This window comes from Amycolatopsis sp. NPDC114505 (genome assembly GCF_055633615.1).
This window is the reverse complement of record NZ_JBVKDV010000002.1, coordinates 1,339,715-1,397,385: the sequence shown is the minus strand read 5'-3', so window position 1 is coordinate 1,397,385 and position 57,671 is coordinate 1,339,715. Positions and strand designations below refer to the sequence as shown.

The window sequence follows — 57,671 nt, the reverse complement described above, 5'->3', positions numbered from 1 at the left end:
TCGCCGGGCGCTCCCGGCGGGGCGAGCCGCAGCTCGTCGTCGAGGACGTAGACCCGCGTGTGGTCCAGTGGCGCCCCGATCGGGACGACGTCCGGCACGGCGCCGGGCAGCGGGTGCACGGTCGCGAAGGTCGTCGTCTCGGTCGGGCCGTAGACGTCGGCGACGAGGGTGTCCGGGCAGGCGGCCTGGACGCGGCGCAGGGCGGCCGCGGGCACGGCGTCGCCGCCGGTCCACACCTCGCGCACGCCGGCGAAGACCTCGGGGGCTTCCTGCGCGACCAGCCGGAACAGGCCGGTGGTGAGGAACGCGCCGGTCACGCCGTGCGTCGTGAGCGTCCGGCCGAGGGTGTGGACGTCGAGGTCGCCGGGCGGCGCCAGGACCACGGTCCCGCCGGTGAGCAGGGGCACCCACAGCTCGTAGGTCGAGGCGTCGAACGCCTGCGGCGAGTGCAGCAGCACCCGGTCGTGCGGGGCGAACCGCCGGTCGGCGGCCAGCGCGACGACGTCGCGGTGCCGCGCGGCCACGCCCTTCGGCTTGCCCGTCGAGCCGGAGGTGTAGATGACGTAGGCGAGCTGGTCCGGCTGGGTCACCACGCCCGGCGACGTCTCGGGCGCGTCGTCCGCACCGGTGACGATGGGTCCACTGTGGACTTCGCGGGCGGTCGCCAGCCAGGCGTCGTCGGTGACCAGGACGTCCACGCCGGCCTCGGTCAGGAGCAGGCGCAGCCGGTCGGCCGGGGCACGCAGGTCGAGCGGCAGGTACGCGCCGCCGGCCTTCAGGATCGCCAGCTCGGCGGCGACGACCCCGGGCGCGCGGTCCATCAGGACGGCGACCCGGTCCTCGGGCCGGACGCCCAGGTCGAGCAAGCGGTGGGCCAGCCGGTTCGCGCGGACGTCGAGCTCGCCGTAGGTCACCGACTCGTCGTCGGTCACCAGCGCGACGGCGGCCGGGTGGTTTCGGACGCGGGCCTCGAACAGCTCGGGCACGGTTCCCGCCGGCACCGGGCCCGCGGTGTCGTTCCGCTCGGCGAGCAGGTGCCGGACTTCGGCGTCGGACAGCATCGGCACCCGGGTCACGGGCTCGTGCGGCGCGGCGGCCATGCCCCGCACCAGGGCTCCGAGGTGGGCGGCGAGCCGCACCGCGACCGCCTCGCCGAGCACCGCCGGGTCGTGGGTCAGCACCAGCGACAGCCGGCGGCCGGGGTAGGCGACCACGCCGAGCGGGTAGTTGGTGCGCTCGGCCGCGCGGACGTCCCGCAGCTCGGGGACGTCGTCGACGGGGTAGTTCTCGAAGACGACGATGCTGTCGAAGAGGCTTCCCCCGCCGCCCCAGGCCTGCAGGCGCGTCAGCCCGACGTGGCCGAACCGCCGGGATTCCGCCTGGGCGGCCTGAAGCTCCCGCAGCCAGTCGGCGACCCCGCGCTCGCGGTCGAGCCGGACCCGCACCGGCAGCGTGTTGATGAAGAGGCCGGGGATGTCGTCGGCGCCGGGCAGTTCGGCCGGGCGGCCGGACACGGTCGCGCCGAAGCACACCTCCGGCTCGCCGCTGTAGCGCGACAGCAGCGCCGCCCAGGCGCCCTGCACGACCGTGTTGACGGTCAGCCGGTTCCGCCGCGCGAAGGCGTACACCGCGGCCGATGCCTCGTCGTCCAGCTCGACCGGGATCCGGCCGGTGGAGCTGGCCGTGTGCGCGCGACCGGCGCGGTCGCCGGGCAGCGGGGTGGGGTTCACGCCGGCGAGCTCGGCGCGCCAATGCGTCTCGGCGAGGGTGTCGTCCTGGTCGGCGAGCCAGCCGGCGTAGTCGCGGAACGGGCGCTGCGGCGGCGGCTCCTCGCCGCGCAGCAGCGTGACGACGTCGTTCAGGATCCCGAAGACGCTCCAGCCGTCGAGCAGCACGTGGTGGAACGTCCAGACCACCCGCACCGCCGTCGGGGACACGCGGGCGATGGCCAGCCGGGTCAGCGGCCCCTTGGTCAGATCGAGCCCTTCGGCCAGGTCTCCGGCCAGGTATGCACTCTCGCCGTCCACAGTGGACCAGTCCAGGTAGGACACCGGCAGCTCGACGGTGCGCTGCACCACCTGCAGCGGCTCGGGCACGCCGTCCCAGACGATCCGGCTGCGGAGCACCGGGGTCCGCTCGACGATCCGCTGGAACGCCGCGCCGAGCGCGTGCGGGTCGGACACGTCGTCGAGGGTGAAGGAGACCTGCTCGAAGTAGACGCGGTCGCCGGGCTGCGCCAGCCCGTGGAAGACCATGCCCGCCTGCATCGGGGTCAGCGGGTAGATGTCCTCGATGTCCCGGCCGTCGCCGGTCAGGCTGTCCAGAGTGGACTGGTCGAGGCGGGCGAGGGGGAAGTCGGACGGCGTCCGGCCGCCCGCGTCCGGTCCGGCGCAGTGCCGGAGGATCGCGCGCAGGGCGTCCAGGTGGCCGTCGGCCAGTCTCGTGATGGTGGTTTCGTCGTGGACGCCTTCGGCGTAGTGCCAGGAGAACTCGAGCGCGTCGCCGTCGACCCGGCCGACGACTTCCAGGCAGTGCGAGCGGCGGTCGCTGGGGTCGGCGTCGAGCGACAGTTCGCGGTGCAGGCCCGCGTACAGCTCGCCCGGCAGGTCGAACTGCCCGAGGTAGTTGAAGCTGACCTGCGGGTCCACCACCGGCGCCGTGCCGGTCAGGTACCGCAGGGCGCCGTAGCCGATCCCCCGGCGCGGGATCGCCCGCAGCTGCTCCTTGACCGACTTGAGCGCGGCGCCCCAGTCGTCCGGGACGTCCAGGGCGACCGGGAACAGGCTGGTGAACCAGCCGGCCGTCCGGGACAGGTCGACGTCGTCGAACAGCTCCTCCCGGCCGTGGCCTTCGAGGTCGATGACGGGGATCCGCCCGGTCCAGTCGCGCAGGACCCGGCCGAGCGCGGTCAGCAGCACGTCGTTGACCTGCGTGCGGTAGACGTCGGGCACCTGCCGCAGCAAGGCCCGCGTCTCGCCGGGCGTGAGCCGGACGGTGACCGCGCGGGCCCGGCCGACCGTGTTCGCGCCGTGGCCGTCGACCGGGATCGGGGCCGCCTCGGGCAGTCCCCGCCAGTGCGGCAGCTCGTCGTCGAAACCGCCCGCCTCGGCGTGGGCGGCCAGCCGGGCGGCCCAGTCGCGGAAGGACGTCGTCCGCGGGCCGAGGTCGACCGCGTCACCGCGGACGGCCTGGTGGTAGGCCCGGTCGAGGTCTTCCAGCAACAGCCGCCACGACACGCCGTCGACGACCAGGTGGTGCGCCGACAGGTGCAGCACCCGCCGGCCGGGCTCGCCGGAAAGCGACCACCGCAGCAGCGAGTGCCCGTCGCCGACGGGGGCGTTGTGCTGGCGCCACCCGTCGCCGTCGGGCTCGAACCGCATCCGCAGCGCGTCGTGGTGCTCGGTCAGCGCGGCCAGCGCCGTGGCCAGCGCGATCTCGCCGACGCCGGCGGCGAGGTCGACGGCGATGGCCTGGTCGAACCGCTCCGGGACCGCGTCCGTCGCGAAGAACCAGCGCTGGATCGGGGTCAGCACGACGGCACCGGTCACCGGCCCGCGGGCCGGGCTCGCCGCGGCCTCGCCGACGACCGGGGCGAGCGCCGCGATCGTCTGGTGGCGGAACAGGTCGGCGGTGGTGACGCCGAGGCCCGCGCGCCGGGCCCGGGCGCTCACCTGGATGCTCAGGATCGAATCGCCGCCGAGTGCGAAGAAGTTGTCCTCGACGCCGACGCGGTCGACGCCGAGCACCTCGGCCCAGATCCCGGCGAGCACGGCCTCCCGCTCGGTGCGGGGCGCCCGGTCCGGAGCGGACTCGAACCGCGGTTCCGGCAGGGCGTGCCGGTCGACCTTGCCGTTGGCGTTGAGCGGCAACGCGTCCAGGACGACGATCGCGGACGGGACCAGGTAGTCGGGCAGCTTCCGGGACAACGCTTCCCGGAGCGCGAGAGTGTCCACACGGGACTCTTCGGCCGGGACGACGTAGGCGACGAGCTGCTTGCGGCCACCCGCGGTCCGGACGGCCACGACGGCCTGCCCGACCCCCGGCTCGGCGGCCAGCGCGTGCTCGGCCTCGGCCGGTTCGACCCGGAAGCCGCGGATCTTGACCTGGTCGTCGGCGCGGCCGGCGAACTCGAGGGTCCCGTCGGTGCGCCACCGGCCACGGTCGCCGGTCCGGTACATCCGCTCCCCCGGCGCGCCGAACGGGTCGGCGACGAACCGGTCGGCGGTCGCTCCGGGCCGCGCGAAGTAGCCCCGCGCGAGTCCGGCCCCGGCGATGCAGATCTCGCCGAACGCACCGCGCGGGACCAGCCGGGCGCGGTCGTCGAGGAGGTACACCCGCATGCCGGTGAGCGGGGTGCCGATCGGGATCAGGTCGGGCACCGCGCCGGCCATCGCGTGGGACGTGGCGAAGGTCGTGGTCTCGGTCGGGCCGTAGCCGTCGACGACCGTGAGCCCGGGGCAGCTGTCGAGGACCCGGCGCACGGCCGCCGGCGGGACGACGTCACCGCCGGTCCAGACCTCGCGCAGTCCGGCGAAGCACTCCGGCGTCTCCTCGGCGAAGAGCCGGAAGAGCCCCGCGGTCAGCCACAACGCGGTGACGCCGTGGTCCGCGGTGAGCCGGCGGACGACGTCGGCGTCGAGGTCGCCGGGCGGGGCGACCACCACGGTGCCGCCGGCGAGCAGCGGCACCCACAGCTCGTAGGTCGAGGCGTCGAAGGCCAGCGGCGAGTGCAGCAGCACCCGCTCGTGCGCGCCCCCGGTGAACCGCGGGTCGGCGGCGAGCGCCACGACGTCGGCGTGCCGCACGGCCACGCCCTTCGGGACGCCGGTGGACCCGGAGGTGTACTCGACGTAGGCCAGGTTTCCGGGAGCCAGTGCGACTTCCGGGGGCGACGACGGCTCGTCGACCTCCGTCACCACGACCGGCGCCGGGTGGATGTCCACCGCCGTGTCGTGCCACCGCTCGTCGGTGAGCAGCAGCGGCGTGCCGTCGAGGACCAGGCGCATCCGGTCGGCCGGGGCGCGCAGGTCGAGCGGCAGGTACGCGGCGCCGGCCTTGAGGATCGCGAGCACCGCCACGACGAGGTCGGCCGAGCGGTCCAGCAGCACGCCGACCCGGTCCTCCGGACGCACGCCGAGCTTGACCAGCCGCCGCGCTAGCCGGTCGGCCCTGGCCTTCAGGTCGCGGTAGGTCAGCCGGGTGTCGCCGCACACCACCGCCGGCGCGTCCGGATGGCGCTCGGCACGCTCGTCGAACAGGTCCGGGACCGTTCCGGCGGGTGCTTCCGCCGGTGCCGCCGGCAGCAGGAACCGGTGTTCCTCGTCCGTGAGCAGCGGGAGGTCGCCCACCGGGCGCGCGGGGTCGGCGGCGATCCCGCCGAGCAGGACCTCCAGGCTCGCCGTCAGGCGCTCGATCGTGGCCGCGTCGAACAGGGCCGTCGCGTACTCGACGGTGACGCGCAGGCCGTCCGCCCGCGGCCAGAACTCCACCACCAGGTCGAACCGGGCCGAGGGCCGCGGCAGGTCGTACTCGCTCACCCGGAGCGCGCCGGTCTCCCGGGGCCGCACCAGCGGGCTCTGCAGGACGACGACGGCCTGGACCAGCGGCGTCCGCGACGGGTCGCGGTCCGGCCGGACCTCGTCGACGACGCGGTCGAACGGGACGTCGCCGTGCGCGAACGCCGCCAGCACGGTCTCCCGGAACTCGGCGAGGAACCCGCCGAACGTCCGATCGGTGTCCACTGTGGACCGCAGGACGAGCGTGTTGACGAAGAAGCCGGTCAGCCGCTCGAGCTCGGCCCGGTCGCGGCCGGCCACCGCGGTGCCGACGGCGATGTCGCGCTGGCCGCTGTAGGCCGCGAGGAGCACCTGCACGGCCGCGGTCAGCGTCATGAACAGCGTCGCGCCGTGCGGGCGGCCGGCCTCGGTGAGCCGGCGCACCAGGCCGGCCGGCAGGTCGTGCCGGTGCACCGCGCCCGCGGTCGTGCGCCGCGGCGGACGGGGACGGTCCGTCGGCACGGCGAGCGGCTCGATCCCGGCCAGGGTCTCGCGCCAGTAGCCGAGCTGGTCGTCCGATGAGGACTCCAGGCGCCACCGCGTGTAGTCGCGGTAGCCCAGCGGCAGCGGCGACGGCGCCGCACCGCTGTAGAGGTCGAGGAGTTCGTCGGTGAGCAGGCCGATCGACCGGCCGTCGGTGACGATGTGGTGCTGGCACAGCAGGAGCAGGTGCTCGCCGGGCCCGAGCGGGAACAGCACGGCCCGGGTCAGCGGCCCCGCGCGCAGGTCGAACGGCTCGCTCAGCTCGGCCTTCAGCACGTCGTCGTCCGGCGGCTCTTCGGCGATCCGCAGCGGGATCTCCGCGGTCGGCGCGATCCGCTGCACGCCCTCGCCGGCCACGGAATCGAACGTCGTCCGCAGCGAGTCGTGCCGGGCGCACAACGACGCCAGAACCCCGCGCAGGGCGTCGACGTCGAGCGGGCCGGACAGGCGGAGCCCGACACCGGTGTTGTACTCGGCGCTGCCGCCGGTCAGTTCGTCGAGGAACCACAACCGCCGCTGGGCCGGCGAAAGCGGGAGCACGTCGCTCGGCGGGGCCACCGGGATCGCGGGCTCCGCCGCCCGGGGTGCGTCGGCGATCAGCTCCGCCAGGCCCGCCACGGTGGGCGTGTCGAACAGCGTCCGCGCCGAGAGGTCCGCGCCGAACGTCCGGCGCAGCCGCGAAAGCGCCTGCACGGCCAGGATCGAGTCGCCGCCGAGGGCGAAGAAGTCCTCGTCGGCCCCGATCCGCTCGACCCCCAGCACCTCGGCCAGGACGTCCGCCACCGCACGCTCGGTGTCCGTCCGGGGCTCGGCGCTTTCCGCCGGGTCGGCCGGCGGGGCGGGCAGGGCGCGGCGGTCGACCTTCCCGTTGCCGCTCAACGGAAGCGCGTCGAGCACGACGAACGCCGAGGGCACCAGGTAGTCCGGCAGCGCGGCGGAGACGGCCGCCGCGAGGTCGTCCGGCTCCCCCACCACGTAGGCGACGAGGCGCTTGACGCCGGGACGGTCCTCCCGCGCGACGACCACGGCCTCGGTGACGCCGGGAGCCGCGGCGAGCACGGTTTCGATCTCGCCCAGCTCGACCCGGAAGCCACGGACCTTCACCTGGTCGTCGGCACGGCCGAGGAACTCCAGCTCCCCGTTCGCGTTGTGGCGCACCAGGTCGCCGGTGCGGTACATGCGCTCGCCGGGCGCACCGAGCGGGTCGGCCACGAACTTGTCCGCCGTCGCACCCGGCCGGGCCCAGTAGCCGCGGGCCAGCCCGGCGCCGGCCAGGTGGAGCTCGCCGGGTTCGCCGGGAGCGACCGGGGCGAGGTGCGCGTCCAGGACGTACGCGCGCACGTCGTCGAGCGCGCGGCCGATCGGCACGGCCGCCGGCACCCCGTCCGCCGACGGCAGCCGGTGGGTCGTGGCGAAGGTCGTCGTCTCGGTCGGGCCGTAGCCGTCGACCACGGTCAGGCCGGGGCAGGCCCGCAGCACGCGCCGCGCGGATTCGGGCGGGACGACGTCCCCGCCGGTCCAGACCTCGCGCACGCCCCGGAAGCAGTCCGGTGCCTCCTGCGCGACCACGCGGAACAAGCCCGCTGTCAGCCAGAGCGCCGTCACGCCGTGGTCCGCGAGCACTCCGCGCAGCGTTTCGACGTCGAGGTCGCCCGGCGGCGCGACCACCACGGTGCCGCCGGTGAGCAGCGGCACCCACAGCTCGTAGGTCGACGCGTCGAACGCGACCGGGGAGTGCAGCAGCACCCGTTCGTGGGCGCCGCCGGCGAAGCGGCGGTCGGCCGCGAGCGCCGCCACGTCGCGGTGCCGGACCGCGACCCCCTTGGGCGCCCCGGTCGAGCCCGAGGTGTGCATCAGGTAGGCGAGCCGATCCGGGTCCACCCGCGCCGGCGCGAACTCCGCCTCCGGCAAGGGTTCTCCGACGTCGACAATCTGTCCACTGTGGATTGCCGCGGTCCGCGCCGGGTCGTCGGTCACCACCACGGTCACCCCCGCACCGGCGAGGAGTGCCCGCAGCCGCACGTCCGGCGCGCGCCGGTCGAGGGGCACGTACGCCCCGCCGGCCGTGACGACGGCCAGTTCCGTGACGACCAGCTCCGCCGACCGCTCCAGCAGCACGCCGACCCGGTCCTCGGGCCGCAGACCCAGCCGGAGCAGGTGCGCGGCGAGCCGGCCGGCCCCGGCCTTCAGCTCGCGGTAGGTCAGCCGGGTGCCGGCGCCGTCCACGGCGACCGCGTCCGGGGTCGAGTCCGCCGCCGCGGCGAACAGGTCCGCCAGGCCACCGGTTCTTTCGGCGGTACCGTCGGGTGCCGCCGGCGTGTCTTGCACGGTCATCGTCTTCGCTACCTTCCGGGCACAACGGGGAAACCCACCGACGCGGGCGGGCGGGGACGGGATTGCGGCTCAGCAGCGCCCGGCGAGGCGGCCGCCGATCTCGACCGCGGCCGCCGCACCGGGCTCGCCGCGGAACCGGCCGCAGGGGGTGACGCGGCCGGTCGCCGGGTCGCGGATCGTGAACGTCCGGTCGTCGTGGAGGACCAGCTCGGGGTAGACCTCGCCGTCGACCACGAGGCACGCGCCGTCGTCGCCGTGCGGCGTGATCGCGTAGTCGACGGCACCGTTGCGGTAGGTGCCGAGGTCGCCGGCCGGGACGGGGACGGGCCGTCCGCCGGTCCGGGCGCCCGGGAGCGGCAGGGGCAGGCCGCAGTCGCGGAGCTCCTCGGTCAGCTCGCGCCACAGGTCCGCGCCGCCGGACCCGTTGGCGGTCAAGGCGACCACGCACGCGCCGGCCGGGTCGATCCGCAGGTGGCAGGAGGTGCCGTCGGCCGTGCCGTCGTGGCCGAGCCAAGCGGTGTCGTCGTCGCTGGTTTCGTCGCCTTCGCGGTTTTCGCTGCCTTTGCCGGTCTCCCCGCTCTCGCCGCCTTCGTCGCCGAAGTGGGCGAGGCCGAGGGCCCAGCCGTCGGCCAGGCCGAACGGCTCGGCGGCCGGGACCCGCCGGTGCATGTCGGCCGCCGTCACGACGTCGAGCAGGTCCGGCTTGCCCAGGTGCACGCGGCTCAGCTCGACCAGGTCGCCCGCGCTCATGGCGAGCGCGCCGGCGGGCTCGAGCATCGGCGGCAGGATCTGCTCGACCGGCCGGCCCCCGGCGTGGCCGGAGACCGCATCGGGGCTGTCGACGAAGACCGGCTCGATCTTCGCGGGACGCAGGAGCATCGCCTCGACCGCTTCGCGCCAGCTCATCCCGGTCACCGCTTCGATCATCGAGCCGACCAGCGCGTAGCCGACGTTCGAGTACGAGAACGCCGCGCCGGGCGGGCAGACGAGCGTGGCGGACCGGACTTCTCTCAGCACCGAGCCGTCGACGTCGACCGGGTCGGACGGGAGGCCGCTGGTGTGGCTCAGCAAGCGACGGGTCGTGAGCCCGCTCGGGAGCCCGGCGACGCCGAGGACGTCGCCGGCCGGCTCGTCCAGCTCGAGGTCTTCGTCCGCGACGAGCATCATCGCCACGGTCGCGGTGGCGACCTTGGTGATCGAGCCCACCGGCACCGCGGACGTGGGCCGCATGGGTTCGCCCCGGTCCTGGTGCACCACACCGGTCTGGACCACCGTGGTGTCGTCGCCCTGCCGCACCGCGACCTGGGCGCCGGGCACCCGGTGCCGGCGAGCGAGGCGCGCGAGGATCGCGCTCAACCGTCCCGCCGGCACGGGCCGCCCGCCGGGAGCATCATTCTGGGACCGCATGGGCAAACCTTTCGAAAAAGTCGTGTTGCCGCACGGGGAAATGTGCCCACCCGCACCGCGCTCGTCCAAACCCGAACCGAATACCTACGCTGCCGCCCCGGCGCTGATCGTCAGTACCGCCAATAGTGGGATTCGAACGAAGCCGATTCCCGGTTCGCCGACACTCCCCGTGGCGACATTAACGACACCATTAACCACGCCGAAGTTCACACAGATTCGACAACGGCACGCCATTCGGGCAGCACAGAGCCGAGCACCCACGATGACGCGGCGACCCGCAGGTCGCCACCTCACCCGTCCTCCCTCCGCGCGCCCCGAACCTGGCCTCCGCGCCGGACTTCCGGCTCACCGTGCCGACGTCACCGATCCAGGCTGCCCACCTCCGGCACTCCTCAAACGCGGGATCGCGCGCGGAACCATCCGAACCGGAGCCGATACGGAAAACGACCATGACCACATTCGCGGCAGCGCCATGAGCAGCGAGAACGCCGAATAACCGCCGTATGCGAAGCGGATCCGCCATCCGGCCGCACGTGCGTTCAGCTGTGCACAGGATGTGGTATGGCCGAGTTCCGGATGCCGTCCCGGAATCCGGGAACGGAAACCGTCCGGACAATCACACGATTGACGTGTAACGAACTCCGGGCGGCGCTTTCCCGCGCTTTCGCCCGCGGACGAACCCGACAATCAGCGGCACTCCGCCGCCGATGCGACTCAGCTCACGATGCCCTCGAATACGACTTCGGCAGGTGTGGCCACAAAGGGACCACACCTGCCGAGACCTCGGGTAAGGCGCTCGTCCGGCGCTACAGCTCGAGGGGTGGGAAGTCCGTCACCGCTTTCGCCACGGCCTGGGCGATCCGGTCGTAGAACGAACTGTTCGGGATCCCGTTGGTCAGCAACGCGGGGCTGATGGTCCCGGCGGCCGGCGTGTCGGACACCGCGGCCGCGATGTCCAGCACGCCGTCCGCGCCCAGGTCGACGTAGCTCGTGCGGAGCAGGTCGTTGACCTGCGTCCGGATGACCTCCCGCGGATCGCTCGCGGGCAGCCCCAGCGCGGGAATCGTCGAGAGGATGACGTGCACGAGCGTGCCGTCCGAGCGCCGCTGGTTCCGGAGGCCGATCGCGCTCGCCGGGTGCGCGAGGGTCTTCAAGCCCTGCACGATCTCGGCTTTGCCCTTGCCCGCGAGAACGTCGTTCGCGCCCAGCTCCACCAGCACTGTGCGGACGTTCGGCTGGCCGAGCGTCGTGCGGTCCAGGGTCCGTGCCGCCAGCGTCGTGCCGGGCGCGCCGGTACCCGAAGGCGGTGCCGTGATGGCACCCCCGGCCGCCATCGCCGCGATGTCGTCCGCCGACGCCGCTTGGCGGAACACCCGGACGTCGGAGATCGCGCCGTTGAACTGGTTGCGGACGGCGCCGCCGGCGACCTTCACCCCGCCGACGCCGAGCGGTCCCGCGGTGTCGAAGGGTGTGGGGTTGTAGGCGGTTCCGATCAGCTTCCCGTTGACGTAGAACGACATCTGGCCCGTGGTGGCGTCGAAGCTGCCAGCGAGGTGGGTCCACGTGTTCAGCGTGGGCGCCGGGCCGATCACCTGCGCGTACGCCCCGGGGGTCGCCGTGTCCTGGGACGGGCTGACGAACGCCCACCCCGCCCCCTGCTTGTACTGCAGGAAGAACGCGCTCTGGCTGACGCCTCCCTGGCTCACGATCGTGTAGTTCCCGCCCAGCGAGGCGACCTTGGCCCATGCGGCGACCGTGTACGACCGGGACGTGGTCAGCACCGGCCCGGCGGCGGCGCCGACGGAGTCCGTGCCGTTGAACACCGCGGATCCGCCGTGCTCGCCGCTCCACGTCGTGTTCGTCAGGGTGACCGGGGCGCCGCCCGCGATCGCGTTCGCGGCGGTGGCTCCCGAACCGTCGTTCAGCTTCCACTGGCCGGCCGGCGGGGCGCCGGCCCGGCCGGCGTCGACGACGCTGCCCGGCAACGACTCGCCGAGAGCATTGAGGGCACCCGGCAGCTTGTCCACCCACGTCGCACCGTCGGCGCCGGTCCCGGTGGCGTACTGGTCCCCCAGCACGACGACAGTCCCACGGGTGGCGTCCTGAGTGGACACTTCCACCCCGGCGAGGAGGTAGGTCCCGTCGAGCGTCGTCCCGAACGGTCCACCGTCGGCGACTCCGGTCTGGTTTCCCGCCGCCAGGTACGACGACGTGGACGCGTGTGCCGCCAGCCGGTCGACAGAGCCGGTGAAGTCGAGGCTGACCAGCAGGTTGCCGCTGCCGCCCGCGGTACTCGGGAAGGCCACCGCGTCACTGGTCACCTCCCCGCCCGCCGGCACCGTCACCGAGGTGGCTCCGCCGAACTTCAGCGGGATCGGCGACCCGGTCGCCGCCGCGCCGGCACCGGCCTGGGCTCCGACGCTCGCGGCGCCGACCGTCACCGCCGTCGTTCCCTGGGGGTTCGCCAGCTTCACCCGCACGGACGCGCCCGTCACCGACGGCTTCACGACCGTCCGGACGGTCTTGTCCGTCAAGGCGACCGGCGGCGCGGCCTGGCCGTCCGCCGGTGCCGCCCACGCCCCCAGCCAGCCTGGGGCGACCGGCCGGGGCGCCATCGAGAAGACGTTCAAGGCGGCCTTCTGGCACGCGGCGGTCGCCGGGCTGCCGTAGTTGGGCAGCGTGACCGACTTGAGCGTCTTCGACGGGTCGGTCGGCAGGAACACCGCGTAGATGCGCGGCTTGGCCGTCGCGTCCACCCCGGTCGTCGCCAGGTTCCGGTACGGCAGCACGAAGGCCGCGCCGTCGGTTTCGCCGAACACCCAATCGGAGACGGCCGGCACGTAGGGGTTCTGGGTCGTCCCGTCGGCATAGGTGACCGTCGCCGACGTCGCGGGCAGGTTCCCGCACGTCGCGGTCGCGAGCAGGCCGAAGGCGGCGGCTTTGACCTGCGGGACCGGGATGGTCTGCCCGAACGCGGCGACGTTGTCCTCTCCCGTGGCCTTCGGCTGCGGCATGGTGAACGCCGCACCGTTGATCACCTTCGTCGCACCCGGGGCGAGCCCGGCCGCCGCGAGCGTCTGGGCCGACAGGCCGCCCGAGGCGAAGTCCAAGCGAGCGGCGGTGCCATCGGGGGCGATGCCGTCGTTGTTCAGCGCCGACGCGAAGTCGGAGACGGTGATGGCGTTGATCGGGACCGCGGTCAGGTAGTCGACACCGGCTTCGAACCCCTGGGACGCGTCATTCCGGCCCACCACCCGGATGGTCACCGTGTGGACGCCGGCCGTGAGGTGCTGCCCACCCAGCGGCAGGTACGACGCCGTGGGCGCCGGGGCGTAGCCGTCCCACGGTTCGTCCTGGCCGCGCGCCACGACGGCACCGTCGACGGAGATGCGCAGCCGCCCCGCGTGGTCCTGCCGGGCGAGTCCCGCTCCCAGGGCGTAGTCGGCCTCGATCGGGACCCGGAAGGCGAGGTCGACGGACGCGTCCGGGCCCGCGGGCCGGAACGAGACGAGCGCGGCGTCCGACCACCGCGGATCGGCGACGACCGACAGCGGCGCGTTCTGGCCGGCCGGCTGGGCCGCGGTGATCTGCGATCCCTGTTCGGCTTCGAACCGGCCCGTCGTGCTCAGGGTCAGGTAGTCCAAGCCCACGTAGTAGCGCGCACCGATGGAGGCGGCGTTCGTGCCGGTCACCTGGATGCCGAGGGTGTGGGTACCGGCGCTCAACCGGCGTGACCCCAGGGAGAAGAAGTCACTGCCCACGGTCGTGCCGTAGTTGTCGAACGGCCCGACGTCGGACGTCTCGAGCTGCCGGCCGATCGGAGTGCCGTCGAGGGTGAACGCGCTCTGCCCGTAGTCGGGGGCGTGGGTGAGTCCCAGGCCGACGCGGTAGTCGGCGTCGGCGCCCACCGTGAACGCCAGGGAGAACGCCTGGCCGCCCGCGGTGGCCTGCAGGAAGAGCTGGCCGTCCCCCGACCACGTCGCGCCGCAGCAGTTCGGCTGGGTGATCGTGGTGGCGTTCTGACCGGCCGGCTGCGTGGCGGTCAGCGACTCGGCCTCGATCTTCGTCGCGGAGCCGCTCGTGGCGGGGGCGACGTAGAAGACGTAGGGAGCCGACTCGGCCGACATCTTGTGCGCGTCGTCGAAACTCTTGACGTAGAGCACGTGCGGACCGGCGCTCAGCCCGGCCGGGACGGGGATCGTCGCGCGATTCGTGCCGGTGGCGGGGACCCAGCCACCGGAGGTCCCGAAGGTCTTGTGGTAGTCGCAGTCCGTCGTCGCCGGGACGTGCTGGGAGCCCGCGCCGTCGAAGCTGTAGCTGAAGCCCGCGAGGCCGGCGCCGGCGTCGAGGTGCTGGACGGAGATCGAGCCCGGAGCGCCCGCCTGGGCGCCCCAGTTGTCCGCGGGGTAGTCGGCGCTCGGCAGGACCACCGGCTTGCCGGCGATCGGTTTCGCGCGCACGGTGAACGGCAGCCACGGGGACCACTGCGCCGACCAGACGTTCCGGCTCGAGTCGCCGGGGAAGCTGTTCTCCACCAAGGTCCGGAAGGAGTAGTCGCCGTCGGCGAGCCCCGAGGGCACCGCCCACGCCGCCCGCGCGCCGGACGCGACGATGACCGCGCTGTCGGTCTTGGCGTACCTCGTCGAGGCGTTCGCGTTCCACACCTCGTACCACATGCCGAGGTTCAACGGCGGAGCGTTGTTGTCGGTCGCCGTCGAGTACAGCGTCGGGTTCGCGGTCGGCGTCACGACCTTGCCGCCGCAGTTCACCGAGTTCGCGACCGCGTTGGCGCCCGGATCGTTGGGCGGGAAGCTGAACACGACCTCGAGGGTGGGGTTGTTCGCGAACCGCTTCCACTGGTACGGGTTGCCTTCGTCGGATCCGCGCAGCAGCAGCGTGATGCTGCCCCACGTCCCGTCGACCGCACGCTGCACGGTGGACTTGAGGTCGTAGTCGAGCGTGCCGGCGCCCCCGCACTGGTCGCCCGCGCTCGAGGAGATCCGGCCGAGGTAGTCGTAGTCGGTGGCCGGCCACCGGGTGTCGGCGTTGATGAACCCCGCGAGCTTCAGGTCGGTCGGCTCGGCGGTGCACGCGTGCGCGCCGTGAACCTGCAGGGCGTAGAAGTGCCCGCTGAAGATCACGGGCTTGCGGCCGTTGCGGGGGTTCAGGTCCGTCGTGGGCATCTGGAAGTACGACCGGGCGGTCCAAGCCGGCGACCCGCAGTCGGACCAGCCGCTGCAGTACCCGACCTGGGCCTGCTTGGCGTCGTCGTTGAAGTAGTGCCAGCCGTTGCTGGTCACCTCGAGCCAGGCGTCCTTCGTCCGCGACATGATCGGGTCGATGTAGACCGGGTACTTGACGTCCGGTCCGGTCAGCGCGGCCCGATCGGGCCGGACGCTGATGTCCGCCACGGACGTCCGGCTCGGGCCGGCGGCCGCCCGCTTCCGCGCGTCGAGCTTCATCGCGGTGACACGGCCTTCACCCGGCGCGGCCGCGCTGGTCCGGCCGGCGGAGTCCCACATGATCGGTGTGGAGCCGTGGAAGACCGGCTCGCCGGCGGCGTCATTCGCGTTCAGGGCACCGTCCGCGGCCGCCTCCAGGGTCAGTCCGGTGCCGGCCGCGGTGAAGTTCAGTGAACCGAGTGCCGGGTTCTTCGCGGCTTCGGCGTCGCGCACGACGAGGACTTCGGAGAAGCCGCTGACGTCCGCGGCCACCTTGAGGTCGACGCCGGGGAACACCTCGGGGTAGGTGGCGGTGTTCCCGGCCAGCACGGGTTCGGGCAGCGCGGCCGGCCAGCTCAGCGCGAGCTTTCCCGCGCCGTCGGCGACGCTGATCAGCGGGGCCGTACCGCCGCGGGAGAAGGTCACGTCCGTCGGCGACATCGCGGGCGCGACGGTTCCGTCCGGCCGGGCGACGAGGGTGGTGTCGACGGCGTGCCAGCCACCGTCGCGCTTCACCCGCGTGGGCCGGGGCGTGCTCCGCATCGTGAAGGTGCCGTCGGGGTTGGCGAACACCTGCGACTTCTCGGTGGTCTCCGCGGCGACTTCGACCGGCTTGCCGGTCCGCTGGGCGAGCACGAGTTCGTTGTCCGCCGGCGCGGCGGGCGGCGGCGCGGCCTGCGCCACGGCCGGGACCACCGGCAGGAAGACGACCGTGGCGGCGACTGCCGTCACGGCGGAGATGAGCGAGCGCATTACTTCCCCCGGAATCCTCTGAGCTGAGCCGCCGCGTGCGAAACGGCGTCGATGAACTGCTGTGGCGGCCGATAGCCGGTGTGCACCGTCATCGCATGAACCCGGCTCCCATTTCACGCACCCTGGACAAAGACGTCCTCGATTCGCGCGGAAGCAACCGGCCGCGGCCCTTCCATGACCAGGATCTCGCCCCCGGCGTGCAGATTCGGACGCGCCAGATCAGGCACCAGGAAGCCGACCAGACAACGCGTCCGGCCGTCTTCGAGGAGCTCGACCTGCTGGAGCAGGATGCTCAGCTGGGTGGCCGAAGCCGGCCAACCCGGCTGCAGTTCCGCATCTCCGCCGAGAACGAACACCGAGGTCGCCATGTAGACACGCGCGGTCGGCGGTCCGGACCTCCGCCCGCCCTCCTCGGCGGTGAGCCAGCGGACGACAGCCGTGGCCTGTGGGTGCTCGATCGTTTCCATCACGGCCACAACTCGATTCCGCTCATCTGCTGGTTGATCATGGTCAGCTGGTCGCCCTGCGCGTAATAACCCGGTCCGATGCCGTCCAGCTTGTCCGGATGGTAATGCAACTGATCTGCCAGAGAACGCGGGATACGGGTCGTCATCGTGAGTCCGTCACCGCGATTGAGCACCCTGCCCCATTGGTCGGCATGGGCACCTTCGGTGGCGAACCACTTGCCTTCCATCTGCCCGGGACCGAGTCCCCACTTTCCGGTGTCGGCGATGGATCCGAACTCCCCCGCATCCACGTTTCGGAACAACGGGACTGTGGACGGCGTGTTTTGCACCACTTGCCGGGCCACGCCGCCTGCTGCCACTGACTCAGCGCTCCGCGCCGCGGTACGGCCCGCCAGGCCCAGCGCTCCCTTGGCCACCGGACCGGCCACGAACGGTCCGAAGCCCAGCAGGCAGTCGCCCGCGTTCGGCTCGCGGACGCAGTCCACCATCTTGTCGGCGCCGGTCAAACTCACCAGCAGGTCCCGGATCTGTTCCCGGACCGACTTGTCCGCCGGTTTCGGTGCCGGTTGCGGGTGCTTCGCGTTGTACGCGGCCCGCTCCGCCCGGGTCATCGGGTCCGGCCCCATCTGGGGTGTGTTGGTGCGGGCCGGGGTCGGGCAGCGGACCATCGTGGTGAACCAGATGGTGATCACCACGGCCGGGATCCACCAGCCGATCTGCGGGCCCATGAAGTTGGGCCGCCAGTTGGTGACGTAGCCCCAGCGGATCGAGATGTGGGCCTGCTTGTACGTGCGGGCCCCGGTCACCTGGAGGTCGTGCGCCATGCCGAGGGCGTTCATGATGCCGCCGAGCCCGACGCCGATGATCGTGAGGTTGCCGCTCGGGTCGCTGCGGGTGACCGGGTTGTTCTCGGCGTACTCGTAGCCGCACAGCTGGTCCGGGTTCTGCGAGTCCAGCACCGCGTCGACCGAGATGAACCGGCCCGTCGCGGAGTCGTACTCGCGGGCACCGACGTCCGTGAGACCGGTGGAGTCGTCCTTGATCTTGCCCAGGAACCCCCGCTGGTCCGGCCACGCCGGACGCTCCCCGATCGGGTTGCCGTACGGGTCCATCGCCCGCCGTGTCACCCCGAACGTCACCGAGTCCACGACGACGGTCGCCGTGTTGTGCAGGTCCGACACCAGGTACTGCGGGTTCGCGCCGCCCACGCGCATCGCGACGACGACGCCGTTGTGCGAGTAGTAGCGGGTGCCGGTGACCACGCCGGTCTTCGTGTCCTTGACCAGATCCTCGCCCGGCAGGGACAGCGTGACCTTGTCCGGGGACCGGCGCAGCAGCCGGCCGCCGTCGGCGTCGTAGACGTAGGTCGTGTCGCCTTGCGGCGCCGTGACCTTGTCGAGCCGGCCGTCCGGGCCCCAGTCGAGCGTCTGCCCGTCGCGGGTCGTGGTGTTGCCCGACGCGTCGTAGCCGTAGGACGCCGTCGTCGTGCCGGCCGGGCCCGTGGTGGTGGTCCCGGTCAGGCTGTGCGGCTTCGCGGCACCGTCGGCCGGGTACCGGTAGGCCGTCGCGGTGCCGGCCTTGTGGTCGGTCTGGGTTTCCCGCAGGCCGTTCGGCTTGAACGTCCACGAAAGCCAGTACGGGCTCGCCGCGCCGAGCTTGTCCCCGGCGGGCGCGCCCTGGCAGTCGTCGGTCGCGGTCCAGGCCTGGGACAGCCGGTTCATCGGGTCGTAGCCGAAGCACTGGGTGCGCACCGGCGCGACCCCGGTGACGCCCTGCGTGTTGACGGACTTCGTGATGTTGCCGGCCGGGTCGTAGGTGTAGCGGGTGTCGTCGAGCTGGGTCGTGGCGGCCAGCTGGGCGGAGAGGTTGACGTCGGTCTTGCGCCGCGTCTGCGCGTCGTAGTCGTAGGTCAGCCACGCCTGGTTGTTCGACGGCCCCAGGGTGAACTGCGAGTCTTCGCCGTACGGCGTGTAGTGCGAAGCGGAGACGTACGCGTTGTAGCCCGCGGTGGTCATGGGCTTGCCGTACTTGTCGTAGGTGATGGCGATCGCCTCACCCGGCAGCTGTCCCCCGGACGGCGGCTGGACCATCGTCGGCAGGCCGGTGCTGGTGTAGCCGTACAGCGTCGTGTACGTGCCGGACAGCCCGGCCTCGGTCCCCGGGACCTGGGTGATCGCCTTGCTGGGCCGTCCTTCGGCGTTGTAGGCCGAGACTCCGGTGACCCAGTTGCCGGTGGCGGTGTACCGGGTGGAGTAGAAGATCTGCCCGGCACCGTTGGGCGCGGTGTCCCAGACCCACGACGCGCGTTTCGTGCCGTCCACGGAGTTCTCGTACTCCGCGGTCTTGCGGCCGAGTTCGTCGTAGGTGTACGCGAGCTTCTTGCCGCGGGCGTCCGTCGCCGACTTCACGAGCCCCGCGACGTCCACTTCGGTGTACGAGGTGCCCGTGTCCGGGTCGACCTGCTTGGCCTTGTGGCCCAGGAAGTCGTATTCCGTCGACCAGACGTTCCCGGCGGTGTCGGTGATCTTGTCCTGGAGGCCGGTCGGCGTGTACCCGTACCGGGTCGTGTCGTGCGTGCCGCCCGAGACGACGGTGCCGGACACGTCCGGGGCGCTGCTGTAGCGCCAGAGCTCGGACATCCGGCCCTGCGTGTCGGTGAACGTGGTCTGGGTGACGTCGCCCTGCGGCGGGATGACGGTCGTCCGGTCGCCACCGTAGACCGTGCGCGTCGACGACGTCGCGGTCAGTCCTTTGTAGTCGGTCGCGGCGACCACGCGGCCGGAGCCGTCGTAGGTGTTCACCGTCCGGTTGTCGACGGCGGCGTCCGCGACCGAGACCAGGGTGGTGCCCGGAACGCCCGAGGTCAGGTAGCGGTTGTTGGTCTTGCGCACCCACCCGTGGGAGTCGTAGACCGTGTCGGTCACCATCCGGGTGCCGTCGTTGGCGTCGGTCTGGACCTGCCGGACCTGGCCGAAGGAGTCACGCAGCTCGACGGTGGTCAGGTAGTTCGTGCCGGTGCCGTAGTCGACGAGGTTCTTCGTCACGACCGCGAGCGGGGCGTCGGTCCGCAGCACGTACTCGTACGTCCCGGACGCCGGGCCGCCCTTCGCCTGCCCCGGTTTCCACACCGACACCAACCGGCCGAGGGCGTCGTAGGTCGCGTCGGTCCGGCGGCCGGCGACGTCGACGCTGCCGGTGGTCTTGCCGCGAGCCGGCTCGGTCTCGATCGTCTCCGACTGCTTCTTCGGGTTCGTCTTGACGGTCTTGCTGAGAATGCCCCCGTCGGCGGGCGTCATCACGATCGTCGCCGTGTAGTTCCGCGCGTCGGTGGTCGACGTCGTGCGGCCGGCGGCGTCGTACCCCGTGCGGCCGGTCGTGACCCACGCCGGCGTTCCGCCGTTGTTGGCCGTCGCCGTGTCCACCCGGGTGGCGTCACCGGCGCCGGTGACGACGCCCAGGCCGTCCTGGCCGTCGTAGTACGTGCGGACACCCGCCGTGACCTTGACGGCCGTCGGCTCGCCGTCGGGGCAGACCTCCGTGGAGGTCAGCACCTCCTTGGACCGGTCGAGGATCCAGGAAGTCGTGTTCTCGGCGAACTTCGTGGTGACACAGGTGTCCGGCAGGCCGTCACCGGAGTCGGTCTTGGCGACCGTCCGGCCGTACTTGTCGTAGCGCTGCACCGTGGTCTTCGTCCGGGTCCCGCCGGCCGCGAGGTCGGTGACCGTCCTGGTCCGGTTCTCCTTGACCACGTTGGCGGTCAGCGCCGGCAGGCCGGTCCGGGCCCTCGTGGCCGTCGTGGCGACCTTCTGCACGTCGCTGACCGACGTCGAGATGCGAGCGCCGCCGTCGCCGTTGAACAGCTGCGTCTCCCGGGGCGACCCGGCGAACACGTTGTCGTCGGCGATGGAGTCGCCGAGCGAGCTCGTGACCGGCACCGACCGCTTCCCGCCCCCGGGCAGCGGATCCCCGTCCATGCCGCGGAAGTACGTCGTCCGGGTCAGCGTCCTGGTGTCGGCGACCCCGTCGATGCTGAAGGTGGTGTCGCCGGTCCGGGCGTCGACCTGGGAGTATCCCCGGAACTGGCCGTAGGTGCGGTACTTCGGCTTGACGATCTCGTTGTCGTCGGAGTGCCAGGCCGGGCTGCCCACGTAGGCGTAGGCGTTGACCTGCGTCGGCGAGAGTTTGTTGGCGTCTTCGATCCGCACCTCTTCCACGACGTACTTGTGGAAGAAGTCGAGGATCGGGTCCTTGGCCGTCGGCAGGTTCCAGTAGACCGGGTAACACAGGCTGGTGTTGTTCGGCAGGTCCGTCGGCACGGTGGCCGCCGTGCAGCTCGGGGCGCTGTACGCGACCGAGATGACGGACCCGGTGTCGGTCGTGATGTTCGTCAGGCGCCAGTGCGCGAGGGATGGCAGGTTCTTGTAGCCCACCACGCGGTTGGCGTAGAGCTGGCCGGTGAACTTGATCGGCGGCAGCGTGATGGACGCGCCGTCGGTGTCGAACCCGGTGTGGGTGATCGAGTCGAGCCACAGCTCCTTGTCCCCGATGCCCGGGAACTGCTGCGCCAGCGCGTAGGTGTCGGCCTTCTTCGGCCCGGCCCCGGTGTTGTACTGGGTGGTGATCGCCGCCAGGCGTCGGGTGCTCCAGAACGTCGGCGAGTGGTTGTCGCACGTCGCGTCGGCCTTGCACTGCTGGTCCTGCGGCGTGTCCGGCCACGACTTCGCGTTCGCCGGGGTGAACTGCGCGGGGTCGCAGGTGACGGCGTCCGCGGGCACGCACCGCTCGGCGGTGTCGAAGACGACCTGCCCGGGAGCGGCGGAGCCGTAGACGCTGCCGTTGAGCTTGCGCAGGCCGTAGTCGATGCGCTTGAGCGTGCCGCCGCGGGTGTAGGGGACGGCCTTGGTCTGCAGGTCGGCGCCGTAGTAGTTGGTCTCGGGCGTGTAGGAGTACACGGTCGCGTTGCCGTGGGGGTCCTCGACGTAGTCCAGGTTCCACCGCCACGCCTGCGTGCACACGGACTTCGCGAAGCCCGCGTTGTCGTGGCACGGGTCGTCACCGTGCGGTCCGTAGACCGGCGCCGTCCAGGTCGAGTCGGTCTTGTCCTGGTCCGCCGAGCCGGGGGCCCGGTTCAGGCCGAAGTAGTACTGGATCCCGTCGATCGTGGTGATCCGCCAGTGTTCGCCGTCGAGCGCGCCGTTGGCCGCGCCCTTCAGCAGTTCGACCCGGGCGCCGTTGTCGCTCGACGACTTCCAGGTGCCGGTGGCGTCATCCCGGACCAGCGCGGTGGTCTGGCCGCCGAGGTTCATGGTGAGGATCTGGCCGGCCCAGCAGAAGTCGCCGGTCTTGTTCGCCTCGGGCAGGGTGTCGTCGTCCGCGCAGGAGCGGTAGGTGCGCTCGATGTACCCGGGGTCGTAGTCCCAGCCCTGGCCGACCCAGGAGGTCTGGTTGTTGGTCGCGGCGGTCCGGCCGTCCACAGTGGCCGAGTTGTAGGACAGGGCGACCTTCGGCGCCACCGCCGTGCCGGTCGCCGCCGGCGGGAGCTCCACCGGGTAGGACCAGGTGAACGCGCCGGTGCCGTCGGTGACCGACCAGCTGCCCGACGGCGCCAGCGAGCTGGCGGCGAACGTGCCGCCGGCCCCGCCGGAGTCGGCCACGGCGGCCAGCACCTGAGGTCCGCGGGCGACGGCCACGTCGGCGGAGACGACCTTGGCGGCGGGATCGTTCCGCGACGCGACCGGGGTCCGCGTCCGGCAGGCCGGCCGGTCGGGTGTGCTCAGCACACAGCCGGGCAGGCTCACCAGCTTCAACCGTTCGCCGAAGCCGCCGCCCGAAGCGTTGCGGAACGACGAGTAGTCCAGGTCGACCGCGTATCGCCCGGCCGCGCCGTCGACGGACAGCAGGACCCCGGTGATCCCGGCCTTGCGCGAGGCGTCCTGATCGGCGATCCGGACGTTCGCCTTGGCGCCCCCGGCCCCGGCCACCCGCACCGGCAGCGCGCCCGCGCGCACGGCGGGCCCCGGCTTCGCCGGCTCGCGGTCGGCGCGCGAGGCCGGGCTGGAGGTGGGTGCGGTGATCACGACCGCCGCCTCACCGGGTGCGGGCCAGTCGGCCGCGACCGGCGTGGCCGGGACGGGCATCGCGGGTGCCTTCGCGTGGTCGAGCGGCGTGTCACCGTGACCGGTGGTCCGCGTCGGCACCACGTGCGGCGCGCGGGCGGTGGACGCGGCGTTCGCCGGAAGCTCGCCCATGATCGAGGTGATCAGGGCGATCGAGACCACGGTCGCGACCCCACGGCGGAAACGCGCGCGCGACAAGGTCGGGTCAATTCGGTACAAGCCCGGCTCCCCCAGCGGACAGGCCCCTGCGGGCCAAGATCAAGTGATGGGAGCGTAAAGCAGTACTCCGGAAATGCAAATACTCCGAATAACTCAAATCCGCGGAAACCGACGGAGATCACTTCGGAAAATAACTTACCGAATGGAGCGGAGTGTCGTTTTCGCCGGCGGCCGGACGGCTAGCGCGCGGCCGTCATGCCGCCGTCGATGGTGACGATCGTTCCGCTGATGTAGCCGGCGCGCTCGGACGCCAGGAACGCCACCAGGTCCGCGACTTCGTGAGTCTCGGCGATCCGTCCTGACGGGAGCGAGGCGAACTGCGCGTCGACGTCGGAGTTGGCGGCACGCATCGTCGTGACGCGTTCGGTGGCGACCGGGCCGGGGTTCACGCCGACGACGCGCACGCCGTGGCGCGGGCCTTCGCCTCCGAGCGCCTTGGTGAAGGCCATCAGGGCCGCGTTGCCCGCGCCGCCTGCGATGTATCCCGCGGTCGGCCGCTCGCCGCCGGTGCCGATGACGTTGACGATCACGCCGCGGCCGCGGGCGCGCAGCCGCGGGTACACCAGCCGGACGAGGTCGATGTAGCCGAAGACCTTCAGGTCCCACGCGTGCCGCCAGAGTTCCGGGCCGACGTCGTCGAGGGTGCCGGCGGGGATGTCGCCGGCGTTGTTGACGAGGATGTCGGCGTCCGCGGCCACCTCGGCGAGCCGCTCGATGTCGGCGGGGACCCGCAGGTCGACGGCGTGCGTGGTCACCTCGACGCCGTGCTCCGCACGCAGCTTCCGGGCACGCCGCTCCAAGGCGTCTCCGTTGCGCGCGGCCAGGTGGAGGCCACAGCCTTCGGCCGCCAGCGTCTCGGCGATCGCCGCGCCGATGCCCTTCGACGCGCCGGTGACCAGCGCGTGTTTTCCCTCGAGGTGCAGATCCATCGGCTTGTCCTGTCGCCGGCTCAGGCGGTGGTCGTGCGGTGGGTGGCCGCGTAGTGCGCGGTGCCGATCGCGCCGGCGACGGCCAGGACGAACCCGACCGCGGCGGTGGCGGTGAAGCCGGCGCGGACGCGGTCGTCGAGCACCGCCACGCCGATGAGCGAGGACACCGCCGTGTTGGTGGTGAACATGATGGCGGTGACCGCGGTCGCCCGGCCGCGCTGCAGGGCCATCGCGAAGGCCACCGCCGCGACGAGCCCGTTGGCGATCATCGCCCAGATCGCGGGCTCCAGCACGAGGCGCCAGGCCGGCCCGGACGAGTCGAGCGTCCGAGCCGAGATCCCGACGGCGCTGAACCCCAGCCCGGCGCAGAACCCGAGCACGATCGGCGACCACCGGCCATGACGGCGTTGCGCGGTGAACGCGATCGCCGCGATCACGACGGCCACGCCCACCAGCAGCAGCTTCCACCCGGACGCGAGCGGCTGCGCGGGACTCGGATCCGCGGAGAGTCCCAGCAGGACCAGGCCGGTCGCCCCGACCCCGAGCGCGGCCCACCCGGCACCGACCAGCCGGACGCCGAGGATCGCGGAGATGGTCGCGGTCACACCGACGCTGAAGGCGAGCACCGACTGGACCAGGAACAGCGGAAGGCGATGCAGCGCGGCGGCGGCGAAGACGAACCCGAGCAGGTCCACCCCCACCCCGAGGAAGTAGAGAGGCTGCCGCCGCAGCGCGACGAGGTCCTGAGGCGAGCCACCGAAGGCCCCGGCCCGCCGCACCCCGGCCGACTCCAGAATGGAGCCACTACCCGAGGCAACAGCGGCAAGCACGGCGAGGACGTATCCGAGGAACACGGCTTGAGTCTGTCAGCCCGGCTTTGGCCGGGGGCCGGGCCGGTGCCTTGAGCGGGGGTTCGCTCGGTGCGGCGGGTGCGGGCCGGTGGGCTACTTCGTGCCGGCTTGCGGGGGTTCGCTCGCTGCGGCGGGCGCGATCCGGTGGGCTGCTTCGCACCGGCACGCAGCTGTTCGGCCAGCAGCCCAAGCTCGGCATCGCCGCACGCGACGCTGGAGGGCCACCGCGCGACTGGAGCCGAGCCCGCGATCGCGGCACCTACTTGCCGCCGGTATGCAGGAGTTCGGCCAGCAGCTCGGCCATCACCGCGGGGCGCGGTGCCGGAGAGTCCGCTGCACGACCGGCGCCCACTTCGCGCCGGCCCGCAACCGCGCGGCCGGCGTCTACCTCGCAGCCGCGCCCAGCTGCTCGTCCAGCCGCTCCAGCTCGCCCGTCACCGAGGGCCCAGTCGCGGACAGCCCACTCTGCACCGCCGTCGGGCTTCGCAAGAAGCGCCGCAGCACCGGCACCAGCAGTCCCTCCGGCAATGTCCGCAGCGCCGCGAACGCCCGTGGCACCGGCGGCGTCGCCAAAGCAGCCAGGTTCCGCCGCATCGAGCGCAGCATGTCGCGGACCGCGTCCGGGTCCTCCGCCAACGCCACCGGGCCGCCCGCCGCGTGTACCGCCAGTCCCAACGGCACCTCGAACGCCGCGTGCGTCTTGAGCCACGCGTCCATTCTCGGCTCGATCTTGGCGTGGAACCCGGCCGCGCGCAGCGTCCGCACGAGACCGTCCAGTCGGGGTGTCCGCCGGCCGTCGGGCTCGCCGATCGACATCGGGAACCTGCGGGTGAGGAGGCTGGGCTCGCGGTAGCGGACCACGTCACCGTCCAGTGTGCCGCCCAGCGTGGGGAACCCCAGCAGCACCCGCTCCGGGCCGAGGACCGCGGCCAGTGGCTCCGGGCCGCCCGCCCAGTTGAGCATGAACAGCACGTCGCCGTTGACGTCGGCCAGTGACTCCAGCACCTCGTCCACCTGGTGGGTGCGGACGAAGACGGTGATCAGGTCGTACCCGCCGGCCGGGCGCTCGACCGCCGGCACCGGCACCCGCCGCACGGCCGGGCCGTCCCCCTCCGCGAGCTGGACGCCGTGCCGGCGCAGGGATGCCAGGCGCTCGCCCCGGGCCAGGAGCGAGACGTCGTGCCCGGCCTCGTGCATGCGGACCGCGAACTGGCTGCCGAGCACCCCGGCGCCGTAGACGAGCAGTTTCATACCAGCCTCATTCATACGTTCGTTTGAATCATACGTCCGTATAGTAGCTCGCATGGCGGCCACCGACACCCGCACGCAGCTCCTCGACGCGGCCGAGCACCTCTTCGCCGAGCACGGCTTCCACGGCGCGTCGGTCCGCGCGATCACCGACCTCGCCGGCGCGAACCTGGCCGCCGTCGGGTATCACTTCGGCTCGAAGGCGGCGCTGCTGGCCGCGGTCGTGCGCCGCGTGGTCGAGCCCATCAACGCCGCCCAGATCGCCGCACTCGACGACCTGCTCGCCCGGACCCCGGACCCGCGGGTCGCCGAGCTGGTCGAGGCCTTCGCCGGACCGCTGTTCGACGAGATGGCGACCGGTGACGAAGGCGGCGCCCGGACGTCCCGGCTGATCATGCGGATCCTCGGCGACCCGGCCGAGGAGATGCGCGCCTGGACCGGCGCGGCCGAGAACACCGTCCGCGACCGCTACCTGGCCGCCTTCGAGCGCACCCTGCCCGGCCTGTCCCCGGCGGAACTGTGGTTCCGGATGCGCGGGATCCTGGCCGTGGCGGCCGTCGACCGCGCCGAGAACTACAACCAGCAGGCCCCGGCCTGCGTGTCGCCGGTGGCGGGTGACTCGGCCCGGCGCTGGGCGATCACGTTCCTGGCCGCGGCGATGAGCGCGCCCCCGACCGAGACCTGACGACCCCGGGCGAGCCGAAGACCGTCACGAGCCGCTCGTGACGTCGGCGGTGTTCGAGAGGCCGCCGAGAACATAGCCGTTCACCGGCTGGACCCGGAACCGATACCGCGCACCAGGCACCAAACCGGCACTGACCCAGCCGGGCCCGGCGACCGGCCACGGCAGCCTGGTGAACGACGTTTCGCCGGCACTGAGGTTCCGGACGTGGATGTAGTAGCCGGTCGCGTTCGCCGAGCGCGTCCAGGACAGCGTCGCCTGGCCGGTTCCGGACGGCACCGCGGTCAGATCGGTGACCGCCGCGGGGACCGGCCCGGTCACGACCGTCGTGGCGAGGTTCGACAGCGCGCCGCGGAGGCGTCCGTTGACGGCCTGCACCTGGAATTGGTACGTGCCGCCGGGAGTCAGGCCCTCGGCCACCCAAGACGGACCCGGCACCGGCCACGGCAGCGGCGTGAAAGCGGTTTCTCCGGCCGAGACATCTTTCCGGTACACGTAATAGCCAGTCGCGTTCGCCACCGGCGTCCAGGACAACGTCGCGGAGCCGTTGCCCGGGCTCGCCGTCAGGTTCGTCACGGCGTTCGGGGTCACGCCCGCGACCGTGACCGCGGCGACGTTGGACAGTCCACCGCGGACGTCGCCGTCGGCCGCCTGCACGCGGAATTCGAGGGTCTCGCCGGGGACCAGCAGTTCGGCCACCCAAGACGGACCCGGCACCGGCCACGGCAGCGGCGTGAAAGCGGTTTCCCCCGCCGTGACGTTCTTCCGGAACACGTAGTAGCCGGTCGCGTTCGCCACCGGCGTCCACGACAGCGTCGCGGACCCGTTGCCCGGGCTCGCCGTCAGGTCCGTCACCGCCGCCGGTACCGGCGCGGGCAGGGTCACGGTCGCGATGGTCGAGAACACGCCTTCGGCCGACCCCTTGGTGGTCTTCAGCTGGAACTGGTACGTGTGACCGTTGGCCAGCAGCCCCGCCGTCCACATCGGACCCGGGACGGGGAAGAGCAGGCGGGTGAACGTGGTCTCGCCGGCCGTGACGTCCTTGATGTGGACGTAGTAGCCGGTCGCGCCGGGCGACAGCGGCCACCTCAGCTCGGCCTGCCCGATGCCCGCCGTGACGCTCAGCTGCGGCGGCACCTGTGGCCCGACGGGAACGACCGGGTACGGACGCGGGTACGGCGCGCCGACGGACAGGGTGCCGGCCAGGGAGTCGGCGAACGCGGCGGCGATCTTGACCTCGCCCTGTGCGTTCGGGTGCGCGCCGTCCCAGAGGTCGTTCTGCGGGAGGATGTCCCGCGCGGTCTCCGCGACGTGGACCGGCGAGTCCGTTGTGGACAGTTCGTCGGCCGTGCGCCGGAGCCGCGCGTTGAAGTCGGCCACGACGGCCGCGAACCCGGCGTCGCTCTGCGTGCGCCGGGACGGCGGCAGGGTGCCGAAGACGAACCGCATCCCCGGGTCCGCGGTCCGCGCGTTGGCGATGAACGCGCGCAGGCTCGCTTCGGCGCCGGCCGCATCGCTCAGGCCGAACGCCAGGTCGTTGCCACCGAGGAGGACCAGCAGGTAGTCCGGGCGGTAGGCGGCGACGTCGGCGGCGACGTGACCGGCGGCGCCGCTCATCGACTCGCCCCAGAGCGCGTCGTGGTGCTGCGCGAACGCTGGGTCGGCGTAGGTGTGGTTGTCGTCCCAGGTGTTCGCCACGTTGTCGAACAGGTCGTCGCGCGGCCCGACGAGCGAAAGCCGGTCACCCGCGGTCGCTTCGTGCCGGTCGAACCGGTAGCGCCAGGTGAAGTCGCCCGCGCTGCCCTGGCTGATCGAGTCGCCGACCACCATCACCTCCGACGGCACCGCCACCCGCACCGGCGTCGTGCCGGCGCTCGCACCCTGGTGGTTGACCGACCGGACGACGACGGTGAGCGGCAGCTGCGTGTCCCGCAGGGTCAGCGACGCGGGCCCGCCGTGGTCGATCACCGCGACCGGCCGCCCGTCCGGGGTGACGACTTCGTAGCCCTCGGCGGGCGGCGGACCGGCCGAGGGCGGCTGCCAGGTCACCGTGGCCGACTCGCTGTCGGCGGCGACCGTCCACACGAGCGACGTCGGCGGACCCGGAGTCCCGTTGTCCCGCACCGGAGTCGCGACGGCGGATAGCCCGGCGTAGTCGACCAGGCCGACCGCGTGCGCCGCGCGGGGCGGCGATGCGACGACAGCGAGGATGACGGTCACGGTGACCCAGAAAGTCCCCCAGCATCGCATTCCGGCTCCCCAGTAGAAGTACGACCCACCCGAAACCTAGAACACGTTCATCCACCTCACCATCCGCTGTTCGGCCTAGCGCCCCGGAACGAGCGGGCGCGCCGATCGCCGTCGCCGCTACCCAGAGTGAGCAACACCCGAAGGAACCTCACGAACGCCGAGCGCGAAAACCGAGCAGTTTTCGGCAAATCCGCTCCCCTAGCAGCGCGGGCGATCACTCTGTGTATCGGGGTGTGGCTGAGCGCGCATGATCATCGGGGTAGATTCGCCGTCGTTCCCAGGGGCCCGACGACGCGTCCCCGACCCATCGTCCGTCGGCGCGCGCCCCGTGGTGCGCGCTGTTCGCCGTGCCGAAAGGAAGTTGCTTGACCGCCACGACGTTGACACAGGTGCTCCGCGAGACCCGCACCGTCGCCGGGACCACCCGGCTGATCGTGCGGTGGGACCGCGAAACCGGCTGGGCGCACCTGGCCATCGCCGTTCCGGGCACCGGACCCGTCTGCTTCGCGGGTTTCCACCGGTTCCCCGGAGGAAGCGCCGCGGCCGTCGCCGCCGAACTGGCCGCCGCCGGGTACGTGTCCGCTCCCCCGCTCCACCTCGACGACATGCTGTCGGAGATCGAAGCCGTGCTCCCGGAGGTGATCCCGGATGCGCGTCGATGACCTGCACCTCACCGGGATCGGCTGCGACGTCGGCGCGCTGACGCCGGTCGCGGTCCCGCTCGCGGCCGGCGAGTTCACCGCCGCCGAGGCCGACCGGACCGGGCAGCTGTCCACCGCCGTCGCCGGGCTGCCCGGGCCCGAACTCGCGGTGCGCGCCGGCCGGGAAGCCCTGCGCCAGGCCGAATCCGCGGCCGGCGGACCGGTCTGGCCGACGCTCTGCCTGCACGCCGGGATCTACCACCCCGGGATCGACTTCTGGCACGCCGCGTCCTACGTGCGCGACCGGCTCGGCGTCGGCGCGGGCGCCGGGCTCACCCTCGAGCTCGGCGCGATGAGCAACAGCCTGGTGGCGGGCCTGGACGTCGCGGCGAGCGTGCTGTGCGGCCGCCCGGACCACGAAGCCGCGCTCATCACCGCCGGCGACCGGTTCGGCGCGCCCGGGTTCCCGCACTGGAGCACCGACACGGGCATCGTCTACGGCGACGCGGGCAGCGCGGTCGTGCTCTCGCGGCGGCCGGGACTGGCACGCGTCCGCGCGATCGCGTCGTACACCGACCCTTCGCTGGAGGGCCTGCAACGCGGCGACGAACCGTTCCGCACGGCCAGCGTCACGGCCCACCGGTCGCTGGACATCCGCCGCCGCAAGCGCCAGTGGCTCGGGCGCCACGGCGGCCCGGCGCACGTCGACAACCGCAATGCCGACGGCGTGACGGCGGTGGTGAAGACGGCGCTCGCCGACGCCGGCGTCGACCTGCCGGACATCGCGAAGATCTGCGCCCCGCACTACGGCCGGCGCCTGGTGGAGACGCAGATCCTGCGCCCGCTGGGCATTCCGGAGTCCCGCACGATGACCGAGCTGGGGCTGCGCGTGGGTCACCTCGGCGCCAGCGACCAGATCGTGGCGCTCGACCACCTGCTCCGCACCGGCGAGGCGGGTCCGGGCGAGCACGTGCTGCTGCTGGGGATCGGCGTCGGCATGACGTGGACGGCGGTCGTCCTGCAGCTCGGGCCGGTTTCGGCGCTCGGCTAGGTGCTCGCGCAGTGAAGTCAGTCGATGACATCGTCCTGACAGGGTGATGTCATCGACTGACATCGGCACGCGTCTCCCCCGCCCCGCGGGCGCGCTGCCGTTCGCGCGGATCTCACGACCGGGGGTAGCGCACCCCCGTGAGCTGCTCGCACCGCTCCCACAGCAGCGCGCCCGCCGCCTCGTCGCCCGCGGCGGCGGACGCCTCGACCCGCTCCGGCCGGCCTTTGACGCCGTGCACCCCGCCGGGACCGTACAAGTCCCCGCCGCGCACCTCGGGGTCGACGGCCGCCCGGAGCGTGGGCAACGCGCCCTCGGCGGCGGTGTTGACGAGCGGTGCCAGCAGCCACCGCAGGGGTGACATCGACACCACCCGCAGGAGACCGCCGCTGTTGCGGCCGAAGTCGGTGGCCGCGGCGCCGGGGTGCGCGGCCACCGCGATCGTGTGGTCCCCCGCGGCCGCCAGCCGGCGCTGGAGCTCGGCCGTGAACACGAGGTTGGCGAGCTTCGTCTGGGTGTAGGCGCGCCACCGGGTGTACCGCCGCTTCGCGAACGCCAGGTCGTCGAGGTCCAGCCGGCCCATCTCGTGGCCGCCGCTGGTCACCGTGACGATCCGCCCGGACGGCGCGGCCCGCACGCGCGGCATCAGCAGCCCGGCGAAGGCGAACGGCCCCAGCTGGTTGGTGACGAACGTCCGGTCCACCCCGTCGACCAGGGTCAGCTTCCCGAACGCGGCACCGGCGTTGTTGACCAGCAGGTCGATCCGGTCGCACTCGCCACCGATCACCGCCGCCGCTTCCCGGACGGACGCCGCGTCCGCGAGGTCCAGCCGGACCGGGTGGAGGTCGGCATCCGTTGCGGTGGAACGGATCGCGTCACACGCCGCGGCCGCCTTGTCGAGGCTTCGGCACGCCAGGACGACTCGCGCGCCCTTCGCGGCGAGCATCCGCGCGGTCTCGAGCCCGATGCCGGAGTTCGCGCCGGTCACCACCGCCGTGCGCCCGTGCTGGCCGGGCATGTCGGCGTCGCTCCATCCCGGGGTCGACCTGGTCACGTTCTCCTCCTCGGTTTTCGAGGTACCGCGGGACGACGCGGAACGTTAGCGGGCGGCGGCGGGCGCGCGAGTCCCCCGTTCGAGGACATCGGCGGTGGCTCGCGCGGGGGACGCATCCGGGCTCAGCCGGCCGGGGCCAGCTTGCCGAGCATCGCGCACACCGCGGCGTTCACCAGGTCCCGGTTGGCCGCACCGGCCTTCGGCGCGGCTCGCCCAGCGTGACGTCGACGCCGGAGCTCCCGGGGTGATCGTCCGGGTCGACGACGGCGGCCGGGTGACCGAACTCGCCCGGCAGGCACCGCCGGGATGTTCGTCACGGAGAAGACCGTCAGCGAGCACATCGCCGCCGTCTTCACCAAGCTCGGACTCGGGCTCTCCGGGAACCACCACCGGCGGATCGTCGCGGTGCTCGCCTACCTGGAGCGGCCCGTCGAGACCCCGTGAGCCGGGGCGTCGGTGGCCGCGTTCAGGAGCGTGAGTGCCGCCTGGGACGACGAGCCGGGTTCGGCCGTCACGACCACGAGCGTCTGCTCCGGGGCGTGCGCGAGGGTCAGGGTCTGCTGGTGCACGGTCAGGTCGCCGACGAACGGGTGCCGCATGGGGTACTCCGTCGCCGCGCACGCGAGGATCTTGTGGTCGGCCCACAGCGCCGCGAACTCGGTGCTGCCGGTGACCAGCTCGCCGATCAAGGTGCTCAGCAGCCGGTCGTCGCGGTGGCGGCCGGCGGTCAGGCGCAGGTTGCCGACCACCGCGCGCGCCTTGTTCGTCCACTGTGGATAGAGGTCGCGGGTGTGGGCGTCCAGGAACACCAGGCGCGCCATGTTCGGCCGGTCGGCGGGGCGGCCGGGCGCGTCGAAGTCGAGGTGCCCGGCGAAGAACGCGTGGCCGGGCCGGTTCCAGGCCAGCACGTCGGTCCGCCGTCCCAGCACGATCGCCGGGACTTCGCCCAGCCCCGCCAGCAGCTGCGCGGTCACCGCGTCGACGCGTTCGACGGGCGGGCGCTTCGCGGCGCGACGGCGCGCGGGCCGGGCGAGGACCCGCAGGTGCTCGTGCTCGTCGTGGTCGAGCTGGAGTGCGCGGGCGATGCTGTCGACGACCTCGTCGGAGGCGTTCGCCGACTGGCCCTGCTCGAGCCGGACGTAGTAGGACGCGCTCACCCCGGCGAGGCTCGCGACCTCCTCGCGGCGGAGCCCGGGCACCCGGCGCCGCTCGCCGTACGTAGGCATCCCGACGTCCTCCGGCCGCAGCCGCGCGCGGCACGCCTGCAGGTACTCGGCCAGCGGTCCCTGATCACCCATGGACCCAGTATGCAGCGGCCGCCGCAGGTGAGCCTGCCACCGCCAGGGGTAGGCAACGGGCGGTCTGGTCGCCGCACCGGGCCCGGCCCACCCTGGACGAAGCCGCCCCGCCCCAGTCCAGGAGGACTTCCCCATGAACAACCCGGCTTCCTTCACCTTCGCCCGGCGGGCGTGGGTCCCCGCCCCGCCCCAGGTGGTCTACGACTTGGTCAGCGACGTGACCAAGATCGAACTGTGGAGCCCGACGGCGTCACACGTGCGGTACGACGAAGGCGACGGCCCGGCACCCGGCGCGTGGTTCGGCGGGCACAACCGCCGTGGTGAACGCGAATGGGCGAGCCGGTCGCAGGTCCTCACCGCCGAGGCGCCGTCGGAGTTCGTGTTCGTCGTCGGCGGGCTCGACGACGGCATCGTGCAGTGGCGCTGGCTCATCGACGGCGACGGCCCCGGCTCGGTCGTGACCCAGGAGTGGCGGGTGCTGCGGATGGATCCGGTGCTGGGCGCGAACGAGCGCGAGGTGACGGAGCTCCGGAACGAGATGGCGTCGAGCGCGGAGCGCACATTGCTCGCTCTGAGCCGCTGGCTGCACGAGCGCTTCGCCAAGGCATGAGGGAAGCGGGGGCTCCTCGGGGAGCCCCCGCCTTCAGCCGCCGAAGACCTCCACCACCGGCCGCTCCCGGGTGTGGGGCGCCCAGCCCGGATCCCCCGTCCTGGCGAAATCGACCCACGCGCCGTGCATGCGGGTCGCGAGATCCGCCGGCGCGGGGTCCGGCCCGAGCAACCCGGTATCCCCGTGCAGCCACGGCTCGGCGGCGACGTCGAACACGAACGGGAGCTCGACCGTGTGGGCCGCGCCGAGCTGCCCTCCCAGCGCCGTCGAGCGGTGGGCGAACGAGTACACGTACGTCCGCCCCGGTACGAGGTCCGCGTGCGCCGCGCTCATCCGGGCCGAGCCGGCGCCGAACAACCTGGTGCCCAGCGCCGCCGAATGCTGCGCTCCCGCGAACTTCCCCTGGGGCACCAGGTACAGATTTCCTTCCTCGGTGTTGGTGCCGATCAGCAGTCCGACGTCGCCGGCCGGTCCGTCGGCGAGCGCGTCCGCGGGCTGCACCGGCAGGACCAGGCTGAACGGGCTCAGCCCGGCGAGCGGGTCGGCGGCCGTCGCCGTGGTCAGGTCCACGCCCGACAACGCGGGCAGGATCTCCAGGAAGCGGGTGTCCGGGACCGCCGCGAAAGCGTCCGCCGTCGGCTCGAGACCGAGTGCGGTGGCCGCCGCGACGGAAACCCGCCGGGCCTGCTCGGGCGTGAACGCGCCCGTGCCGCTGCCGCTCTGCATGATCGCCCGGCGGAACAGGCCCTTCGCCTCCGGTGCCGCCAGCAGGGCCGCCGTGAGCGTCGCGCCCGCGGACTGCCCGAACACCGTCACGTTGCCGGGGTCGCCGCCGAACGCCGCGATCATGTCGCGGACCCAGCGCAGCGCGGCGAGGACGTCCAGCAGGCCGCGGTTGTCCGGAGCTCCCTCCAGCGCGAGGAATCCCGGGATGCCGAGGCGGTAGTTGACCGTCACCAGCACGATGCCGTCCCTGGCGAACGCCCGGCCGTCGTAGAGGGCGGCGGCGGTCGACCCGGTGACGAACCCGCCGCCGTGCACGAAGACCATCACCGGCCGCCTGCCGTCGTCGGCGGCGGGGGTGTGGACGTCCACCGTGAGGTACTCCTCGCCGCGGACCCAGCCGGGACCGAAGTACGGCGTCAGGTCGAGCCGGCCGAAGTCCCGCGTCGGCTGCGGGGCCGTCGGGGCGGGGCGGGTGCCGTCACGGACCCCCGCCCACCCCGGGTGCGGCACGGGTTCGGCGAACCGGCCGGCCCCGGCGGGCGCGACCGCGTACGGGATCGCGCGGTAGCGGCCGCGTGCGCCGCGCACGGCACCGGCCGGAGTTTGCACGCTGCTCACGCGATGCGGGCGAAACCCGCCCAGTCCTTGATGGCGAACCGCGAACCGTGGCGTTCGACCTGCACGCCGCCAGGCCCGGGCAGGTGGGCTGGGAACACGAGCGCCCCGGTCTCGGCGGCCAGTCCGAGCAGCTTGTGCCGGGTGGCCCGCGCTTCGGCGGCGTCCTCGCAGAAGCACGAGTTGGTCTCCGGCTCCACGATCTGCCGCGGGCTGTGCACGAGGTCGCCGACGAACAGCGCCCGGTCGCCGCCGGAGTCCAGGTGCAGCGCGGACGAACCCGGCGTGTGCCCGGGTGCGAGGTCGAGCCGCAGGTTCCCGTCGATCCGGTACGAGCCGTCCCACAGCTCGACCAGCCCGGCCTCGTGCACCGGCGTGACGCTGTCCTCGAACACGTTCTGGTTCCCCCGCCCGAACACGGACTTGTGCTCGTTGGCCGGGTTCCAGAAGTCGAAGTCCCGCCGCGGCATGAGGTAGGTCGCGTTGGGGAACGTGGGCACCCACGACCGGCCGTCGAGCCGGGTGTTCCAGCCGACGTGGTCGGTGTGCAGGTGGGTGTTGATCACGAGGTCGACGTCCTCGGGCCGCACCCCGGCCGCCGCGAGCGTGTCGAGGAAAGCGGTTTCCCGGTGGGACCAGAACGCGGCGTAGGGCCGCTCCTTGTGGTTGCCGACACCGGTGTCGACGAGGATGGTGCGGCCTTCGCTGCGCAGCAGCCAGGTCTGGATCGCCGCGTGGACCTCGTCCGTTCCGGGGTTCCAGAAGTCGGGGACCAGCCAGTCGCGGTGCTCCTCCCAGGAAGCGCTTCCGGGGAAGAACTCGGCCGGGGTCATCCCGACCGTGCCGTAGTACTCCTTGACGCGGGTGACGGTGACGTCCCCCAGCGTGATCTCTTCGGGGATCGCGTTCATGGATTCAGCCTGACGCGGGCGCGAACCGGTGAACCAGCCCCGGCCTTGCCTACTCCTCGTGGGGGCTGGCTCGGCCGTTTTCCGGCGATACACTGGATTGCCGGCGCGTTCGGCACCCCCGACGAAGGAGTCGCATGGACCAGGGATTCAGCCGTCGCGCCGCGCTGGTCGCGGGCGCGGGCCTCACCGCCGGCCTCGCGGTGCCGGGTGTCGCCCGCGCCACCGGGACCGGCCGCGTCGCGTTCACCCTCGACGCGCAGACGCTCGACGGCGGCGAGCAGATCACTTCGCTCACGCTCGACACCGCCCGCTTCGGGCCGATCGACCCGGCGAGCCTGACCACCGGCACGTTCGGCGTGCACGTGCGGGCCACCAGCCCGATCGACACCGGCGGCCAGGACATCGGCTACGACCTCGACCGGCCCGTGACGGCGGCGCGGCTCGACCGCCGCGGGAACATCGTGCTGGAACTGAGTTACGGCGAAGGCCAGACCGGTGGCGGCACCCTGGGCTACATCAACGGCAAGGCCCGCAACGTCCGGCTCGACCTGGTCTACACCATCACGCAGCACGCCCCCGTCCGGCAGCACGGCCGGCCGGTCTCGTTCACCCGGTTCACGCAAGGCCGGCTGACCAACCCCGAGGTCGACGCCTTCGGTTACCACACCTCGCGGTCCGGGATGAAGTACCGGCTGTACTCCCCCTCGCACGGGCGCGGCCGGCGCCCGTTGATCGTCTGGCTCCACGGCGGCGGCGAAGGCGCTTCCCTGCCCGACGGCTACTACGACAACGAGACCACGTTGCGCGCCAACCGCGGCGCACTGGGCTTCGCCACCCCGGAAGCGCAAGCGATCTTCGACGGCGCTCACGTCGTCGCCCCGCAGTGCACGGCCGCCTGGATGGACGACGGCCCTCGCTTCGCCCCGCTCATCCACGAGATCATCCGGGACGTCCTCCGTACGCGGCCCGTCGACGCCGACCGCGTCCACGTCGTCGGCTGCAGCAACGGCGGGTACATGAGCGTGAAGATGACCACCGTCTACCCCGGCACGTTCGCCTCGTCGGTGCCGATCTGCGGCGTCGTCGCCGCTCGTGAGGAGGGCGGCCCGCCGCTGGTTCCCGACGCCGAGCTGGCCGCGATCCGGACCCCGACCTGGCTGGTCGCCTCCCGGGACGACGACACGGTGGACCCGCAGGCCAACTCCGTCCACGCGCACGACCTCATCCCGCGTTCCGAGCTGACGCTCTACGACCACGTCATCCGCGACGGCCACCAGTTCCCCGGCCACTGGTCGTGGATCTACGTGGCCCGCAACGACCCGAGCACCCGTGGCACCCACCTCTGGCAGTGGATGGCCCGCAAGCACCGCTGAGCCACCCCCTGACCCCGGCGGTCGCTACCAGTACCGCACCGAACAGATCCGGCACGGCGCCGTCTTCTCGTCGTGGTCGCACAGGGCGTGGCCGGCCGCGTCGGAACGCCGGAGGTCCGTCAGGCGCCCGCGCAGCCATTCGAGCACCGTCAGCCGCCGGAACCCGGGCAGCTCCGGGACCTCGCGCCCGGACGGCATCAGCAGAACCCCGCCCGGACCTTTTCGCGGCCGGGCGCCGCACCGAACCCGGCCGGCTGGCAGGTGGTTTCCAGCACCGACATCCACAGGTCGCCGTCGGGGTCGACCTGGTTGCGCCGGCTCGTCATCAACGACAACGGGACGTGCACGAAGCGGCGCCGCCAGCGCGCGACCGCGGCTTCGGTGCGGCCGGCCATGGCCGCGTGCACCGCGGCGTGGGCCAGCCGGAGGCAGTAGACGCTGTCGTAGGCGTTGGCGGCGATGCTGCGGACCGCGTAGCTCGGGTCGATGTAGCGGATCGTCGGAGCGAGGCCGGCCGCGGTCAGGTGGGCGGTGATGCACTCCTTGAGCACCTCGCCGATGTTGCCGAGCTTGACGTTGCCCGAGGCGTCGGTGCCGCGTCCGTTGTGCTGCGGCAGGCCGTGTTCTTCGAGGAGGTCCTGGCCCGCGCCCTCGGCGAGGACGATGACCACGCGGCCCTTTTCCCGCACGTGCCGCTCGACGTGGGCCAGCAGACCGTCCGCGCCCCCGAGGACGAAGGGGACCTCGGGGATCAGGACGATGTCCGCGGCGTTGGCGGCCAGCGCGGCATAACTCGCGATGAACCCCGAGTGGCGGCCCATCAGCTTCACGATCCCGACGCCGTTCGGGCTGGCCGCGGCTTCGACGGCGACCGCGGAGATGAAGTCGGTGGCCCGCGCGAACGCGCTCTGGAACCCGAACGACTGGTCGGTGAACGGCAGGTCGTTGTCGATCGTCTTCGGGACCCCGATGACGGCGATGTCAAGTCCCCGCGCCTTGATCGCCTCGCTGAGGAACGTCGCGGCGCGCATCCCGCCGTCACCACCGATGACGAACATGATGTCGACGCCGCGCGAGACGAGGCTGTCGACCATCTCGCCGGCGTCCTGACCGCCGCGTGAGCTGCCCAGGATGGTGCCGCCGGAGTTGTGGATGTCGCGGACACCCTCGGGCGTCAGCTCCACGGTGTCGTCGCGGTTTTCGGCCGTCAGGCCCTGGAGGCCGTTCCGGAAACCCAGGATCCGCTTGACCTGGTAGTGCACGGAAAGCTCCTGCACGAGACCTCGGATGACGTTGTTGAGACCAGGGCACAAGCCGCCGCAGGTGACGATGCCGGCGGTCACGCTCGCCGGGTCGAAGTAGATCTTCCGGCGGGGCCCGGCGGCTTCGAAGCTGGGGACCAGGCCGGCCGGGAGACCGTGCTCGGCCAGCATCGACACGGTGTCCTCGAGCAGGACCCGGTCCCCTTCCGCGACGTAGTGCGGAGAAGTCCGCTTGGTGGAGAGCGTCTCGGCGAGCGGCGAGTCGTAACGGCACTCGCCGATGCGGCGAACGCGGAGGTCGTCCAGGTGCAACGTCACCGAATCTCCTTGGTCGGGCCGGCCCGCGAAGTCATTCGAAGGTGGTGTGCGTGATGTGGCGGATCTGACCCCGGGAGATCAGGAGCGACTCGGCGGTGGTCGTGCCGTCGCCGATCCGCGGCCGGCCGAGCAGCGGCCCGCCGTTGACCCCCGTGGCGACGAAGAACGCGTCGCCGGCCACGAGCTCGGCACAGTCGTAAATGCGGTCGACGGACAGGCCGGCCGCGCGGAGGGCGGCGGCCTCCGCGTCGCGTTGCGGAGCCAGGCGACCCAGCATGCCGCCACCCAGCGCCCGGACCGCCGCGGCCGTCAGCACACCCTCCGGCGTACCGCCGACGCCGAGAAGCAGGTCGATGTCGAGCGTCGGCAGCAGCACTGCCAGGCTGCCCCCGACGTCGCCGCCCGCCGGCGTCTGCACCGACGCACCCGCCCGCCGCACGCGGGCGATCAGCTCCTGGTGGCGCGGCTTGTCCATGATGACGACGCGCAGCTCACCGACCTTCTTGCCGAGCGCCTCGGCGACCTTGGCCAAGGTGCGCTCGGGCGGGTCGTCGAGATCGATGACGTCCTTCGCCCGCGGGGGCACCACGATCTTGTCCATGTAGAACCCGGGTCCGGGCGACCAGAGGGTGCCAGCCTCGCCGAACGCGATCGTGGCCAGGGAGCCGGGCAGGTCCCTCGCGCAGAACGACGTCCCCTCGAGCGGGTCCACGGCGATGTCGAAGTCGGGCCCGTTCCCGGTGCCCACGACCTCGCCGTTGAACAGCATCGGGGCGTCGTCCTTCTCGCCCTCCCCGATGACGACGGTCCCCCGCCCCGGCGCGTCGGCCAAGGCGGTGCGCATGGCCGTGGTCGCCGCCGCGTCGGCGGCGTCCTGGTCGTCGCGGCCCACCCAGGCGTAGCCGGCCACGGCGGCGCTGCGCGTGGCGGCCAGCGCCACCGCTTCCAACGTGCTGATCTCGGTGGCCTGCATCGGGAGCTCCTCGGGGCTGGAAGGCGGATCAGGACGGGGAAACCGCGTCGGTCACTCGAGGTTCGCGTGCAGGCGCCACAGTTCGCGGGCCTGGCTGCCGCCGGTCTTCCACAGCGTGTGGAACAGTGCGTCGGTGATCAGCAGGACGGACTGTTCGAACAGGCTGCCGGCGTACTGGACGGACGCGGTGCCGTCGAAGTCCTGCTTGTCCGCGGCCGGGACGACGAGCACCTCGGTCGCGATCTCCGCCAGCGGCGAGTCCACCGCCGTGGTCAGCGCGATCACGTCCGCGCCCTGGTCGCGGGCCGTCTGCGCGGCCCGCACCACCCGGCCCGTCGTCCCCGAGCCCGACGCCGCCACCAGGACGTCGCCCGCGCCGATCGCCGGGGCGGTTACCTCGCCGACGACGTGGGTGGGCAGCCCGAGGTGCATGAACCGCATGGCGGCCATCTGCAGGGCGAGCCCGCTGCGCCCGGTCCCGACGGTGAACACCTTCGGCGCCTCGAGCAGCAACGCGCCGGCCCGCATCCAGGCCACGGACTGGACCCCGGCCCGCACCCGGTCCACCTCGCCGACGACCGCGCGGGTCGCGTCCGAGAAATGACCGGGATCGAGCTCCTTCTCAATCGACTTCGTCACGAGATCGTCCTTTCGTCAAGCTGCGCCGGGCCGCTTCGGCCACGGCCTCGGCGGTGATCCCGAACTCGCGGAACAAGGTCTTGAAGTCCGCCGAAGCGCCGAAGTGCTCGAGCGACACGATCTCGCCCGCGTCGCCGGCGAACCGGTGCCACGGCTGCGCCACGCCCGCCTCGACGATCACCCGGGCCCGCACCGACGGCGGCAGCACCCGGTCCCGGTACGTCCGCTCCTGGCGGTCGAACCACTCGACGCACGGCATCGACACCACCCGCGTCGCGATCCCGTCGGCCTCCAGGACCCGCCGGGCCGCCACGGCCAGCTGGACCTCGGAACCGGTGCCGACCAGCACGACCTCCGGGGCGCCCGAGGACGCCTCGGCCAGCACGTAACCGCCGCGGGAGACGCCCTCCGCGGACGTGCCCTCCAGGACCGGCACGTCCTGCCGGGTCAGTGCCAGCCCGGCCGGGCCACCGGTGTCCGCCAGGACCGCCTGCCACGCGTGCGCGGTCTCGTTCGCGTCGGCCGGGCGGACCACCGCCATCCCCGGGATGGCCCGCAGCGACGCCAGCTGCTCGACGGGCTGGTGGGTCGGGCCGTCCTCGCCGAGGCCGATCGAGTCGTGCGTCCACACGTAGACGACCGGCAGCCGCATCAGCGCGGCCAGGCGCACCGCCGGGCGCATGTAGTCGCTGAAGATGAGGAACGTTCCCCCGTACGGGCGCGTCCCGCCGTGCAGCGCGATGCCGTTGAGGATCGACCCCATCGCGTGCTCGCGGATGCCGAAGTGCAGCGTGCGCCCGTACGGCCGGGCGGTCCAGGCTTCGGTCGAGATCGACGCCGGCCCGAAGGAGTCCGCGCCCTCGATCGTGGTGTTGTTGCTCTCGGCCAGGTCCGCCGATCCGCCCCAGAGTTCGGGCAGCACCTCGCCCAGCTTGGCCAGCACCGCGGCGGACGCCTTGCGCGTCGCGACTCCCCGGTCGGCCGGCGCCCAGGTGGGCAGGTCGTCGGCCCACCCGGCCGGCAGCTCACGGGCGGTGAGCCGGTCCAGCAGCGCCTTGCGCTCCGGCTCGGCCTCCGCCCAGGCGTCGAACTCGAGCTGCCACTTCTCGTGGTCGGCCCGCCCGCGCTCGGCCAGCTCGCGGGTGTGGCTCAGGACGTCGTCGTCGACCTGGAAGCTCCGCTCCGGGTCGAAGCCGACGGCCCGCTTGACCCCGGCGAGCTCCTCGGCACCCAGCGCGGCGCCGTGTGCCTTGCCGGAGTTCATCTTCGTCGGTGCCGGGTAGCCGATCACGGTGCGGAGCACGATCAGCGTCGGGCGGGCGGTCTCGGCCTTGGCCTGCTCGACCGCGTCCAGGAACGCCGCGACGTCCTCGCCGCCGTGGACCGTGAGGACCTGCCAGCCATAGGCTTCGTAGCGCTGGGCGGTGTCTTCGGACAGCGCGATGCGGGTGTCGTCCTCGATGGAGATCTCGTTGCTGTCGTAGATCACCGTGAGGTTGCCGAGCTGCTGGGTTCCGGCCAGCGACGAGGCCTCGGAGGTGACGCCCTCTTCGATGTCGCCGTCCGAGGCGATCACGTAGACGTGGTGGTCGAAGACGCTCCGGCCCGGCTCCGCGTCCGGGTCGTACAGCCCGCGCTCGCGGCGGGCGGCCATCGCCATCCCGACCGCGTTCGCCAGGCCCTGGCCGAGTGGGCCGGTCGTGGTCTCCACGCCGGTGGTGTGCCCGTACTCGGGGTGGCCCGGCGTCCGCGAACCCCACGTGCGCAAGGCTTTCAGGTCGTCGAGCTCCAGGCCGTAGCCGGAGAGGAACAGCTGGATGTACAGCGTGAGGCTCGAATGCCCGGCCGAGAGCACGAACCGGTCCCGCCCGAGCCACCGCGCGTCGCCGGGGTCGTGCCGCATGACCCGCTGGAACAGCGCGTAGGCGACGGGCGCGAGGCTCATGGCCGTGCCGGGGTGCCCGCTCCCGCAGTGCTCGACCGCGTCCGCGGCCAGCACGCGGGCGGTGTCGACCGCGCGACGGTCCACATCGGACCAGTCGTCGGGCGTTCGCCGGGTGGTCAGGCGAGCGACCTCGTCAAGGGATGGTTTCGGTGCCATGGACACGCGCTCCTGAGTTCGCAGGATGGATGGGGTCAGCGGGTGGCGTGCTTCTTCAGCTCGGCTGGTGCCACCACCATCACCCGGCCCCGCGAACCGCGGCAACACTCCGGCACATGCGAAACCGCAATCCCCGGATACACACCACGAATAGCCACGCACGGGACCCCGGTGCCTACGCTCGAAGACGTGTCGAACCAGCCGTTGATAGCCCCGTCCATCCTCTCCGCCGACTTCGCCCGGCTCGCCGACGAAGTGGCTGCCGTGCAAGGGAACTCCGGCGCGGACTGGCTCCACGTGGACGTCATGGACGCGCACTTCGTGCCGAACCTGACCCTGGGCCTGCCCGTCGTGCGGTCGTTGCTGGCCGCCACCGACCTCCCGGTGGACTGCCACCTGATGATCGACGATCCGGACCGCTGGGCGGTCGGGTACGCGGAAGCGGGTGCCTACAACGTCACCGTGCACGTCGAGGCCGCCGAGAACCCGGTGACGCTCGCGAAGGACCTGCGGGCCGCGGGCGCGAAGGCGGGGCTGGCGATCAAGCCGGGCACGCCACTGGAGCCCTACCTCGACGTGCTCAAGCACTACGACACGTTGCTGGTGATGTCCGTGGAACCCGGCTTCGGCGGCCAGAAGTTCATCACCGACGTCCTCGGCAAGGTGCGCCGGGCTCGGTCGATGGTCGACGCCGGTCACCTGAACCTGGTGGTGGAGATCGACGGCGGCATCAACGCCGGCACGATCGAGCAGGCGGCCGAGGCCGGCGTCGACTGCTTCGTCGCCGGTTCGGCCGTCTACGCGGCCGCGGACCCGGCGCAGGCCGTGGCGGGCCTGCGCCGGCAGGTGGCAGCCTTGGCCGCGCGGTCCCGCTGATCACACGCCGAGCATGCGCCGCAGATCCGGGGCGTGGCGCCGGGAAACCGGCACGAACTCGTGGGCACGGGAGTCCATGATCAGGAACAGCTCGCCCTTGATCCCCCGCTCGATCTCCGCGACCCGGCGCAGGTTGGCCAGGAACCGCCGGTGCACCCGGCGGAACCCGAACGGCGTCAGCAGCCGCTCGACGTTGTCCAGGCCCCGCGTCGCGGCCTGGATCCGGCCCCGTTCCGTGACGAGCCAGACGATGTTGCGGTCCGCCTCGGCGTAACGGATCTCCGACGGGGCCAGCAGCACCAGCCGGTCGTCGCGCATCCCGATGACGCACCGGGGCAGCGGGCCGACGACGTCGTCGGCGTTCCCTTCGTAGGCTTCGCCTTCCTGCACCCCGAACGCGCACAGCATGCCCACCACGTGGTTCGCGTCGACGACCGACCGCAGGGTCAGCGGGATGGCCTCTTCGCCGGGGCACACCGCCAGCCGCGCGTGGCCGCTCCACTCGGCGTTGCCCTGGGCCCGCTCCTTGGCCCACCGCAGCACTTCCGGCAAGCCCGCGATGTCCGGGGTCCACCGCTGCGCCGGCTCGGTCGCACCCGCGACGATCGGGGCTTCGCCGGCCAGCCCGAGCATCGCGACGGCCGCCGGGTTCGCGGCGATCACGTTGCCCCCGCGGTCCATCGCCATGAACGAACCACCGGCCTGCGCGCACTTTCTCGTGAACTCGGCGACGACCTTGTCGGCTTCGTAGATGGCGCGCCGGTAGATCTCCTGTTCCACGCACGCGACCGCTTTCGTCAGCCACGGCGGGACGAGCTTGGACAGCGACGCGTTCCACCGTGAGATGTTGATCGACGCGACCGGGGCGCCGGTCACCACGTCACGGATCGAGATGCCCGCGCACGCCCACTGGTGGAACGCTTCGCACCAGTGTTCCGGCCCCGTCACGGTCACCGGGCCGGACACCTCGAGCGACGTGCCCATCCCGTTCGTGCCGGTGCACTCCTCCGACCACGACGACCACGGGGCGAGGTTGTGCAGCTCGGCGCGCCGCTGCGCGCTGGGGTCGCCCCAGGCGCCGAGCACGCGCCCGTCCCCGTCCGTCACCGTGACGACGGCGCCGTCGCTTTCCACCGCCTGGCCGGCCAGCGCGCCGAGACCGCCGAGCGCGGTGAAGATCACGCCGTTGTCGATCCGCTGGGCCTCGTCTCCCCTGGCCCCCGGCGCGACGTCCAGCGTGCGGTCGACGTCGTACCGGTCCCGGCACCGGTACCAGGAAGCCAGGATCTCCGGCCGCACGCCCGTTTCGATGTCCTCGCCCGCGGCGAAGTTCTCCCAAGCGCGAGCCACTTCCTTCGCCGACGAAGTCGTCACCAGGGAACCGGCGGGCACGCGGTCACGTCCACCGGGGCGGCTCGGTGCGATCACCAGCGGCGGCACTCTCCCGGTCATCGCGACCTCCTTGTCGCCGGGTGCACCGGCGGTCACCTGCCATCGCCGGGCACGGAAAGATGTCACAAAGTAACGCGGTGCAGCGAACCATTTCAAGACATGTTCACCGCGTTCGGCCACATCGCTGTAGAACTACCCGATCGGACAGGTAGCCGGGAAACCCCGCATCCGGCCGCACATCGATCATAAGTCCGGCCGGGCACGGAACACCGTGCCGACCGCCGGCGGGCGGCACACCGCCGCCGGTCATCGCTTCACGACCGTTCGTCAGGCGTTCGCGCGCGGTCATCCCCCGGTGCTTGCCGCCCGTCCGGCGCGGCGTTTAGCTTGCGGGGAAGGCCAGTTCGCCCGCGCCCCCGGCCCGACAGACCAAAGGCGGTCTCCCATGGCACAGGTACGCCGGCTCGACCCGAGCTCCCGCGCCCGTGGCGGAGCGACGGTGCACCAGGCGTGGGAGCGGTTCGCGCGGGGCGAGGACGACCTCAGCGGCGTGCGGCCCGAGATCGCGATCTCCTGGCAGCGGTGCCGGGACCAGTACCGCGTCGACCCGCTCCTGACCGAAGCCCCGGCGGCCGTCGCGGAGGTCGGCCACGCGCTGGAGCACGACGTCGTGTTCGCCGAGCTCGGCTTCCGCGCCGCCTCGCTGGCGCACGAGGTCGGCACCCTCGGCGGCATCGTGACCATCACCGACGGCACCGGCCGGATACTGGCCCAATGGGGTGACCAGGCCACGCGCGACGTCGCCGCCGCGGCCAACCTGGCCCGGTGGTTCTGCTGGTCAGAGGGCACCACCGGGACGAACGGCATGGGCACCGCGCTCATGTCCTACGCCCCGGTACTGATCCGCGGCGCCGAGCACTGGTGCCAGGCCTTCCACGACTGGACCTGCGCCGGCGTCGCGATCCGGGACGTGGTGACCAGGAAACCGGTCGCGGTGCTCAACATCTCGTGCTGGCGCGGCGACCTGCCCGGCACCGTGGGCGGCTGGCTCGGCAACGCGGCCACGATGACCCAGCGCATCCTGCGCCTGCGCGCCAAGGACGACGGCGCCGAGCTGATGGCCGCCTTCAGCCACGTCCGGGCGGGCTCGAGCGCGGCGCTCGCGGCCGTGGACCCCGCGGGCCGCGTCGTGCTCGCCGACGACACCGCGGGCGTGCTCCTCGGCATCCCGGGCTCCACCCCGGCGCCCGATCCGGCGGTCCGCTGGAAGCCGGAGCTGCCGGAGTTCATCCAGGCCGCCAAGTACGCCGCCGAGCAGGCGGCGCGCAACCCCGGCTGGTCCGGCTCGACGCAGATCTTCACCCGGCTCACCACCGAACCGACGTCGATCAGCTTCCGGCCGGTGTTCCTGTCCGGGCACCTGGTCGGCAACGTCGTCTCCTTCGGCATCGCCGACGGGGATCCGTTGCCCCGCACGGCCGAGGAGGCACCGCCGCGCGCGCAGCCGCACCGGATGGTCGCGACGCGCGACAACCGCATGGTCCTGCTCCGGCTGCCCGAAGTCTCCTTCGCCCAGTCGGACGGCAACGACGTCTGGCTGTCCACCGACCAGGGACTGCTGCGCTCCGCCTCGCCGGGCCTCGACCGGCTCGAAGCGGAGCTGACCCACTCCGGTTTCCTGCGGGTGCACCGGCAGTACGTGGTGAACCTCAGCCGGATCCGGGAGGTGGAGCGCCGGTACAAGGGCGAGCTGTTCCTGGTCATGGACGACCAGGAGCAGACCATGGTGCCGGTTTCCCGGCGGAACGCCCCGACCGTGCGCCGGGCGCTGGAGATCTGACGCCGGTCAGCCGCGGTACCGGTGCACGTCGCAGACGCAGTACATGAGCCGGCAGTCGAAGCACGCCGGCTTGCCGACGCACGTGATGCAGCGCCCGCACCGCACCGGCTCGGTGTGCCGCTCGACGTCGTCCGGCCCGTAGCGCTCCCCGCAGTACAGGCACGGCAGCCGCGCGGACTCGACCGCCTGGTTCATCCCGTCACCTTCGTTTCCGTCACCAACTGTTGGCGGCACCGACGCACCGGCCGGTGATCGAAGGCCCCGATCACCGGCCGGTGCGCGTCAGTGGCGCTTCCCCCTCACAGCGAGAACACGATCAGCGCGGCGCCGTGCCCCTGCCCGGACATGCCGGGGACGATGCCTTCGAGCCAGCCGCCCCAGCCGACCGGCACCGCGACGTACTGCTTGCCGTCGACGGTGTAGGTGCTCGGGCTGCTGTGGTGCCCGCTGCCGCACTGGAAGCTCCAGAGCTTCTCGCCCGTTTCCGCGTGCAGCGCCAGGAAGTCACCGGCGGGCGTGCCGGCGAACACGACGTTGCCCGCGGTGCTGAGGGTCGACGCCGCCATCGGCATGTTGTCGAGCCGGTGGCGCCACTTCTCCTCGCCGTGGGAGTCGAACGCGCTGACCGACCCGGCCATGTTGTCGATGTCGACCTCGACGGCGGCACCCCAGTAGGGCATGCCTTCCTTGAACTCGCGGCGACGCCGGGTGGCGGTGGCGCCGACGTCGGCCACCGGGACGTAGAACAGGTCGTGCTCCGGGTTGTAGGACGCGTGCGTCCATTCCTTCGCGCCGGCCGGGCCGGGGAAGAAGTGGCAGGGCTCGCCTTCCTTGTCCGGGTACTTCCGCGGGGTCACCTTGCCGTCGCGGGTGATGACGCCCCAGTCGATCCGGTCGACGAACGGCGTGACGTGCTGCAGCTCGCCGTTGGTCCGGTCGAGGACGAACATGTACCCGTTCTTGTCGAAGTGGGCCAGCAGCTTCTTGCCGTCCCGCTCGAACAACGTCATCTCCATCGTGGAGTCGTAGTCCCACAGGTCGTGCGGGGTGAACTGGTAGTGCCACTTGATCTCGCCCGTGTCGACGTCCACCGCGACGACGCTGTCGGTGTAGAGGTTGTCCCCTTCACGGACTTCGCCGTCGAAGTCGGGAGCCGGGTTCCCGGTGCCCGCGTAGTAGAGGTTCAGCTCGGCGTCGAAGGTTCCGGTGACCCAGTGGTTCGCGCCGCCGCGCTGCCAGGCCTGACCGTCGTCGGGCCAGGTCTCCGAGCCGGGCTCGCCCGGCTTCGGCACCGTGTAGGTGCGCCAGCGCTGCTCGCCGGTCTCCAGGTCCCAGCAGTCGATGTGGCCGCGGACGCCGTACTCACCGCCGGCGGACCCGGTGATGAGCGTGTCCTTGATGACGAGCGGGGCGATGGAAGCGCTTTCGCCCGCGCGCACGTCGCCGATGGTCTTCTGCCAGACCTTCCGGCCGTCGGTGGCGTCGAGCGCGACCAGCTGGGCGTTCTGGGTCACCATGTAGACCTTGCCGTTGGCCACCGCGCAGCCGCGGTTGACGTTGGCGCAGCACAGGGTCACGTCGATCGGGATCGCGTGCTTGTAGCGCCACAGCTGCTCGCCGGTGCGCGCGTCGAGTGCCCAGAGCCAGCCGTCCCAGCCGGTGACGAACATGACGCCGTCGACGACCAGCGGGCACGCCTCGAACGCGTAGGTCGAGGTGGAGGCGATCATCCCGGTCGCGCTCGCCTGGAAGATCCAGGCGACCTTCAGGTCCTTGACGTTGCCGGCGTTGACCTGGTCGAGCAGGCTGTGCCGCTTGCCGTCGTAGTCGCCGTAGTAGGTGATCCAGTTGTGGGATTCGTTGCGCGCGTCGAGGATGCGCTCGTAGTCGACGCCGCGCGTCACGTCCGGCGCGCGGTGCGGCAGGTTGGACAGCTTGCTGTGGTTGAACGCCTTGCCGGCGTCGACGTACTCGATGGTCATGGTTCCTGCCTTCCTACGGCCGCGGCTGGGCGGGTCGGTCGAGCTTGGCTTCCGGCGGCACCTCGCCGGTCACGACGATGGCGGCGGTCAGGCCGCGGCCCTCGTCGTTGCCGGCCGGCGAGCCGTACCAGTAGCAGCCGGGACCGTCCAGCTCGAGCGTCGCGCTGCCCTTCGAGTGGTTCAGCAGGCCGATGAACTGCTTGTCGCCGTTGCTGGGCAGCAGGCAGGCGTGGGTGTTCTTGTCGTCGTTGATGATCGTCAGCTCGAGGATCCCGGCGTGCGGCATGATCAGCACCCCCGGCTCCCACGTCATCGCGTCCTCACGGATCCGGATGGTCGCTTCCATCGTGCCGTCGGCGCGTTCGGTCGCCTTCTCGATCGTGCCGGATCCGAGCACGGCACCGATGGTCGCCCTGTTCTGTCCGCTGAGCTCGGCCAGGAGATCTTCGCGTTCCTGGGCAATGGTCATCGGGCTTCACCTCCTACGGGTGCTGCTTCGTTTTCCTTGCGCTGCAACGAGTTCGGACTCTACCTCCGGAAATGACGTTCCGATATCCGTTGCCACAGAACAGCCCGGCTCCGCCGTTCGCCCGGTGAGAGCTACCGTTCGTCTGATCACGCGCGGGGAAAGCACTGCCGCACAGCGGAAACCGGCCGGACATCAGCGCACGTCGAACCGGCCGAGCTCCATGACCTTCGCCCACGCCGCGACGAAGTCCCGGACGAACTTCCCGCCCGCGTCGTCGCTCGCGTAGACCTCCGAAATCGCGCGGAGCTCGGAGTTCGACCCGAACAGCAGGTCGACCCGGCTCGCGGTCCACCGCACCTCGCCGGTGTCCCGCGCGCGGCCCTCGTAGACGGCCGTCCAGGGGTGCCCGCCCGGTCTCGGCACCCACTCGGTCCCGATGTCCAGCAGGTTGACGAAGAAGTCGTTCGTCAGCGACCCCGGCGCCGGCGTCAGCACGCCCGCCGCGGAGCCCCGGTGGGTGGCTCCGAGCACCCGCAGCCCGCCGATCAGCACCGTCATCTCGGGTGCGGTCAAGGTCAGCAGGGCCGCCCGGTCGACCAGCAGGTGTTCCGGTGGCAACCGGAAACCGTCGCCCAGGTAGTTCCGGAAGCCGTCCGCCGTGGGCCGCAACGCGCCGAACGACTCGACGTCGGTCCACTCCTGGGTCGCGTCGGTGCGCCCGGGGCGGAACGGAACCTCGACCTCGTGACCGGCGGCCTCGGCAGCGCGTTCGACCGCGGCACACCCGCCGAGCACGATCAGGTCGGCCAGTGAGATCCGCTTGTCCCCCGGCTGGGAGGCAACGAACCGCTCCTGGATCGCTTGCAACGCGGGCAGAACGACGTCGAGCTGCCCGGGCTCGTTGACCGCCCAGCCGCGCTGAGGCTCGAGCCGGATCCGGGCACCGTTCGCCCCGCCGCGCTTGTCGCTGTCGCGGTACGTCGAAGCCGACGCCCATGCGGTGGCCACCAGCTGCGCCACCGTCAGGCCGGAGCCGAGGATCTCGCGTTTGAGGGCGGCGACGTCGGCGGCGTCCACCACCTCGTGGTCCACCGGCGGCACCGGGTCCTGCCAGATCAGCCGTTCGGCCGGGACGAGCGCCCCCAGGTACCGCTCGATCGGGCCCATGTCCAGGTGGGTCAGCTTGAACCAGGCGCGCGCGAACGCGTCCTCGAACTGGTCCGGGTGCGCGAGGAACCGCCGCGAGATCGCCTCGTAGACCCGGTCCTCCTGCAGCGAAAGGTCGGTGGTGAGCATGACCGGGTGGTGCCGGACGGCCGGGTCGAAGGGGTCCGGCACGGTGCCCTCGCCCCCGCCGTCGGCCGGGATCCACTGCCACAGCCCGGCCGGGCTGAGCTCGACGTCCCACTTGTGCTCGAAGAGCGTCTCGAAGAACGTGTGGTCCCACTGGACGGGCGTGCGCGTCCACATCCCTTCCAGCCCGCTGGTGACGGTGTCCGCCCCGATGCCGCGGCCGTGCCCGCCGGCCCAGCCGAGGCCCTGCGCGGTGAGCGGCGCGGCCTCGGGTTCGGGGCCGCAGCACCGGTTCGGGTCCGCCGGGCCGTGCGTCTTGCCGAAGGTGTGCCCGCCCGCGATGAGCGCGACCGTCTCCTCGTCGTCGAGTCCCATCCGTTTGAACGTCTCGCGGATGTCGCGGGCCGCGAGCCGCGGGTCGGGATTGGTGGCCGGGCCCTGCGGGTCGACGTAGATCAGCCCCATCGCTGAGGCCGCCAGCGGCTCGGCGAGCTCTCGCAGCCCGCTGTACCGGTCTTCGGCCAGCCACTTGAGCTCCGGGCCCCAGTACGTCTCGTCGGGCTCCCACACCTCGGCCCGGCCGCCGCCGAACCCGAAGGTCGTGAAGCCCATCGACTCCAGCGCCCGGTTGCCGGCGAAGACCATCAGGTCCGCCCAGGAGAGCTTGCGCCCGTACTTCTTCTTCACCGGCCACAGCAACCGGCGCGCCTTGTCCAGGTTGCGGTTGTCGGGCCAGCTGTTCAGCGGGGCGAAGCGCTGCATCCCGGCGCTCGCACCGCCCCGGCCGTCACTGACGCGGTAGGTTCCCGCGGCGTGCCAGGCCATCCGGAGCACCAGCGGCCCGTAGTGCCCGAACTCGGCCGGCCACCAGTCCTGCGACGTCGTCAGCACCTCGTCGACGTCCCGCGCCACGTCGTCGAGGTCCAGCGTGCCGAACTCGGCGGCGTAGTCGAAGTCCGCGCCGAGCGGGTCGGCCTCGGGTGGCTTCCGGCGCAACGCTTTCAGGTCGACCCGGTCCGGCCACCAGCTGCCGGCCGGTCTCTTTTGCCGCCGCCCCGGTTCGCCGAGGACCTTGTCGTACGTGCGGTAGACGTGGGTGTCGGGATTCTCGGGCACAGGTGACCTCCCCAGCCACGGTTCAGCCGAAGACCAGCGGCAGCAGGATCGCCGCGCCGAGCAGCGAAATCCCGCTGAACAGGTCGGACCGGACCCGGACGACCTTGGCCGCCATCCGCCCCACGTACAGGCCGGCGAACGACATGACCACAGTCATCGCGCCGAAGACCAGCATCGGGACCACGAGGGAGAACCCGGCGATCCCCAGTCCGGCGCCGGCGATGAAGTTGTCGATGGTCAGCGAGAGCGGCATCCCGAAGAGCGTGATCCACGGGTGGTCCATGTCTTCCGGCTCCGGGTTCCGGATCGCCCCGACGATGAAGTACACGCCGTACAGCCCCAGCGCGGCCGCGCCGATGTACTCGGCCGAGTCGCCGAGGAAGTCGCCCAGGAAGTGGCCGAGGAACCCGCCCAGCAGCGGCCCGACCGCGTCCCACACCCCGAAGACGAGCGCCACCTGCACGGCGCGCTTCCAGCCGAACGGGATGGTGCCGATGGCGATGGACGAGCGGAAGTTGTCGAGACTGAGCCCGAAGGCCAGTGCGATCAGCGGAAGGAATTCAAGAGTCACTCGAACCACCTCGAGAGAATGACCAGGGTTCACCGGGAGAGGCCGGCGGCGGGTGGCACAAAGCCCCGGCCCGATGAGGCTTCCGGGTCCGGGGCCTGGTGCCGGCTACGACGAATCGAGCGGCTTGGTGACCGACGCTCGGCCGTCAGCCCCGGTAGAAGTAGCCGGTGACCTCAGCGCACACCTCGATGACCGTGTACTCCGGAGTTTCCCACTTCATGTCTCGCTCCTCCTGTCGCGAAATTTCGCGGTCATGACCGAGCATCTGGGATTTGCCGGAGCCGTCGCAACCGACCTCGGACCAGTGGTCGGCAACCGGTGCCGAACGGCGCCCCCTCGCCCACGAGTGGGGAGGCGGGCACACCGGCGGCGGATCGACGGAGTTCGAGGGCGGCCGTCACCAGCGCCGGATCGACCTGCTGACGGAGTACGAACGCACCGGCGAACCCGCCCGCGCTACCGGGGAATGACTGTCCAGGCCGTGAAACCGTGGTGCGCTCAGCCCGGCACGCCGTCCGCCGTCATGCGTGCTGGACGCCGCGCAGCAGCTCGCTGCCGGTCACGCCGGTGGCGCAGAACAGGATGTTGTCCCCCCGCACCAGATCGCCGGTGTGGAGCACCTGATCGGGGCTCAGGCGGACCTGCAGCGCCCCGCCGAGGCAGGCCAGCGCGGCCGCGGCGAGGACGGCCCCGGCCGCTTCCCCGCTGCCCAGCAGCACGTCGATCGGGCCTTCGGGACGCGCCACGGCGATCGCGCCCGCGACGTCGCCGCCCTCCAGCAGGCGGACCCGGGCGCCCGCGGCGCGGATCTCGTGCACGAGCTACCGGTGCCGCGGCCGGTCGAGCACGCCGACGACGACGTCCGCCACCCGGACGTCCTTCGCCGCCGCGACCGCGCGCAGGTTCTCCGCGACCGGGCGGGTGATGTCGACGACCTCGGCGCAGCCGGGCCCGACGGCCAGCTTGTCCACGACGGCACCCGGCGCCGGGTCGTACAGCGCCCCGCGCTCGGCCACGGCGATCGCGGCGAGGGAGTCCGGCACGTCCCTGGCCGGCGACAGGGCACCGTCACCCGCGCTGACGCCGAGGTCGCACACCGGCCCGTCGCCGAACCCGACCTCCTCGCCCCGGACCAGGAGCGACGTGTCGCGCTCGCCGATCACCACCGTGGCGCGCAGGGGCACCGACCGGAGGTGCTCGTACATCGCGCCGAGGGCCGCGACCTTGCCGCGGCCCGGCTCGCCGCGCCCGACCCAGCGACCGGCCGCGACCGCGGCGGCTTCGGTCACCCGCACGAGGTCGAGCGCGAGCGCCTGATCGGGGCCCCGGGAAACCCCGGTGGCGGCCCATTCCTGACTGCTCATCACGCTCGCTTCGTTCGGCCGGGCAAGGGCTGGAAACCGCTAACGGCCGGACCGCGACCCGTGCCGTGGATCCGGCCGCCCGCGGCCGATCGACTGCTCAGCGGGCCGCGGCGTTCGCCACCGCTCGCTCGGACGCGAACGACCGAACCGCGACCCAAACCGTCGATCCGGCCACCCGCGGCGGACCGGGTACTCAGCGGGCCGCGGCGTTCACCACCGCACGCCCGGACGCAAACGACCGAACCGCGACCCAACCCGTAGATCCGGCCACCCGCAACGGATCGGCTGCTCAGCGGGCCGCGCCGTTCACCACCGCACGCCCGGACGCGAACGACCGGACCGCGACCCAATCCGTGGATCCGGCCACCCGCAGCAGATCGGGCTCAGCGGACGGCGGCGTTCACCACCGCACGCCCGGACGCCAACGACCGAACCGGAACCCAATCCGTCGATACGGCCACCCGCGGCCGATCGGCTGCTCAGCGGACGGCGGCGTTCGCCATCGCTCGCTCGGAGAGGACCCGCTGGGCGGCGGCCCGGTTGCCGTCGTCGCCCCGCCAGGCCTCCAGGGCCGGCCCGACGAGCGCCCGACCGAAGGAGTAGGTGAGCTCCCACGGCAGCGGGGCGAGCTTCTGCATCGCCCCGATGTGCCGCGTCGCCACCTCCGGGTGCTGCCCACCGGACAGGAAGGCGATGCCCGGCACGGCCGCCGGCACGGTCTCCCGCAGCGCCTCCACGGTGGCCTTGGCGACGTCGGCCACGGTCGGCTGCTCACCGCTGCCGGTCCCGGCGATGACCATGTTGGGCTTGAGGACGATGCCGTCGAGCTGCACCCGCATCAGGTCGAGCTCCTCGAACAGCGTCTCCAGCACCGCGGTCGTCACCTCCCGGCAGCGCGCCAGCGAGTGGTCGCCGTCCATCAGGACCTCGGGCTCGACGATGGGCACCAGCCCGCCTTCCTGGCAGAGGCCGGCGTACCGGGCCAGCGCGTGGATGTTCGCGTGCACCGCCCGATCCGACGGCGCGTCGCCGCCGATCGTGATCACCGCGCGCCACTTCGCGAACGTCGCGCCGAGCCGCACGTACTCCGCGACGCGTTCACGCAGCCCGTCGAGCCCTTCGGTGATCTTCTCGGCCGGCGATCCCGCCAGCGGCTTCGCCCCGGTATCGACCTTGATCCCGGTGACGATCCCGATGTCGTCGAGGTACCGCGGGAACGTGCGCCCGTCGGTCAGCTTCTGGTGGAACGTCTCGTCCGCGAGGATGACGCCGCTGATCGACTCGGAAAGCCGCGGGGTCGTGACGATCAGCTCCCGGTAGACCCGGCGGTTTTCCGCGGTCGGCTCGACGCCCACCTTCTCGAGCCGGGCGGACATCGTCGCGATGCTCTCGTCGGCGGCGAGGATGCCGCGCCGGCCGGACACCATGGTTCGCGCGATCTTGTTCAGGGCAGACACGGTCGTTGCTCCTCCTGCGTTCGGCACCGGACGGTGTGGCGTGGTCAGGCGATCGACTCGTGGATGCCGGTCGCCAAGCTCGGTTTCCGTGGCAGCGCCCGCGTGCGCGAGCCGGCTTCCCTCGGTTTCCGGCCCGGCACCAGGACGGGCACCGGCGAGCCCTTCGACGCGGCGATCTCCACCAGCTCCTCCGCGTACCCGGGAAGACCGCGGCGCTCGCTCCACGCCGCGTAGATGGGTTTGGCGGGCATTTCCTGGTCGACGGCCACCAGGTGCAGCCGCCCCTCCGCGAGTTCGGACCGCACGGTGGAGACGTTCAGCACGGTCACCCGCCGGCCGGTCGCGACCGCCTGCTTGATCGCGGTACTGGACGGGAACTCGACGTAGCTCTCCGGCGCGCCCGCGGAACCGAGCAGCTCGTCCGTGAACTCCCGCAGCCCGGACCCGCGCTCGCGCAGCACCAGGGGCGCGGCCGCCAACTCCGGCACGGTCAAGGGAGTGCTGCGCACGGCCCACGGGTGCCTCGACCCGACCACCACGGCCAGCTCGTCGTCGCAGATGTACCGGGTCACCAGGTCGTCGCGGAGCTGCCGCACCCCTCGGCCGCCGGCCTGGCACCAGCCGTCGATGAACGCGAGGTCGACGTGGCTCGCCCGGATCAGCTGACGCAGCGCGTCGACGCTCCCGGTCCGCACCTCGACCCTGGCCTCGCCGAACGAGAACCCGAGCCGGTTCAGCCACTCGGGGATCAGGTGCTCGGAGATCGCCGGGCTGCCCGCGACGCGGAGCCGTTTCGCTTCGGAAGACCTTGCCCCGGAACCGAACTCCAGCAGCTCCCGCGCCGCGTGCATCACGTTGCGGGCGTACTTCGCCAGCAGCTCACCGTCTTCGGTGAGCTTCGAGCCGGCGGGCGAGCGTTCCAGCAGCCGCAGCCCGAGCCGGCGTTCCATCGCGCTGATCCGGATGCTCGCCGCCGGCTGGGAAAGGCTGTGCGCCTGCGCCGCCTTTCCCACGCTGCCGTGACTCTCGACCGACAGCAGCAGATCGAGGTCGGCGAGCTGAGGCATCTTGGACGGAAGAACCATGGTTTCACCCTCTCGCTCCAAACCTGCGATTCGCGGTACGGGAACGAGACTGACCGCGGCGCCGAGCGTGGGTCAATCCACCGGCGACGAACGCACCCGGCACGAGCACGAACGGTGTGCGCCGGGCCATTTGCGGGCCGGCTCGGCGCTCAACCGCCGGTGGTGCGGCTCACGGTCCCTTTCGTGACACCACCGACGCCGTTCGTCCTCTGCGGACCGCCGCTCGTTCGGGCCGCCCGCAGGATGAGCAGCTCGGCCTGCTCTTCCCGGACGACCTTCCGCACGTCGGCGGCGAGCAGGTCGCGGCCCAGCAGCTGATCGGTGTCCGCCAGCACGCGCTGCTCGGCGCCGGTGAACCGGGGGTACAGCGCCCGGGCGAACTCGGGCGGCGCGCCGTCCGCCAAGGCCCGGAAGTAGCGGTCCGCGTACGGGGTGAGCACCGCCTCCTGCCCCGGCTGCCGGAACCCCGCCATGACGGCTTTCTTCTCCGCCAGCGAAAGGTCGTCACCGAACAGGCGCGTCCAGGCTTCTTCTTTCGCGGCCTCGGTGGGACGCGCGGCTTCGACCGTCAAGGCGTTCCGCCAGCAGACCGTGTTCGTCGGCCTCGATGACACCGACGAGAGCGCGTACCAGCACCAGCTGCCGATCACTGCCCGGCGCCGCGCCGGCCAGCCGCTCGCGCACCCGGCCGGCCAGAACGCGGCACGCCGGCGGATCCCCGTAGGTCCGCACCGCCGTGACCGAACGCTCCAAGAGCGTCTCCAGAACGCCGTCGCTCTCCCCCGGTCCGTGGGTGACGACGGCGGACGCGTAGTCCCGGGCGGGCAGTCGCGCGTCGAGAACGTCGTCCCACAGCACTCCCCAGACGACCGCCCGTGCGCGCGCATCGTCCACTATGGACAGTCCGAGCAACGCCACGCGCAGGGACCGCGGGTCCAGGCGGACCTTGACGTGGCACGCCGCGTCGGCGTTGGGCACCAGCAGATCCGGGTCGGCGAACGCGACGGTCCGCAGGTTCAGCCGGCGAGGCGGGTCGGCCGGAGCGGGCCGCTGCCGCACCCGGCCGTCGGCCCGGGACACCTCGACCGTGTCGACGCCGCCGCGCAGCAGCCATTCGGCCACCCAGCGGTCGACGTCCTCATCGGACACCCGCCGCAGCGCCGCCACGAAGTCTTCGAGGCTGGCGTTGCCCCACGCGTGCTCCCGCAGGTACGTCCGCACGCCGTCGAAGAAGGTCTCCCGGCCGCGCCACCGGCAGTGCGTGGTGCACGTACGCGGTCCAGCCTTCCGCGAACCGCGTCACCTCGGGCTGCGCGACGACCGACATCAGCTCCGCGAACGCCTCGTTCAGCCACAGGTCGTCCCACCAGCGCATCGTCACGTAGTCGCCGAACCACATGTGCGCCATCTCGTGCAGCAGCACCTCGGCCCGCCGACGCCGCTTCTCCTCGGTGACGCGCTGCCGGAGGAGGAACCGCTCGTTGAGCGTCACGCAGCCCGGGTGCTCCATGCCGCCGAACGCGTACTCGGGCGCGAAGACGTTGTCGTACTTGGCGAACGGGTACGGAATGGCGAACAGGCGGCTGTGGAAGTCGAGGCCGCGGGAGACCACGTCGAAGATCTCGTGTGCGTCGCCGTTGAGCCCGTCGAAGTCGGTGTTGGCGACCACCACCCAGTGGTCTTCGGCGGTGACGGTCAGCTCGACCGTCGCCTTCACGTCGGGCTGGTCGAAACAGGCGAACACCCGGTGCGCCGCGAAGGGCTCGAACTTGGATGTGCAGGTAGACCTGCCCGTCGAGCGGGTCGCGGAACCGGTGCAGCCCCTCGCCGGTGCGCGAATACGGCGCGGAACCGGTCACCCGGACCGTGTTCGCGCCCGGCCGGACGTCGAGCCGGACGCGCGTCCGGCACCTCGGAACCGT

37 protein-coding genes and 1 pseudogene (1 of these 38 cut by a window edge) are annotated in these 57,671 nt (G+C 72.2%); 8 read left to right on the top strand and 30 right to left on the bottom strand.

Translation table 11 applies throughout. The annotated features are described in order from the left end of the window. The 8 genes from ACZ7OU_RS24630 to ACZ7OU_RS24595 all read right to left on the bottom strand — a co-directional run. Window positions 1–8,372, bottom strand: the 5' end (the start) of a protein-coding gene (locus ACZ7OU_RS24630) for a non-ribosomal peptide synthetase (protein ID WP_470256865.1). 9,235 nt of this gene lie to the left of the window's left edge; only the first 8,372 of its 17,607 coding nucleotides appear in the window; its start codon is at window positions 8,370–8,372; its stop codon lies off the left edge, out of view. A 69-nt stretch (window positions 8,373–8,441) separates the two neighbouring features. Continuing rightward, window positions 8,442–9,779: a serine hydrolase domain-containing protein gene (locus tag ACZ7OU_RS24625; RefSeq protein WP_470256864.1), complete on the bottom strand. Its 1,338-nt coding sequence runs from the start codon at window positions 9,777–9,779 to the stop codon at window positions 8,442–8,444. A gap of 806 nt (window positions 9,780–10,585) precedes the next feature. Next, complete coding sequence (locus tag ACZ7OU_RS24620) at window positions 10,586–15,952, bottom strand: LamG-like jellyroll fold domain-containing protein (RefSeq protein WP_470256863.1); 5,367 nt, start codon at window positions 15,950–15,952, stop codon at window positions 10,586–10,588. 134 nt (window positions 15,953–16,086) lie between these two features. After that, the gene (locus ACZ7OU_RS24615; protein WP_470257651.1) at window positions 16,087–16,440 is read right to left on the bottom strand and encodes a hypothetical protein; all 354 of its coding nucleotides are present in this window, start codon (window positions 16,438–16,440) and stop codon (window positions 16,087–16,089) included. Next, window positions 16,440–22,718, bottom strand: a complete 6,279-nt coding sequence (locus ACZ7OU_RS24610) for an RHS repeat-associated core domain-containing protein (RefSeq protein WP_470256862.1) — start codon at window positions 22,716–22,718, stop codon at window positions 16,440–16,442. The genes ACZ7OU_RS24615 and ACZ7OU_RS24610 overlap by 1 nt, the downstream gene beginning before the upstream one ends. Before the next feature lie 236 nt (window positions 22,719–22,954). After that, window positions 22,955–23,704, bottom strand: coding sequence for a short-chain dehydrogenase/reductase (locus tag ACZ7OU_RS24605; protein WP_470256861.1), 750 nt, complete (start codon window positions 23,702–23,704; stop codon window positions 22,955–22,957). A 20-nt stretch (window positions 23,705–23,724) separates the two neighbouring features. Then, entirely contained in the window at window positions 23,725–24,558 is an 834-nt protein-coding gene (locus tag ACZ7OU_RS24600; RefSeq protein WP_470237745.1) for a DMT family transporter, read from the bottom strand. A gap of 381 nt (window positions 24,559–24,939) precedes the next feature. Next, window positions 24,940–25,806: a ketopantoate reductase family protein gene (locus ACZ7OU_RS24595; protein WP_470256860.1), complete on the bottom strand. Its 867-nt coding sequence runs from the start codon at window positions 25,804–25,806 to the stop codon at window positions 24,940–24,942. Window positions 25,807–25,858: 52 nt separating this feature from the next. Here ACZ7OU_RS24595 and ACZ7OU_RS24590 point away from each other — a divergent pair, with 52 nt between their 5' ends. Beyond that, on the top strand, window positions 25,859–26,488 hold the full coding sequence (locus ACZ7OU_RS24590) for a TetR/AcrR family transcriptional regulator (RefSeq protein WP_470256859.1): 630 nt from the start codon (window positions 25,859–25,861) through the stop codon (window positions 26,486–26,488). Between the two features lie 24 nt (window positions 26,489–26,512). On the opposite strand, the gene ACZ7OU_RS24585 is transcribed toward ACZ7OU_RS24590, so the two are convergent. Next, window positions 26,513–28,705 (bottom strand): fibronectin type III domain-containing protein, encoded by a 2,193-nt coding sequence (locus ACZ7OU_RS24585; protein WP_470256858.1) that lies wholly within the window; start codon window positions 28,703–28,705, stop codon window positions 26,513–26,515. Window positions 28,706–29,100: 395 nt separating this feature from the next. Between ACZ7OU_RS24585 and ACZ7OU_RS24580 the strand changes: the two genes are divergently transcribed. Further along, window positions 29,101–29,397 (top strand): hypothetical protein, encoded by a 297-nt coding sequence (locus tag ACZ7OU_RS24580; RefSeq protein WP_470237749.1) that lies wholly within the window; start codon window positions 29,101–29,103, stop codon window positions 29,395–29,397. Continuing rightward, window positions 29,384–30,427, top strand: a complete 1,044-nt coding sequence (locus tag ACZ7OU_RS24575; protein WP_470256857.1) for a ketoacyl-ACP synthase III family protein — start codon at window positions 29,384–29,386, stop codon at window positions 30,425–30,427. Before ACZ7OU_RS24580 ends, ACZ7OU_RS24575 begins: the two co-directional genes overlap by 14 nt. 112 nt (window positions 30,428–30,539) lie before the next feature. Here the strand turns inward: ACZ7OU_RS24575 and ACZ7OU_RS24570 are convergent, their stop codons facing one another. After that, on the bottom strand, window positions 30,540–31,478 hold the full coding sequence (locus tag ACZ7OU_RS24570) for an oxidoreductase (RefSeq protein ID WP_470256856.1): 939 nt from the start codon (window positions 31,476–31,478) through the stop codon (window positions 30,540–30,542). 306 nt (window positions 31,479–31,784) lie between these two features. On the opposite strand from ACZ7OU_RS24570, the gene ACZ7OU_RS24565 reads away from it, so the two are divergent. Further along, window positions 31,785–31,922, top strand: a complete 138-nt coding sequence (locus ACZ7OU_RS24565) for a hypothetical protein (protein ID WP_470256855.1) — start codon at window positions 31,785–31,787, stop codon at window positions 31,920–31,922. On the opposite strand, the gene ACZ7OU_RS24560 is transcribed toward ACZ7OU_RS24565, so the two are convergent. Further along, window positions 31,892–32,776 carry a helix-turn-helix domain-containing protein gene (locus ACZ7OU_RS24560; RefSeq protein ID WP_470237753.1) on the bottom strand — a complete coding sequence of 295 codons (885 nt, stop codon included), beginning with the start codon at window positions 32,774–32,776 and terminating at the stop codon, window positions 31,892–31,894. The two genes, ACZ7OU_RS24565 and ACZ7OU_RS24560, sit on opposite strands and share 31 nt — an antisense overlap. Window positions 32,777–32,909: 133 nt before the next feature. Here ACZ7OU_RS24560 and ACZ7OU_RS24555 point away from each other — a divergent pair, with 133 nt between their 5' ends. After that, window positions 32,910–33,386, top strand: coding sequence for an SRPBCC family protein (locus ACZ7OU_RS24555; RefSeq protein ID WP_470256854.1), 477 nt, complete (start codon window positions 32,910–32,912; stop codon window positions 33,384–33,386). A 33-nt stretch (window positions 33,387–33,419) separates the two neighbouring features. Here ACZ7OU_RS24555 and ACZ7OU_RS24550 read toward each other — a convergent pair whose 3' ends face one another. Both ACZ7OU_RS24550 and ACZ7OU_RS24545 read right to left on the bottom strand, forming a co-directional pair. Further along, the gene (locus ACZ7OU_RS24550; protein ID WP_470256853.1) at window positions 33,420–34,730 is read right to left on the bottom strand and encodes a carboxylesterase/lipase family protein; all 1,311 of its coding nucleotides are present in this window, start codon (window positions 34,728–34,730) and stop codon (window positions 33,420–33,422) included. After that, a complete protein-coding gene (locus ACZ7OU_RS24545; protein WP_470256852.1) occupies window positions 34,727–35,638 on the bottom strand; it encodes an MBL fold metallo-hydrolase in 912 nt (303 codons plus the stop codon). The genes ACZ7OU_RS24550 and ACZ7OU_RS24545 overlap by 4 nt, the downstream gene beginning before the upstream one ends. 134 nt (window positions 35,639–35,772) lie before the next feature. Between ACZ7OU_RS24545 and ACZ7OU_RS24540 the strand changes: the two genes are divergently transcribed. Beyond that, on the top strand, window positions 35,773–37,011 hold the full coding sequence (locus ACZ7OU_RS24540; protein WP_470256851.1) for a prolyl oligopeptidase family serine peptidase: 1,239 nt from the start codon (window positions 35,773–35,775) through the stop codon (window positions 37,009–37,011). A 24-nt stretch (window positions 37,012–37,035) separates the two neighbouring features. On the opposite strand, the gene ACZ7OU_RS24535 is transcribed toward ACZ7OU_RS24540, so the two are convergent. Genes ACZ7OU_RS24535 through tkt form a run of 5 tightly spaced genes read right to left on the bottom strand, consistent with a single transcriptional unit; the run spans window position 37,036 to window position 42,304 of the window. Beyond that, the gene (locus ACZ7OU_RS24535; RefSeq protein ID WP_470256850.1) at window positions 37,036–37,209 is read right to left on the bottom strand and encodes a hypothetical protein; all 174 of its coding nucleotides are present in this window, start codon (window positions 37,207–37,209) and stop codon (window positions 37,036–37,038) included. Further along, entirely contained in the window at window positions 37,209–38,591 is a 1,383-nt protein-coding gene (locus ACZ7OU_RS24530; protein ID WP_470256849.1) for an ATP-dependent 6-phosphofructokinase, read from the bottom strand. Before ACZ7OU_RS24530 ends, ACZ7OU_RS24535 begins: the two co-directional genes overlap by 1 nt. Window positions 38,592–38,622: 31 nt before the next feature. After that, window positions 38,623–39,564, bottom strand: a complete 942-nt coding sequence (glpX, locus tag ACZ7OU_RS24525; protein ID WP_470237761.1) for a class II fructose-bisphosphatase — start codon at window positions 39,562–39,564, stop codon at window positions 38,623–38,625. A gap of 51 nt (window positions 39,565–39,615) precedes the next feature. Continuing rightward, window positions 39,616–40,203 (bottom strand): 6-phospho-3-hexuloisomerase, encoded by a 588-nt coding sequence (hxlB, locus tag ACZ7OU_RS24520; protein WP_470256848.1) that lies wholly within the window; start codon window positions 40,201–40,203, stop codon window positions 39,616–39,618. Continuing rightward, the gene (tkt, locus tag ACZ7OU_RS24515) at window positions 40,187–42,304 is read right to left on the bottom strand and encodes a transketolase (protein ID WP_470256847.1); all 2,118 of its coding nucleotides are present in this window, start codon (window positions 42,302–42,304) and stop codon (window positions 40,187–40,189) included. Before tkt ends, hxlB begins: the two co-directional genes overlap by 17 nt. 204 nt (window positions 42,305–42,508) lie before the next feature. Here tkt and rpe point away from each other — a divergent pair, with 204 nt between their 5' ends. Then, window positions 42,509–43,180, top strand: a complete 672-nt coding sequence (gene rpe, locus ACZ7OU_RS24510) for a ribulose-phosphate 3-epimerase (protein WP_470257650.1) — start codon at window positions 42,509–42,511, stop codon at window positions 43,178–43,180. On the opposite strand, the gene ACZ7OU_RS24505 is transcribed toward rpe, so the two are convergent. Continuing rightward, window positions 43,181–44,632, bottom strand: a complete 1,452-nt coding sequence (locus tag ACZ7OU_RS24505) for a DNA-binding protein (RefSeq protein WP_470256846.1) — start codon at window positions 44,630–44,632, stop codon at window positions 43,181–43,183. It lies immediately after the preceding gene. Between the two features lie 385 nt (window positions 44,633–45,017). On the opposite strand from ACZ7OU_RS24505, the gene ACZ7OU_RS24500 reads away from it, so the two are divergent. Then, window positions 45,018–46,412, top strand: coding sequence for a DNA-binding protein (locus tag ACZ7OU_RS24500; protein WP_470237765.1), 1,395 nt, complete (start codon window positions 45,018–45,020; stop codon window positions 46,410–46,412). 6 nt (window positions 46,413–46,418) lie between these two features. Here ACZ7OU_RS24500 and ACZ7OU_RS24495 read toward each other — a convergent pair whose 3' ends face one another. The 11 genes and pseudogenes from ACZ7OU_RS24495 to ACZ7OU_RS24445 all read right to left on the bottom strand — a co-directional run bounded on the left by ACZ7OU_RS24495 (window position 46,419) and on the right by ACZ7OU_RS24445 (window position 57,493). Next, window positions 46,419–46,607, bottom strand: coding sequence for a recombination activating protein 1 (locus ACZ7OU_RS24495; RefSeq protein ID WP_470237766.1), 189 nt, complete (start codon window positions 46,605–46,607; stop codon window positions 46,419–46,421). A 104-nt stretch (window positions 46,608–46,711) separates the two neighbouring features. Further along, window positions 46,712–48,394, bottom strand: a complete 1,683-nt coding sequence (locus ACZ7OU_RS24490; protein ID WP_470237767.1) for a PQQ-dependent dehydrogenase, methanol/ethanol family — start codon at window positions 48,392–48,394, stop codon at window positions 46,712–46,714. A gap of 13 nt (window positions 48,395–48,407) precedes the next feature. Continuing rightward, the gene (locus ACZ7OU_RS24485) at window positions 48,408–48,863 is read right to left on the bottom strand and encodes an MSMEG_3727 family PQQ-associated protein (protein ID WP_470237768.1); all 456 of its coding nucleotides are present in this window, start codon (window positions 48,861–48,863) and stop codon (window positions 48,408–48,410) included. A 192-nt stretch (window positions 48,864–49,055) separates the two neighbouring features. Beyond that, window positions 49,056–51,272, bottom strand: coding sequence for a catalase/peroxidase HPI (katG, locus tag ACZ7OU_RS24480; protein ID WP_470256845.1), 2,217 nt, complete (start codon window positions 51,270–51,272; stop codon window positions 49,056–49,058). Window positions 51,273–51,294: 22 nt separating this feature from the next. Continuing rightward, window positions 51,295–51,843, bottom strand: a complete 549-nt coding sequence (locus ACZ7OU_RS24475) for a manganese efflux pump MntP (protein ID WP_470256844.1) — start codon at window positions 51,841–51,843, stop codon at window positions 51,295–51,297. A gap of 521 nt (window positions 51,844–52,364) precedes the next feature. Beyond that, window positions 52,365–53,207, bottom strand: a pseudogene (locus ACZ7OU_RS24470) (fructose-bisphosphatase class II). Window positions 53,208–53,686: 479 nt separating this feature from the next. Continuing rightward, window positions 53,687–54,664 carry a class I fructose-bisphosphate aldolase gene (locus ACZ7OU_RS24465; protein WP_470256843.1) on the bottom strand — a complete coding sequence of 326 codons (978 nt, stop codon included), beginning with the start codon at window positions 54,662–54,664 and terminating at the stop codon, window positions 53,687–53,689. Between the two features lie 44 nt (window positions 54,665–54,708). Then, window positions 54,709–55,749 (bottom strand): LysR substrate-binding domain-containing protein, encoded by a 1,041-nt coding sequence (locus ACZ7OU_RS24460; RefSeq protein ID WP_470256842.1) that lies wholly within the window; start codon window positions 55,747–55,749, stop codon window positions 54,709–54,711. Between the two features lie 149 nt (window positions 55,750–55,898). Next, complete coding sequence (locus tag ACZ7OU_RS24455) at window positions 55,899–56,321, bottom strand: hypothetical protein (RefSeq protein ID WP_470256841.1); 423 nt, start codon at window positions 56,319–56,321, stop codon at window positions 55,899–55,901. After that, window positions 56,254–56,970 carry a hypothetical protein gene (locus ACZ7OU_RS24450; protein ID WP_470256840.1) on the bottom strand — a complete coding sequence of 239 codons (717 nt, stop codon included), beginning with the start codon at window positions 56,968–56,970 and terminating at the stop codon, window positions 56,254–56,256. Before ACZ7OU_RS24450 ends, ACZ7OU_RS24455 begins: the two co-directional genes overlap by 68 nt. After that, window positions 56,888–57,493, bottom strand: a complete 606-nt coding sequence (locus ACZ7OU_RS24445; RefSeq protein ID WP_470256839.1) for a M1 family aminopeptidase — start codon at window positions 57,491–57,493, stop codon at window positions 56,888–56,890. Before ACZ7OU_RS24445 ends, ACZ7OU_RS24450 begins: the two co-directional genes overlap by 83 nt. Window positions 57,494–57,671: the final 178 nt, after the last annotated feature.

Coding starts and splice junctions, on each gene's coding strand:
- ACZ7OU_RS24555 (WP_470256854.1), top strand. CDS start 32,910: ATGAACAACCCGGCTTCCTTCACCTTCGCCCGGCGGGCGTGGGTCCCC.
- ACZ7OU_RS24500 (WP_470237765.1), top strand. CDS start 45,018: ATGGCACAGGTACGCCGGCTCGACCCGAGCTCCCGCGCCCGTGGCGGA.
- tkt (WP_470256847.1), bottom strand. CDS start 42,304: ATGGCACCGAAACCATCCCTTGACGAGGTCGCTCGCCTGACCACCCGG.
- ACZ7OU_RS24505 (WP_470256846.1), bottom strand. CDS start 44,632: ATGACCGGGAGAGTGCCGCCGCTGGTGATCGCACCGAGCCGCCCCGGT.
- ACZ7OU_RS24545 (WP_470256852.1), bottom strand. CDS start 35,638: ATGAACGCGATCCCCGAAGAGATCACGCTGGGGGACGTCACCGTCACC.
- ACZ7OU_RS24590 (WP_470256859.1), top strand. CDS start 25,859: ATGGCGGCCACCGACACCCGCACGCAGCTCCTCGACGCGGCCGAGCAC.
- ACZ7OU_RS24625 (WP_470256864.1), bottom strand. CDS start 9,779: ATGCGGTCCCAGAATGATGCTCCCGGCGGGCGGCCCGTGCCGGCGGGA.
- ACZ7OU_RS24540 (WP_470256851.1), top strand. CDS start 35,773: ATGGACCAGGGATTCAGCCGTCGCGCCGCGCTGGTCGCGGGCGCGGGC.
- ACZ7OU_RS24495 (WP_470237766.1), bottom strand. CDS start 46,607: ATGAACCAGGCGGTCGAGTCCGCGCGGCTGCCGTGCCTGTACTGCGGG.
- ACZ7OU_RS24595 (WP_470256860.1), bottom strand. CDS start 25,806: ATGAAACTGCTCGTCTACGGCGCCGGGGTGCTCGGCAGCCAGTTCGCG.
- ACZ7OU_RS24565 (WP_470256855.1), top strand. CDS start 31,785: ATGTTCGTCACGGAGAAGACCGTCAGCGAGCACATCGCCGCCGTCTTC.
- ACZ7OU_RS24605 (WP_470256861.1), bottom strand. CDS start 23,704: ATGGATCTGCACCTCGAGGGAAAACACGCGCTGGTCACCGGCGCGTCG.
- ACZ7OU_RS24615 (WP_470257651.1), bottom strand. CDS start 16,440: ATGGAAACGATCGAGCACCCACAGGCCACGGCTGTCGTCCGCTGGCTC.
- ACZ7OU_RS24485 (WP_470237768.1), bottom strand. CDS start 48,863: ATGACCATTGCCCAGGAACGCGAAGATCTCCTGGCCGAGCTCAGCGGA.
- glpX (WP_470237761.1), bottom strand. CDS start 39,564: ATGCAGGCCACCGAGATCAGCACGTTGGAAGCGGTGGCGCTGGCCGCC.
- ACZ7OU_RS24560 (WP_470237753.1), bottom strand. CDS start 32,776: ATGGGTGATCAGGGACCGCTGGCCGAGTACCTGCAGGCGTGCCGCGCG.
- ACZ7OU_RS24460 (WP_470256842.1), bottom strand. CDS start 55,749: ATGGTTCTTCCGTCCAAGATGCCTCAGCTCGCCGACCTCGATCTGCTG.
- ACZ7OU_RS24575 (WP_470256857.1), top strand. CDS start 29,384: ATGCGCGTCGATGACCTGCACCTCACCGGGATCGGCTGCGACGTCGGC.
- ACZ7OU_RS24535 (WP_470256850.1), bottom strand. CDS start 37,209: ATGCCGTCCGGGCGCGAGGTCCCGGAGCTGCCCGGGTTCCGGCGGCTG.
- ACZ7OU_RS24490 (WP_470237767.1), bottom strand. CDS start 48,394: ATGACCATCGAGTACGTCGACGCCGGCAAGGCGTTCAACCACAGCAAG.